Source organism: Stenotrophomonas sp. RIT309 (genome assembly GCF_000632045.1).
Taxonomy (GTDB): Bacteria; Pseudomonadota; Gammaproteobacteria; order Xanthomonadales; family Xanthomonadaceae; genus Stenotrophomonas; species Stenotrophomonas indicatrix.
On record NZ_JFYS01000014.1, the window covers coordinates 56,233 to 110,523 of the forward strand.

At 65.7% G+C, this 54,291-nt stretch carries 57 protein-coding genes and 1 tRNA gene (2 of these 58 cut by a window edge); 31 read left to right on the forward strand and 27 right to left on the reverse strand.

Features of this window, described 5'->3' with window-relative positions; genetic code table 11:
* Positions 1-541 carry the 3' portion of a TetR/AcrR family transcriptional regulator gene (locus BW38_RS11105; RefSeq protein WP_081794560.1) on the forward strand. It extends 164 nt beyond the left edge of the window, so the window shows 541 of its 705 coding nt (coding positions 165-705); its start codon lies beyond the left edge, outside the window; the stop codon is at positions 539-541.
* A gap of 11 nt (positions 542-552) precedes the next feature.
* Here the strand turns inward: BW38_RS11105 and BW38_RS11100 are convergent, their stop codons facing one another.
* Together BW38_RS11100 and BW38_RS11095 are read right to left on the reverse strand one after the other, a co-directional pair.
* Positions 553-1,131 carry a hypothetical protein gene (locus tag BW38_RS11100; protein WP_235189945.1) on the reverse strand — a complete coding sequence of 193 codons (579 nt, stop codon included), beginning with the start codon at positions 1,129-1,131 and terminating at the stop codon, positions 553-555.
* Positions 1,132-1,237: 106 nt separating this feature from the next.
* On the reverse strand, positions 1,238-1,519 hold the full coding sequence (locus BW38_RS11095) for a hypothetical protein (RefSeq protein ID WP_032976229.1): 282 nt from the start codon (positions 1,517-1,519) through the stop codon (positions 1,238-1,240).
* Positions 1,520-1,730: 211 nt separating this feature from the next.
* Here BW38_RS11095 and BW38_RS11090 point away from each other — a divergent pair, with 211 nt between their 5' ends.
* The 7 genes from BW38_RS11090 (at position 1,731) to BW38_RS11065 (ending at position 8,678) form a co-directional block, all read left to right on the forward strand.
* Complete coding sequence (locus BW38_RS11090) at positions 1,731-2,405, forward strand: response regulator transcription factor (RefSeq protein WP_032976230.1); 675 nt, start codon at positions 1,731-1,733, stop codon at positions 2,403-2,405.
* Positions 2,405-3,754 carry a HAMP domain-containing sensor histidine kinase gene (locus BW38_RS11085; RefSeq protein ID WP_032976231.1) on the forward strand — a complete coding sequence of 450 codons (1,350 nt, stop codon included), beginning with the start codon at positions 2,405-2,407 and terminating at the stop codon, positions 3,752-3,754. The genes BW38_RS11090 and BW38_RS11085 overlap by 1 nt, the downstream gene beginning before the upstream one ends.
* 321 nt (positions 3,755-4,075) lie before the next feature.
* Entirely contained in the window at positions 4,076-4,498 is a 423-nt protein-coding gene (locus BW38_RS0120665) for a hypothetical protein (protein WP_032976232.1), read from the forward strand.
* 136 nt (positions 4,499-4,634) lie between these two features.
* Positions 4,635-5,825: an efflux RND transporter periplasmic adaptor subunit gene (locus BW38_RS11080; RefSeq protein ID WP_032976233.1), complete on the forward strand. Its 1,191-nt coding sequence runs from the start codon at positions 4,635-4,637 to the stop codon at positions 5,823-5,825.
* Positions 5,822-7,786, forward strand: a complete 1,965-nt coding sequence (locus BW38_RS11075) for a MacB family efflux pump subunit (protein WP_032976234.1) — start codon at positions 5,822-5,824, stop codon at positions 7,784-7,786. Before BW38_RS11080 ends, BW38_RS11075 begins: the two co-directional genes overlap by 4 nt.
* Positions 7,787-7,876: 90 nt before the next feature.
* Positions 7,877-8,269, forward strand: a complete 393-nt coding sequence (locus tag BW38_RS11070) for a hypothetical protein (RefSeq protein WP_032976235.1) — start codon at positions 7,877-7,879, stop codon at positions 8,267-8,269.
* Positions 8,270-8,300: 31 nt separating this feature from the next.
* On the forward strand, positions 8,301-8,678 hold the full coding sequence (locus BW38_RS11065) for an EF-hand domain-containing protein (RefSeq protein ID WP_032976237.1): 378 nt from the start codon (positions 8,301-8,303) through the stop codon (positions 8,676-8,678).
* Between the two features lie 45 nt (positions 8,679-8,723).
* Here the strand turns inward: BW38_RS11065 and BW38_RS11060 are convergent, their stop codons facing one another.
* The 3 genes from BW38_RS11060 to BW38_RS11050 all read right to left on the reverse strand — a co-directional run bounded on the left by BW38_RS11060 (position 8,724) and on the right by BW38_RS11050 (position 11,284).
* Positions 8,724-10,049: an XVIPCD domain-containing protein gene (locus BW38_RS11060; protein ID WP_032976238.1), complete on the reverse strand. Its 1,326-nt coding sequence runs from the start codon at positions 10,047-10,049 to the stop codon at positions 8,724-8,726.
* A gap of 26 nt (positions 10,050-10,075) precedes the next feature.
* Positions 10,076-10,939 (reverse strand): hypothetical protein, encoded by an 864-nt coding sequence (locus tag BW38_RS11055; protein ID WP_032976239.1) that lies wholly within the window; start codon positions 10,937-10,939, stop codon positions 10,076-10,078.
* Between the two features lie 129 nt (positions 10,940-11,068).
* On the reverse strand, positions 11,069-11,284 hold the full coding sequence (locus BW38_RS11050) for a hypothetical protein (RefSeq protein WP_032976240.1): 216 nt from the start codon (positions 11,282-11,284) through the stop codon (positions 11,069-11,071).
* Between the two features lie 176 nt (positions 11,285-11,460).
* On the opposite strand from BW38_RS11050, the gene BW38_RS11045 reads away from it, so the two are divergent.
* A complete protein-coding gene (locus tag BW38_RS11045; RefSeq protein WP_032976241.1) occupies positions 11,461-11,820 on the forward strand; it encodes a helix-turn-helix transcriptional regulator in 360 nt (119 codons plus the stop codon).
* Between the two features lie 73 nt (positions 11,821-11,893).
* Here the strand turns inward: BW38_RS11045 and BW38_RS11040 are convergent, their stop codons facing one another.
* The gene (locus BW38_RS11040; RefSeq protein WP_032976243.1) at positions 11,894-12,301 is read right to left on the reverse strand and encodes a hypothetical protein; all 408 of its coding nucleotides are present in this window, start codon (positions 12,299-12,301) and stop codon (positions 11,894-11,896) included.
* A gap of 535 nt (positions 12,302-12,836) precedes the next feature.
* Here BW38_RS11040 and BW38_RS21470 point away from each other — a divergent pair.
* Entirely contained in the window at positions 12,837-13,268 is a 432-nt protein-coding gene (locus tag BW38_RS21470; protein WP_235189947.1) for a hypothetical protein, read from the forward strand.
* Between the two features lie 129 nt (positions 13,269-13,397).
* Here the strand turns inward: BW38_RS21470 and BW38_RS11035 are convergent, their stop codons facing one another.
* Positions 13,398-13,814 carry a hypothetical protein gene (locus tag BW38_RS11035; RefSeq protein ID WP_032976245.1) on the reverse strand — a complete coding sequence of 139 codons (417 nt, stop codon included), beginning with the start codon at positions 13,812-13,814 and terminating at the stop codon, positions 13,398-13,400.
* Between the two features lie 638 nt (positions 13,815-14,452).
* Here BW38_RS11035 and BW38_RS21225 point away from each other — a divergent pair.
* Positions 14,453-14,674 (forward strand): AlpA family phage regulatory protein, encoded by a 222-nt coding sequence (locus BW38_RS21225; RefSeq protein ID WP_152543303.1) that lies wholly within the window; start codon positions 14,453-14,455, stop codon positions 14,672-14,674.
* A 63-nt stretch (positions 14,675-14,737) separates the two neighbouring features.
* Here the strand turns inward: BW38_RS21225 and BW38_RS11030 are convergent.
* Both BW38_RS11030 and BW38_RS11025 read right to left on the reverse strand, forming a co-directional pair.
* Positions 14,738-14,827 (reverse strand) — tRNA-Ser (locus BW38_RS11030).
* Between the two features lie 85 nt (positions 14,828-14,912).
* On the reverse strand, positions 14,913-15,905 hold the full coding sequence (locus tag BW38_RS11025; RefSeq protein WP_025878750.1) for a LysR family transcriptional regulator: 993 nt from the start codon (positions 15,903-15,905) through the stop codon (positions 14,913-14,915).
* A 122-nt stretch (positions 15,906-16,027) separates the two neighbouring features.
* On the opposite strand from BW38_RS11025, the gene BW38_RS11020 reads away from it, so the two are divergent.
* Positions 16,028-16,615 carry an NAD(P)H-dependent oxidoreductase gene (locus BW38_RS11020; protein ID WP_032976247.1) on the forward strand — a complete coding sequence of 196 codons (588 nt, stop codon included), beginning with the start codon at positions 16,028-16,030 and terminating at the stop codon, positions 16,613-16,615.
* Between the two features lie 130 nt (positions 16,616-16,745).
* Complete coding sequence (locus BW38_RS11015) at positions 16,746-17,096, forward strand: variant SH3 domain-containing protein (RefSeq protein WP_032976248.1); 351 nt, start codon at positions 16,746-16,748, stop codon at positions 17,094-17,096.
* Between the two features lie 131 nt (positions 17,097-17,227).
* Here the strand turns inward: BW38_RS11015 and serS are convergent, their stop codons facing one another.
* Positions 17,228-18,508 carry a serine--tRNA ligase gene (gene serS / locus BW38_RS11010; RefSeq protein WP_032976249.1) on the reverse strand — a complete coding sequence of 427 codons (1,281 nt, stop codon included), beginning with the start codon at positions 18,506-18,508 and terminating at the stop codon, positions 17,228-17,230.
* A 113-nt stretch (positions 18,509-18,621) separates the two neighbouring features.
* On the opposite strand from serS, the gene BW38_RS11005 reads away from it, so the two are divergent.
* Positions 18,622-19,266, forward strand: coding sequence for an energy transducer TonB (locus BW38_RS11005; protein WP_025878754.1), 645 nt, complete (start codon positions 18,622-18,624; stop codon positions 19,264-19,266).
* Positions 19,267-19,384: 118 nt separating this feature from the next.
* Positions 19,385-19,954, forward strand: a complete 570-nt coding sequence (locus BW38_RS11000) for an energy transducer TonB (protein WP_032976250.1) — start codon at positions 19,385-19,387, stop codon at positions 19,952-19,954.
* Between the two features lie 157 nt (positions 19,955-20,111).
* On the opposite strand, the gene aroA is transcribed toward BW38_RS11000, so the two are convergent.
* The 4 genes from aroA to BW38_RS10980 all read right to left on the reverse strand — a co-directional run bounded on the left by aroA (position 20,112) and on the right by BW38_RS10980 (position 24,782).
* Complete coding sequence (gene aroA / locus BW38_RS10995; RefSeq protein WP_032976251.1) at positions 20,112-21,419, reverse strand: 3-phosphoshikimate 1-carboxyvinyltransferase; 1,308 nt, start codon at positions 21,417-21,419, stop codon at positions 20,112-20,114.
* 74 nt (positions 21,420-21,493) lie between these two features.
* Positions 21,494-22,684, reverse strand: coding sequence for a prephenate dehydratase (pheA, locus tag BW38_RS10990; RefSeq protein WP_025878757.1), 1,191 nt, complete (start codon positions 22,682-22,684; stop codon positions 21,494-21,496).
* A 51-nt stretch (positions 22,685-22,735) separates the two neighbouring features.
* Positions 22,736-23,821, reverse strand: a complete 1,086-nt coding sequence (serC, locus tag BW38_RS10985; protein WP_032976253.1) for a 3-phosphoserine/phosphohydroxythreonine transaminase — start codon at positions 23,819-23,821, stop codon at positions 22,736-22,738.
* 163 nt (positions 23,822-23,984) lie between these two features.
* The gene (locus BW38_RS10980; RefSeq protein ID WP_032976255.1) at positions 23,985-24,782 is read right to left on the reverse strand and encodes an FHA domain-containing protein; all 798 of its coding nucleotides are present in this window, start codon (positions 24,780-24,782) and stop codon (positions 23,985-23,987) included.
* A gap of 125 nt (positions 24,783-24,907) precedes the next feature.
* Here BW38_RS10980 and BW38_RS10975 point away from each other — a divergent pair, with 125 nt between their 5' ends.
* The 3 genes from BW38_RS10975 (at position 24,908) to BW38_RS10965 (ending at position 27,011) form a co-directional block, all read left to right on the forward strand.
* Positions 24,908-25,183, forward strand: a complete 276-nt coding sequence (locus BW38_RS10975) for a polyhydroxyalkanoic acid system family protein (RefSeq protein ID WP_025876985.1) — start codon at positions 24,908-24,910, stop codon at positions 25,181-25,183.
* Positions 25,184-25,264: 81 nt separating this feature from the next.
* Complete coding sequence (locus BW38_RS10970) at positions 25,265-25,756, forward strand: phasin family protein (RefSeq protein ID WP_025876984.1); 492 nt, start codon at positions 25,265-25,267, stop codon at positions 25,754-25,756.
* 238 nt (positions 25,757-25,994) lie between these two features.
* On the forward strand, positions 25,995-27,011 hold the full coding sequence (locus tag BW38_RS10965) for a restriction endonuclease (RefSeq protein ID WP_032976257.1): 1,017 nt from the start codon (positions 25,995-25,997) through the stop codon (positions 27,009-27,011).
* Positions 27,012-27,142: 131 nt separating this feature from the next.
* On the opposite strand, the gene hutC is transcribed toward BW38_RS10965, so the two are convergent.
* Positions 27,143-27,871: a histidine utilization repressor gene (gene hutC, locus BW38_RS10960; RefSeq protein ID WP_032976259.1), complete on the reverse strand. Its 729-nt coding sequence runs from the start codon at positions 27,869-27,871 to the stop codon at positions 27,143-27,145.
* A gap of 28 nt (positions 27,872-27,899) precedes the next feature.
* Positions 27,900-29,270, reverse strand: a complete 1,371-nt coding sequence (locus BW38_RS10955) for a formimidoylglutamate deiminase (protein WP_032976260.1) — start codon at positions 29,268-29,270, stop codon at positions 27,900-27,902.
* A 67-nt stretch (positions 29,271-29,337) separates the two neighbouring features.
* Here BW38_RS10955 and hutI point away from each other — a divergent pair, with 67 nt between their 5' ends.
* From hutI to BW38_RS10920, 7 genes are all read left to right on the forward strand, one after another.
* Positions 29,338-30,561: an imidazolonepropionase gene (gene hutI / locus BW38_RS10950; RefSeq protein ID WP_025876976.1), complete on the forward strand. Its 1,224-nt coding sequence runs from the start codon at positions 29,338-29,340 to the stop codon at positions 30,559-30,561.
* On the forward strand, positions 30,558-32,099 hold the full coding sequence (hutH, locus tag BW38_RS10945; RefSeq protein ID WP_032976261.1) for a histidine ammonia-lyase: 1,542 nt from the start codon (positions 30,558-30,560) through the stop codon (positions 32,097-32,099). Before hutI ends, hutH begins: the two co-directional genes overlap by 4 nt.
* Complete coding sequence (gene hutG / locus BW38_RS10940; RefSeq protein ID WP_032976262.1) at positions 32,096-32,950, forward strand: N-formylglutamate deformylase; 855 nt, start codon at positions 32,096-32,098, stop codon at positions 32,948-32,950. Before hutH ends, hutG begins: the two co-directional genes overlap by 4 nt.
* The gene (hutU, locus tag BW38_RS10935) at positions 32,947-34,614 is read left to right on the forward strand and encodes a urocanate hydratase (RefSeq protein ID WP_032976263.1); all 1,668 of its coding nucleotides are present in this window, start codon (positions 32,947-32,949) and stop codon (positions 34,612-34,614) included. Before hutG ends, hutU begins: the two co-directional genes overlap by 4 nt.
* A gap of 150 nt (positions 34,615-34,764) precedes the next feature.
* Entirely contained in the window at positions 34,765-36,201 is a 1,437-nt protein-coding gene (locus BW38_RS10930; RefSeq protein WP_032976264.1) for a serine hydrolase domain-containing protein, read from the forward strand.
* Positions 36,202-36,297: 96 nt separating this feature from the next.
* The gene (locus tag BW38_RS10925; RefSeq protein WP_032976265.1) at positions 36,298-37,098 is read left to right on the forward strand and encodes a restriction endonuclease; all 801 of its coding nucleotides are present in this window, start codon (positions 36,298-36,300) and stop codon (positions 37,096-37,098) included.
* A 58-nt stretch (positions 37,099-37,156) separates the two neighbouring features.
* Positions 37,157-39,265, forward strand: a complete 2,109-nt coding sequence (locus tag BW38_RS10920; RefSeq protein WP_032976267.1) for a TonB-dependent receptor — start codon at positions 37,157-37,159, stop codon at positions 39,263-39,265.
* A gap of 41 nt (positions 39,266-39,306) precedes the next feature.
* Here BW38_RS10920 and BW38_RS10915 read toward each other — a convergent pair whose 3' ends face one another.
* The 3 genes from BW38_RS10915 to BW38_RS10905 are packed head-to-tail and all read right to left on the reverse strand — an operon-like array spanning position 39,307 to position 40,994.
* Positions 39,307-39,822: a hypothetical protein gene (locus BW38_RS10915; RefSeq protein WP_032976268.1), complete on the reverse strand. Its 516-nt coding sequence runs from the start codon at positions 39,820-39,822 to the stop codon at positions 39,307-39,309.
* Between the two features lie 48 nt (positions 39,823-39,870).
* Positions 39,871-40,620: a hypothetical protein gene (locus BW38_RS10910; RefSeq protein ID WP_032976269.1), complete on the reverse strand. Its 750-nt coding sequence runs from the start codon at positions 40,618-40,620 to the stop codon at positions 39,871-39,873.
* On the reverse strand, positions 40,617-40,994 hold the full coding sequence (locus BW38_RS10905; protein WP_032976270.1) for a VOC family protein: 378 nt from the start codon (positions 40,992-40,994) through the stop codon (positions 40,617-40,619). Before BW38_RS10905 ends, BW38_RS10910 begins: the two co-directional genes overlap by 4 nt.
* A gap of 166 nt (positions 40,995-41,160) precedes the next feature.
* On the opposite strand from BW38_RS10905, the gene BW38_RS10900 reads away from it, so the two are divergent.
* Positions 41,161-41,469 carry a hypothetical protein gene (locus tag BW38_RS10900; RefSeq protein WP_032976271.1) on the forward strand — a complete coding sequence of 103 codons (309 nt, stop codon included), beginning with the start codon at positions 41,161-41,163 and terminating at the stop codon, positions 41,467-41,469.
* A gap of 12 nt (positions 41,470-41,481) precedes the next feature.
* Here BW38_RS10900 and BW38_RS10895 read toward each other — a convergent pair whose 3' ends face one another.
* Positions 41,482-42,060 carry a TetR/AcrR family transcriptional regulator gene (locus BW38_RS10895; RefSeq protein ID WP_032976272.1) on the reverse strand — a complete coding sequence of 193 codons (579 nt, stop codon included), beginning with the start codon at positions 42,058-42,060 and terminating at the stop codon, positions 41,482-41,484.
* Between the two features lie 69 nt (positions 42,061-42,129).
* On the opposite strand from BW38_RS10895, the gene BW38_RS10890 reads away from it, so the two are divergent.
* Positions 42,130-42,675 (forward strand): thioesterase family protein, encoded by a 546-nt coding sequence (locus BW38_RS10890; RefSeq protein WP_032976274.1) that lies wholly within the window; start codon positions 42,130-42,132, stop codon positions 42,673-42,675.
* 15 nt (positions 42,676-42,690) lie between these two features.
* Here BW38_RS10890 and BW38_RS10885 read toward each other — a convergent pair whose 3' ends face one another.
* From BW38_RS10885 to BW38_RS10875, 3 genes are all read right to left on the reverse strand, one after another.
* Positions 42,691-43,410: a hypothetical protein gene (locus BW38_RS10885; protein ID WP_051584998.1), complete on the reverse strand. Its 720-nt coding sequence runs from the start codon at positions 43,408-43,410 to the stop codon at positions 42,691-42,693.
* 202 nt (positions 43,411-43,612) lie between these two features.
* Entirely contained in the window at positions 43,613-44,359 is a 747-nt protein-coding gene (locus BW38_RS10880) for an SGNH/GDSL hydrolase family protein (protein ID WP_235189952.1), read from the reverse strand.
* Between the two features lie 94 nt (positions 44,360-44,453).
* Positions 44,454-45,422 carry a DUF2268 domain-containing putative Zn-dependent protease gene (locus BW38_RS10875; RefSeq protein WP_032976278.1) on the reverse strand — a complete coding sequence of 323 codons (969 nt, stop codon included), beginning with the start codon at positions 45,420-45,422 and terminating at the stop codon, positions 44,454-44,456.
* Between the two features lie 140 nt (positions 45,423-45,562).
* On the opposite strand from BW38_RS10875, the gene BW38_RS10870 reads away from it, so the two are divergent.
* Positions 45,563-46,546: a hypothetical protein gene (locus tag BW38_RS10870; protein ID WP_032976280.1), complete on the forward strand. Its 984-nt coding sequence runs from the start codon at positions 45,563-45,565 to the stop codon at positions 46,544-46,546.
* Between the two features lie 13 nt (positions 46,547-46,559).
* Here BW38_RS10870 and BW38_RS10865 read toward each other — a convergent pair whose 3' ends face one another.
* The 4 genes from BW38_RS10865 to BW38_RS10850 form a co-directional block, all read right to left on the reverse strand.
* Entirely contained in the window at positions 46,560-46,883 is a 324-nt protein-coding gene (locus tag BW38_RS10865; RefSeq protein WP_032976281.1) for a hypothetical protein, read from the reverse strand.
* Between the two features lie 138 nt (positions 46,884-47,021).
* Entirely contained in the window at positions 47,022-47,783 is a 762-nt protein-coding gene (locus BW38_RS10860; protein ID WP_032976282.1) for a hypothetical protein, read from the reverse strand.
* Between the two features lie 121 nt (positions 47,784-47,904).
* On the reverse strand, positions 47,905-50,367 hold the full coding sequence (locus tag BW38_RS10855) for a prolyl oligopeptidase family serine peptidase (protein ID WP_032976283.1): 2,463 nt from the start codon (positions 50,365-50,367) through the stop codon (positions 47,905-47,907).
* Between the two features lie 153 nt (positions 50,368-50,520).
* A complete protein-coding gene (locus tag BW38_RS10850; protein WP_025876944.1) occupies positions 50,521-50,856 on the reverse strand; it encodes a hypothetical protein in 336 nt (111 codons plus the stop codon).
* A 760-nt stretch (positions 50,857-51,616) separates the two neighbouring features.
* Here BW38_RS10850 and BW38_RS10845 point away from each other — a divergent pair.
* The 3 genes from BW38_RS10845 to BW38_RS10835 form a co-directional block, all read left to right on the forward strand.
* Positions 51,617-52,123 (forward strand): hypothetical protein, encoded by a 507-nt coding sequence (locus tag BW38_RS10845; RefSeq protein WP_235189949.1) that lies wholly within the window; start codon positions 51,617-51,619, stop codon positions 52,121-52,123.
* Positions 52,124-52,136: 13 nt separating this feature from the next.
* Positions 52,137-53,570, forward strand: a complete 1,434-nt coding sequence (locus tag BW38_RS10840) for an XVIPCD domain-containing protein (RefSeq protein WP_032976286.1) — start codon at positions 52,137-52,139, stop codon at positions 53,568-53,570.
* Between the two features lie 64 nt (positions 53,571-53,634).
* Positions 53,635-54,291, forward strand: the 5' portion of a protein-coding gene (locus BW38_RS10835) for a HipA family kinase (RefSeq protein ID WP_032976287.1). Its footprint extends 120 nt past the window's final position; 657 of the gene's 777 nt are visible here — the first part of the coding sequence; its start codon is at positions 53,635-53,637; its stop codon lies beyond the right edge, outside the window.

Here is a 54,291-nt window from a genome sequence, read left to right on the forward strand (position 1 = left end):
CGCCAGCAAGGAACAGCTGGTGTTCGACCGTGACGAGGAAGCGCGCCAGCTGCTGCGCGAGGGCATGGCCGCGCGCACGTCGATGACGCCGCTGGCCGCCTTCCAAGGACTGGTGCGGGAACTGCTGGACACCGGCCATCCGCTGCTGCGGATCAACGCCGGTGCGGCGTCGTTCTGGAAAACCGTGGCCCAAAGCGCCGTACTGGTGGCCCATGCGCGGCAGCTGCAGGCGCTGCTGACCGATGACCTGGCGCAGTTGATGGCTGAGTCAGCGGGGCGACCCGTCGGCGACGCCGACGCACGACTGGGTGCGACGATGCTGATGGCGTCGATGGTGGCCGCCTACGAACAGGGGCTGCGCGCCCTGTCGTTCGGCGGTGATCCGCGGCAGGTGATGGTGCCGCTGATCGTGCGCGGCGCGACGGGGACGCTGGTGGCATTGGCCAGCACACCGTATACCGACCCGGCGCAGCGCCAGTGCAGTGACATGCGGATCGGGGTGCAGGACCAGGCCCCGGCAACTACGGCCCGGGGCCCTTGATGGCAGATGTTTTACTGGACGTTGATCACCACATCGTCCGGGGCCAGGAAATTGCCGCTATTGCTGCGTGATGCCGAGATCACGTAGGTTCCGGGTGTTGTGATCGTGCCATTGCAATGCCGTACGGGCGTGGTGTTGCTACCATCGAGATTGCCGCTCGTCTCGCACAGCATCTTGCCGTTGGCAAACACATAGAAATTGCTGGTGCCATCCACCCTCCCGCCACCGGTGATGTAGATTTCCGAAGGCGAGCCGGCCACGCGTGGCAACGTTCCAACCTCGAATCGTGCCTTCACCGGGTGCGGCAACAAGCTGGGACATGTCATGACGAAACCGTCCCGCGAAAAGCAGACTTCAGCATGGGCTACTGCGGGAGCGGCCATCAGGGCCACGAGCAATACAGACGTTCTGAACTCCATTCCAGCGTCTCCAGAAGATCCCAGCGGAATCGCTGGGACCACCGTGGTAGCGATGATCGTGTTACAGGGGCATGAAGCAAAAGGAAAGAGCAGCGCTGCCCGCGAATGGCCGCGCCGCTGAAAGCGCCTGATATCGGGCATCTGCAGGAAAATGACGCGTCGTGCACCCATGCGTGCGGGATGTCCATCCATCCCTGCCAGATGATCAGCGCCGCGATGTGTCCGGCCCTGATCGTTCAGTCGGCGCAGGGAGCACGAAAGATGAGCGACGTGATCGTCAACCGGAGCAGGACACCAGCATCGAGCGGGTGACCATCTGGGTGGAGGTGAAGCCGTTCTTGTTGCCGACCGCGATGGCGTTGCCCTCATCGCCATCCTTGCTGAAGACCACGTAGCCACCGGGGCACATCTGCCCGGCCTTCTCGTAGCAACCGCTCCAGGAACTGGAGCCGCTGCAGTCGATGGAAACGCCACGGCGGCCATCCGGGGTGACGGTCATCTTGGCGGTGGTGCAGCCGGTCATCGTGGCGAGGAACAGCAGCGGAACGAACAACTTCATGGTGACTCCAGGGATGGGAACTGCGAATGGGCGCCAAGGCTGGAGCGCCTGGATTGCGTGAACCTTGCGCCGGACCTTCGGCTTCACCACCTGCCGCCATGGTCTTCCGGCAGATGCGGAGGCACGCCATGTTCACGCAATGTTCCTGTAATACGGTGCCGGCGCGTGCCGAACCGCCCTACTGCGGCCTCTCCCTGCCCAAGCCCTGCTGATGCACATCCTGCTGATCGAAGACGAAGCCGAACTGGCCGCCACCCTCAAGTCCGCCCTGCAGCGCGAGCGCTATGTAGTGGACGTGGCCAATACCCTGGCACTGGCGCGGGAGGCGGCCCTGTGCGGCCTGCACGATCTGGTGCTGTTGGACCGCACCCTGCCTGATGGCGATGGCCTGGCGTTGATTTCGGTGCTGCGCGAGCGCAACCCCGGGGTGCCGATCATCGTGCTGAGCGCGCTGGGCCAGTTGCCGGACCGGATTGCCGGCCTGGATGAAGGCGCCGATGACTACCTGGCCAAACCCTTCGCGCTGGAGGAGCTGTTCGCGCGGATCCGTGCTGCTGGCCGTCGTCCAAGCGGATTGCAAGTGGAGTCCATCAGCATCGGCCGATTGGTGTTCGACCCCGCCTCGGGCGAGGCCAGTGTGGACGGCCAGCGGCTGGAGCTGCCGCGGCGCGAGATCCGGGTGCTGGCCGCCCTCGCACGGCGCCTGGGCCGCACCGTGCTGCGCGAATCCATCGAGATGGCGGTGTATGGCTTCGACGACGGCATCCATTCCAACACCCTGGATTCGCACGTCTCGCGCCTGCGCCGAAAACTCGCTGACGCCGATGCGGGCGTGGAGATCCACGCCATTCGCGGGGTTGGCTATCTGATGCGGGAAAGCAAGTGATGGCGCGTCGCCCGTCGTTGAAGCGACCGCTGATCGTCAAGACGCTGATCTACCAGTTGCTGGCCCTGCTGGTGGCCTTCTTCGCCCTGCTGATGGTGCTGGTTCGTGCCGACAGCGGTGGCTACTACACCATCCAGACCTTCGCACCGGTGGCGGCCGAGGCGGTGCACCGCGACCGCAACGGCGAACTGTACGTGCAGCACACGCCGGAGCTGGCCGAACTGCTGAAGATCGTCCCCGGTGCCTGGTTCATCGCCGAGGACGAGCATGGGCACCACGTCACCTTCGGTCATGTGCCACCGGCCTATGCCTCGCTGGTCGGCGCCCTCGATGGCATCCCCTATGGCGACCTGCGCGGGCGTGATCGCAGCGATGGCCTGGCCGTGGTGGTACGCCAGCACGGCGGACCGGCCGGCAAGCTGACCATCATGGCCCATGGCGAAACCGATTCACTGACCATGCAGATGGCGTTGGCCGCGCACATCATCACCCTGCCGATCTTCCTGCTGCTGGCGCTGGCCACCATCATCCTGACGCCGATCATCGTGCGGCGGGCACTGGCCGGTGTCGAGCGCATCGCGCAGGAAGCCCGCAACATCTCGGCCAGCCGTCGTGGCATCCGCCTGACCGAGACCGCGGTGCCGGTGGAGATCGCGCCGCTGGTGACCGCCGTCAACGATGCATTGGGTCGGTTGGATGAAGGACACGAGCGGCAACGCCGTTTCATCGCCGCAGCGGCGCATGAGTTGCGCACGCCGATCGCGATCCTGCGGGTAAAGATCGATGCCGCTGATGATTCGACTTCGCGCAGCTTTGCCGTTGAAGTCGCGCGTCTGGCGACCCTGGCCGAGCAGCTGCTGGACCTGCACCGCATGGAAGAGGACGGTCCAAAGGAAACCCTCAACCTGGCCCGGGTGGCCAAACGGGTGGCCGCCGATCTTGCGCCCCTGCTGATCCAGTCGGACAAGACGGTGGCGGTGGCGGTGGAACCACACTTCCCGGTGCTGGGTGAGGCTGGCGCGGTCGAACGGGTGATCTCCAACCTGGTGTTGAATGCCGCCGAGCACGGTGGCCGCCAGATCATCGTGCGGGTGCAGGGCAGCTGCCTGGAAGTGGAAGACGATGGCCCCGGCATTCCGGTGGACCAGCGCGAACGTGTGTTCGAGCCGTTCCAGCGACTGCGCCCACGCCAGACCGGTGCGGGCCTGGGACTGAACCTGGTGCGGCAGGTGATCGACCGTCACGGTGGCCATGTCACGATTCTGGATGCCCCTGGTGGCGGCGCGCTGATCCGCGTCGAATTCCCACAGCACCCGGGCGTTGTCTCTGCGCCATCGGTAGAGCAGTGAGGACGTCCGCACATCGGTGACTGCCGCCTGTCCGTGCGCTGCAGACAGCGATGACACGCAAGGTTGCGGCAATGTTCGCTGCGCAGCATCGAATCGATGGCATCTGCGCTGCCATCGCGTTCCATCCTGACAGGAAGCCTGCACGTGACCGAAGGAGTTCCTCCACCCTCCTCCTCTAGCCGATCCCGCACGACACCAGCCACATCCGGTTTGACCGCGGCTGCGTGGAATAGACGCTCGCATGCCGATCGCGCGCGCGGACTGCCGCATTGGCCACAGTGGCTGCGCGCGATACCTACTGCGAAGCGTCCGAACGTGCTGATGCGCCTTTTTGCCGCGCTGTTCCTGTTGCTGCCCGGCAGTGCACTGGTGGTTTCAACGCACCGCCATGCACACGCAGCACTGACCAGCGCAGTGCTGCTCTTCGTCGTCGCACATGCCGTGCTGCACGCGCTGTCCGCATGGCGATCAACTACAGCGCGAACCCTCCCTGCTGCTCTGCGCAACATGGACACGCATGCAGCGTGGATGATGCTGGCAAGCGCGTGGGTCCCGCTGGTGATACATCGCGTGCACGCGCAGCCGACCAGCACACTCGCTGCCGCAGGGCTGGTGATCGGCACGCTGTGCCAGCTCTGCAGCCTGCGCATGACATCCGACCGTCTGCGCAGCGCGTTGCTGGTGCTGGGCAGTGCCTTGCAGTTCGTCGCCGTGGCGCTGGTCATCGCCATGGAAGTGACCTGACAACCACGACAGCGCCGCAAGGTTCACGCAATCCATCACCTTGAGACTCGACGGCCATCCACGCCCGGCACCCGGCGCGTGCATCTCTCCTGCCGCGAGGACCACCGATGACCTGCCCCTTCTGGACGCTGTGCGAATGAGCACGGCACCGCGTAAACACCGCCGACTGCTGATGACCGCCGGTGCCGTACTGTGCACTGCCATTGCCGCCTGGTTCTGGCTCCGACCGGCACCGCCACCACCACTGCAGCTCGCGCCCGTGGTGCGTGGGAACATCGAGCAGGTGGTGGAAGCCACCGGCACCCTGAAGCCATCGCGACTGGTGAGCGTGGGCGCGCAGGTTTCCGGACGCATCGAAACCCTGTACGTGAAGCTGGGCGACAAGGTGAAGGCAGGTGACCCGATTGCCGACATCGACTCCCGTACCCAGCGCAATGCACTGCTGAGTGCGCAGGCAGCACAGCGCACCGCACGCGCCAACCGCGATGCACTGGCCACCGATCTGCGCCAGCTCGAACTGACCCTTCGGCGGCAGCAACGGCTGGTCGCATCGCAGCTGGTTGCGCGCGCGGACTTCGACGCCGCCACCGCCAAGGTGGAGGCGACACGCGAACAGATCAAAGCGCTGGATGGAGAGATCGTGCAGCGGCAGACCGAGGTGGACATCGCGCAGACCAATCTGGAATACACCCGCATCACCGCGCCTACCGATGGCACGGTGCTGGCGGTGGTCGCCCGTCAGGGGCAGACGGTGAACGCGGTACAGAGCGCACCCACCATCGTCATGCTGGGCAACCAGGACGTGATGACCGTCTATGCCGAAATCTCCGAGGCCGACGTTGTGCACACCACGGTCGGCCAGGAAGCCTTCTTCACCATCCTTGGCGATGCGGGCCGCCGCTACAGCAGCACGCTGCGCGACATCGCGCCCGCGCCCGAATCGATCACGAACGAAGATGCATCCAGCCTCACGTCACCGGCGTTGTCCGCCGGCAGCCGTACCGCCATGTACTACAACGGCCAGTTCGACGTGGACAACCGTGATGGGCGCCTGCGCAGCTACATGACCGCCCAGGTACGCATCGTGCTCGGCCGTGCCAACAACGTGCTGACCATCCCCTCCGCCGCGCTGGGTGCGCGGGCCGGCGATGGCAGCTACAGCGTGCAGGTTCGCGGTGCAGACGGGCGCGCCGTGGCGCGGCGCATCGCCATCGGACTGGATGACCAGATCCAGGTGGAAGTACGCAGCGGCTTGAAGCAAGGCGAGCAGGTCGTTCTTGCTCAAGCCGGCGACGAAGACGCCGCCGCACCCGCGCAGCGCGGATGAGCGCCCCCATGAGCGAGCCTCTGCTGAGCGTACGTGGGCTGCGCCGTGAATTCGCCGCCGGCGAGCAGACGCTGGTGGTACTGGACGGTGTGGACCTGGACATCCATGCCGGTGAACTGGTGGCCATTGTCGGCCAGTCCGGCTCGGGCAAGTCGACGCTGATGAACATCCTCGGCTGCCTCGATCGGCCCTCTGCCGGCGAATACCAGATTGCAGGACGCCAGACCGCGCAGATGTCGCCCGATGAACTGGCCGAACTACGCCGCGAACACTTCGGCTTCATCTTCCAGCGTTACCACCTGCTGGCCGACCTGACCGCGCTGGGCAACGTGGAAGTGCCGGCGATCTATGCCGGCATGCCCTCCCCCGCGCGCCACGCGCGGGCCGCCGAACTGCTGGCGCGGCTGGGCCTGGGGGAGCGCATGCAACATCTGCCCGGCGAGCTGTCGGGGGGCCAGCAGCAACGCGTGTCGATTGCCCGCGCACTGATGAATGGCGGTGCGGTGATTTTCGCCGACGAACCAACCGGCGCCCTGGATACACAGTCGGGCAAGGAAGTGATGAAGATCCTCGGCGAGCTGCATGCCGAAGGCCACACCGTGGTGCTGGTGACCCATGACATGGCGGTGGCCGAGCACGCCCAGCGCCTCATCGAGATCCGCGATGGTCGGATTGTCGATGACCGTGCCACGGGTACTGCGTCGGCAGCGGGTGTGGCGCCGTCCGCGCTGCCGCAACGCAACGATGGCATCGGCTGGCAAGCCGTGCGCGATCGCTTCTCCGAGGCTTTCCGCATGGCCCTGCGCGCCATGAATGCACACCGCATGCGTACCTTCCTGACCATGCTCGGCATCATCATCGGCATCGCCTCGGTGGTGTCGGTGGTCGCGCTGGGTACGGGCGCGCGTCAGGCCATCCTGTCCAACATCTCTTCGCTGGGTACCAGCACCATCGAGATCTATCCAGGCTCCGGCTTTGGCGACCTGCACGCGGCGCGGGTGGAGACCCTTACCCCGGGTGACAGCGAGGCCCTGGAAGGGCAACCGTTCGTGGACAGTGCCACCCCTGGCGTAGCCACCACGGGTACCGCGATGCGTGGCAACCGCTCCGCCAGCGTGCAGGTGCAGGGCGTCAGCGAACAGTACTTCCGCGTGCATGGATTGAAGCTGGGCGAAGGCACCTTCTTCGGCGCGCAGGGTGTGGCTGGGTACCAGCAGGTGGCGATCATCGACGCCAACACCCGCGCGCGCTTCTTCGCCGCAGCCGAGAACCCCATCGGGCAGACCCTGCTGCTGGGCACCGTGCCGGTGCGTGTGGTGGGTGTAGTGAAGAAAGATGCCGGCACCGCCGGCGACGCCTCGCTGCTACGGGTGTGGATGCCCTACACCACCGCCATGGCGCGGGTGTTGGGCCAGAGCCATGTATCCAGCATCACCGTGCGCGTATCCGATGCGATCAGCATGGAAGCGGCCGAGCAGGCCATTGCACGATTGCTGACCCGTCGCCACGGCAGTACCGACTTCTACATGAGCAACAACGCGCAGATCCGCCACTCGATTGAACAGACCACCGGCATCCTCACCATGATGATCAGCTCCATTGCCGCCATCGCGCTGGTAGTGGGCGGTATAGGAGTGATGAACATCATGCTGGTATCAGTGACCGAGCGCACCCGTGAGATCGGCGTACGCATGGCCGTGGGCGCGCGCCGCAGCGACATCCTGCAGCAGTTCCTGATCGAGTCGGTGCTGGTGTGCCTGCTTGGCGGCGTACTGGGCATTGGCGTGGCGTTGCTGCTGGGCGCGGTGCTGGCACTGGCCGACGTGGGCTTCAGCCTGGTGTTTTCAGCGAATTCAATCATCGCGGCGTTCGCGTGTTCCAGCCTGATCGGCATCGGCTTCGGCTTCCTGCCGGCACGTCGCGCAGCCCAGCTGGACCCGGTGGAAGCGCTGGTCCGGTAATCACCGCAATTGCCTGCGGTGACGGCAGGTTCGCGCAATGTCTGCGGTGTGTACTGCAGCTACCGACAATGTCCGCACAGGAGCTGGACGATGTTTCTGAAAACAGGAAGGACTGTGCTGCTGCTTGTAGCAGCCGCACAACTGCTGGTGCTGCTGCCCTACTCGGGCGTTGCCCATGCGCAGCGTGGCGACCGCTACAACCCGCAGTGGAACCAGGATTATCGTGACCGCGAACGCGATGACTGGCAGCGCCGAGAGCGCGAGCGGGAACGCGAAAGTGAGCGCCGACACGACGCCAAGGCCACAGGCGTAGTGGTAGGCGTCGTGGGCGCGGCTGTGGTGGCGGGCGTGATCGCGGCAGCGGCGAAGCGCGAGCGGGAAACACGCGAGCGCGCCGATTACTGCATGAACCGCTACGGCAACTACGACCGCCGTACCGACAGCGATCGCGACCCCGATGGCTACACCTACCCCTGCCGCTGACTCCCTCGCTCAAGGACTACATGCAATGCATATGAACAAAACCGCCCTGCTGATCGCGCTGTGCGCCGCCCCGCTCCTTGCACACGCCGCGCCCGCCGACCCGAAACAGGCCTATATCGATTCCACCTTCACCGCGATGGACAGCAACAAGGACGGTCGCGTCGACAAGGCCGAGTTTGCTACGTATCAGCAGGCACGCTTCAGCAAGCAGGCTGACTCGATCGATGCCGCGTTCGCTGCGATGGACAAGAACAAGGACGGGAAGATCAGCAAGGAAGAAGCGACCGTGGTGCCGGAAATCGCGAAGTACTTCACGGGGCTGGATACCGACGGCGATGGCTACCTGTCGCTGAAGGAAATGCAGCAGGCGATGGTGGCGGCGCAGACAGCCGAAGCACCGGGCAAGTGACGGGTGCGGGGGTAATGGGAATACCCCACTGCCCCTTGCTGTGCACTATGCCAGGCGCATTGCCGGCTGCTCGCGCACCTGGTTGTCCAGTTCCTGCTGCTGACGCTGGGACTGGGCCTGTTGCCGTTCTGCACTGGCCAGCTCCAGACGCTGCAACGACTGCTCTACCGGCGTCTGCACGGCCACATCGGTGGGCATGGAAGCCCTCAGGTGTGCCGGGTCGTTCATCTCGCCCTGCACCACGAACACGTTGCGGCCCGCTGGGCTGTCCGCCGTCTGCGCGCTGAGCAGCACATGGTCGGCACGGTCCAGGTTGTTCTGCCGGGCCAGGACCATCACGCTGGCGGTCAGACGTTCACTGCTTTCATCCGGCGTGCGTCCTGCTCTGGCGTCGATGCCGGCGACATGCCCGCTGACCTGCTGCAGCAGACTGTACTCGGCGTGGCCCGGGCCAATGTCCGCCAGACGCGTTGGCGAACGCTGGGGGCCTGGCATGCCATCGACCGATGCAGTGAGCGGGCTGCGGGTGATGGAGCGGTAGGGATCTTCCGGGTGGAAGTGGGTGGCCTTCTGCTGGCGCTCAATGCGGACTTCGCGCGCGTCGTTGAGTTCGGCGATGCGGGTCGGATTGGTGATCTCGCGCAGCGAACTGTGGCCGCCGCCGGAGGTGACACTGGCCCACTTGCCGTCCTTTTCAAAGTACAGCGCGTAGGAATTGAGGCCGCCAATGACGTTGGGGTCGACCGAGGAGCGGCCACCCAGGGCCTGGGTGACTTCATGGAACGTCAGCGTGCCGAGGTACTGGCTCCCCTTGCTCAATCCCATCTGGGTGATCGCATCGCGGCTGGTACTTCCCACCCGCGGGAGTCCGGCCCCATCGTTGTCGAGCATGTTGGTCCAGATCTGCTCCAGCTTCTGCGGGCCACTCTTTTCCAGTGCGGCCTGAAGGAGCACGCGGGGTGTCCAGCAATTGGGATCCAGGCGATGCTGCTCGAACGCACGGTCGTGCGCGGTCATCACATCCTTGCCGGGCAGGTTCAAGGCAAGATCCGGGCGCTGCTGCTGCGACCAGTACTGCCGCAACACGAGGTCCTGCTTGAGCAGACTCTGTCCGAAGGCTTCCCATTGCCGTTCACTCAACACCGCATTGGGGAAGCGTGAACCATCGTCGTGCTGCGTTCTCGCATGTTCCTGTGCGTAGCTGTTTGCCACCCGCCCGGGCAGGCTGTCGTTGCGCACAACGCCCAACGCCAGCGTTCCATAACCGTCTGCACCGGGAAGCTGCGAGAGATAGTTCCAGTAGAGCTCCCGGTTGCCCGAATCCGCATAGGCAGTGAGGATCCTGATGTCCTTCTGGGTCAGTCCACCCATGACTTACTCCTTGAATTGTCTTCGGATCACCTGGCCTTGGTGCGTGCCAAGGCATCCCGTACCGCGTCTTCCATGCGCTTCCAGTCCTTCAGGAATGCCCGCTTGTAGTTCAAGGTGATCGAGAGCTTGTTCTCGACATCCACGAAATAGTGCGTACATCCTGCCGCCACCGGGTCGTCGAGGTCGATGACCTGATCGCCTTCCAGGCGCACGCCATCACCCCGGAACGAGGTGGTCTCGCACTTTATGAATGTGGTGAGCTGACCATCTTCGTTGCGCGCAACATACCAGTCATCTTCATAGGCCGGGTTTCGAACAGGAGGCTTGCCGTAGCGGGCCTCGTAGTCCTTTGAATAGCGGGCCATCTTCTCTTCATCGATGGCATAAGGGACCAGCCCCAGCGTCGCTGGCCGGGCAATCCGCAGGTCCAGGCGTGCCCGTGGATCACCACGTTCCACCGATCCCTCCTCGGTGATGGCCTCGTTGGACGACAGTCGCGCAAGCGACGTTTCGATTGGAATCCTGTCGATGTAGTTCACCGCCACCGCGATCTCCTTGCGGAAATCATTGGTCCTCGGATTCGCCCGTGCGCCCGGCGCCGTCGGCTTCATGTCAGGCCATTCGATAACCAGCGTCACCCCCTCCCCCGGCCAAGGCGCAATCTGGCTGTCCAGATAATTGGCGGGGATGCGGAAGGTATTCGGCCCCAGCTTCACGTCCACGGGCGCGTCGGTGTAGGTGTGGCCGTTGAGGGTACGGCCGGTCTGCGTTGCGCCAGGCATGGCGGGATTCCTTTCGTGTTCGGTGGATGGCGGTCGTGCGCAGGCACTGGCGCTCACAGCGACGGCGATTGCGAGTGCCAGGCACCGGCCGGAGGACATCGGGTGCATCGGGCCATTCCATTGCGGGGTTTGGATCCACTATAGGCAAAGGCCGATCAACGGGACAGGAACGTCATCACTACCCGCCCACGATCAGAATTTTCCTACGCACCTCCATCGCCGTGCCAGTTGGCACCTTCACCGCCACTGCAGATCGACGTGGCACTGCGGGCAGGAGTGGTAGGCAGATGCCGGGCGGACCGCGAGTGCGCCCACAATGCCGATCAGTATCGACATGGCCAGCATCCCGGTGACGCCCATCAATAAGAAACCAACTGCACCGCCAAGCAGCGCCAGAAACGTGAAGGCCCACCCGGAGCTAGACCAATGCCCGCGGCCATTGCGGATGGCCATCGGTCCGCGGTATCCGCAGGCAAGGCAGATTGTCGATATTGTGCTGCCAGGCGGCGCTGGCCGCGAAGACGGCTTCATGCCCCACCCCCGCCTTACGATGCTACAAATAATGTAGCATACGGAATGGGGGTCGGTTGCCATCCTGTAGACCGTTACAGGATGCGCCCAGGCGGTTAATGTCCCCCACACCTCTCCGCGACCAGTTCACCAAGCGCCTCAAAGAAGCGCGCTTGGCGATGGGTATTTCCCAGCGTGAGCTGGGCCGGCGCATTGGCTTGTCTGAAGATGTGGTGTCCAGCCGGGTGACACGCTACGAGCAGGGCGCGTCGGAGCCGGACTTTGCCACTGCCGGAAAGATGGCTGCCGAACTGGGTGTTCCGCTGGCCTATCTTCTGGCCGATAGCGATGCACTGGCCAATGTCATTCTCGCCGCCGCTAGGTTGCCGCATGCAGAGCAGCGACGACTGGCGACGGAATTGAAAGAGCGGGCGAAGCGGTCGAGCGGCGCAGAGCAAGCAGAAAGCGACAGCGACTAGCACGGCGCTTGAACCGCAGGCATGGGGACCACGTTGGAAGTCCCCACCCTTCCCGTTGCGGCGCACCTGTGAATCAAGGGTCAAGACAGCGCTCTACCTGCAGCGACAGTGCTTCGCATGCATCAAACAGACCATCGACCATGGCCGCCGACGGATAGAAGCCCGGATCGTCGTTCTCCCGCGCTACGTGTGCGGCGTGCAACATGGCAGTGAGCGCGGTGATGCCCGATGCACTTCGAGTGGCCAAGGCCAAGTCGAAAGCACGACCGGGCGTGAGGCGATTTTCGGACCACGGTGTGCCGTCCGCACGATGGCCTTTGCCGTGGCCTTGCAGGAACGTGAAGAACGCAGAGGGAGGCGCGGACTCGGCGACATCGCTGAGTGCGTCTTCCATCTTTTCGGCGAGAGCATTGGGAAGATCGCGCACGGAATCGCCGAGCAGCGCGTGCAGACGGGGATAGTCGGGAAGCAGGTCAGACATGGCGGCAACCTCACGGTGTGGCCACCTGCAGATGCAAGGTGGCGGACGGTGCGGGTTGGCGTGCCGGATACATGACGCAAGAAGCCGACGGATCACAGGATCCCCACGCACCATCCGCCATAAACTGGCAGAGCATGCATTGTCGCGCATCATGTAAGTTCGAGACGCCAATCCCGGCCAAGGCGAGTACCTTGGCGCAACCATCGTCCACGCGTCCTTTCAGCAGATCGAGAGGGAAATGCGTCGCGAAGTGGTATCAAGACTTAGATCAGAGAGCATTGATCCCAAAACGTGAAAATCAACACCAATGCATTGTGCGGCCCGGGAGTTTTCGTCGACGCCATAGACCACATGATGCTGCGCGGCTGTCGCTCCTGCTGCTCATACGGGTGGATTCCGACAGCCAGTGATCGCGGCTTACCTTCGCCGGATTCGTGTAAAGTCACGCTGAAAGGTGCCACCCGCCTATCAATGGCGATTTTCTCGGGGGAAGAATATGCATTCCATAGCTGCAAAGCTCACAATGCGAGCGGCGATGATCGCTGTTCCGTTGCTGGCCGCAGGTTGTTTTATGCCCACCAAACAACCCGACGCAGCAATAGTCAAGCCGGCACCTGCAGATCGGGTATTTGCACTCCCCGACCAAGGCGCTTCCACCGGGAATGTGGTGGTAACCCGCGACATCGGCGCTGTTGGTAGCAAGTGTGCAATAGGCGTTATGGTCGATGAGCAGATGGCCGCCCATCTCAACACAGCCGAATCAGTCACCTTCGCATTGAAGCCAGGCCGGCACTTGCTGACGGTAACCGGAATTGACGGCCCCGGCCTGTGTTCATTCAATGCCACCAAATCCGCGCTGGCCAGACGCCGTTCGACCGAGATCTTTGTAGATGCCGATACAACGCGGAAGTACCGGCTAACTTTCCCTGCAGTGGAATCACCGCCGGTGATCGAGCCTGCTTTCTGACGACACTTTCTCGTTGCAGCACAAATGCAAACGCCCCTTTCGGGGCGTTTTTGCATTCTTGGCGGCCTACTTGCTCCAGCGCTTGGAACGCGTCGGCTAGACCTTTGTGACGCGACTATCGAGCGGGATCTACTTCCGCTCCATCGTCGGGCGACCGCCAGCAGGCCAGAGAATTCGGTAGACCAGCTCGTCGCCAGCAGCGATAGTCACATTCTGGAACGTTGAGACGTTCTGACAGAGACCGCCGCCGGCCTCAAGCTTCAGGAAATACGAGCCGGGCACCACGTGCATGCTGGCCGATTCGCTTGGCTTCAACGCAACGACCTTCTGATCATCAATCAGGATGTCGAACGAGCAACCACCACCTGCAAATCCTTTGTCACGGGTCACTTTGATTGTGGCCGACCGTTCGGCACTGCGATTAAAGTAGCTGGCGTCGTACACCCTACTGGCTGACACAGCTTTGGCGGTTCCGGGGGTGACTGGCGTCGAGGAGCACCCTGCGGCGAGCGCTGCAACGAATCCCAAAACAGCAACCTTCTTCATATGGCCTCCCTGTAGGCCTTCGAGTCTACCGGATGCGGTGGGACAGCAGGCGCCGATCAGCTACAGCGCGCCGAGCAAGAAAAGCGCTGGCATCTACGGCCGCATGCGCAGAGGAGGAGCCCAGCGCGGGTACCCAAAATCCAGGTACCGTCGACTTCAAGATGCGGCCAGGTCAACTGCACATCGACGAGGGCAGCGCAGCCCGCTTCTTCTATTGCGCTAGGGCAACCAACGCAGATCGCGGTGCCGGCCTGGACGCGTGCAAGAAGTCGCCCGCAGGCATGGTGTCCAGCACCAGTGGGCAGCAAATGACCCGCCGCGATGAGGGTGATCAGGTCGCCCCAAAAGGGGAACACCCCCCTACCCTGAAGCCGACCGATCTCACGCGCTACCTGTGCCGGCTGGTCACTCCAACCGGCGGCGTGGTGCTGGACCCGTTCATCGGCAGCGGCAGCACTGGCAAGGCCGCAGTACTCGAGGCTTCCAGTTCACCGGTACTGAGTTGGACCCGGACTATGCCGGGATCGCTGAGGCAAGCGACAGCGTTGCGCAACCTGGATTGCCGTTAGGAGCAAACGCATGAACACCGCCACCGAGCAGCTGCGCGCTGCGTTGGCCACGAATTGGAGGAGGACATCATGCCGCCGAAGAACACGCGCGAAATAACCGTCGCGGAACTGCACGCGGACCTGCAGCCGATCGAGGTTGTTGCCATCCGCACCAGCCTCGGCCAGTCGTGGATCTATCGCCGCATGAAGGAAGGCTCGTTCCCGCACTCATATAAGATCGGAGCGCGTCACGTATGGTGGAAAAAGCACATCGACCGCTTTGTCGCCGGCGAATCCACAGAATGTGGGTGAAAGCATGGGGCGAGCGGCGTAGACAACGAAAAGCCCCTATTTCCAGGGGCTTTTTGAAAAAACTGGCGGAGAGAGTGGGATTCGAACCCACGGAAGGTTTAACCCTTCGCCGGTTTTCAAGACCGGTGCCTTAAACCGCTCGGCCATCTCTCCGTATCGGCCCAGCCTGCTGGCCGGGCACGCATTCTCGCACGGCCAGGCGATTTGCCCAAGACCGTTGTTCCATCGGAGGCTGGCCTCAGCCCGCGTCCACCGCCAACGCACCCAGCGCACTGGCCTTGATACGCTCCTTGGCCTTCTCGCAGGCGCCACCGCAATCCAGGCGCGAGGCCTCCAGCTGCGGCGGCAGGTGTTCGGCCAGGAAGTCGATGAATACCCGCACCGCCGGCAGCAGGCCGCGACGCGAGGCGAACACGGCATGGCACACGCCCTGGGGCAGCGACCAGTCCGGCAGCACCACTTCCAGCTCGCCGTTGCGCACGGCATCGGCGCAGACGGTTTCCGGCAGCATGGTGATGCCGAAGCCGTCCTTCACCATGCTCTGCAGCAGCGGGAAGTCGAAACCGGCCACGCGCGGCTGCAGGTCCACCCGGCGCACCGCGCCTTCCGGTCCGTGCAGTTCCCAGCGCTGGCGCGCCTCGTCTTCGCTGATGCTGAGGGTTACGTGGTTGGCCAGCTCTTCCGGGTCCTTCGGGCGACCGGCGCGGTCCAAGTACTTCGGGCTGGCCACCAGCAGTTCCTGCACCTGGCCGAAGCTGCGCATCACCAGGCTGCCGTCGTCATCCAGCCGCGAACGCACGCGCAGGGCGACGTCGTAGCCCTCGTTGATGATGTCGACACGGCGGTTGCTGATGTTCAGCTGCAGCCGCACCTTCGGGTACTGCTCGAGGAACTTGGGCAGCAGCTTGGGCAGCTGCATCTGCGCCAGCGACACCGGCACGCTGGCGCGCACCAGGCCGCGCGGCTCGGCGCTGAGGCGGTCCACCACCTCGCGCGCGGCCTGCGCCTCAGCCAGCATGGTCTGGGCGTGGCGGTGCACGCTGGTACCGACGTCGGTGACGGCGAAGCGGCGCGTGGAGCGCTGCAGCAGGCGCACGCCCAGGTCCGTTTCCAGCTGGCTGATACGGCGGCTCAGGCGCGACTTGGGGATGCCCAGTGCGCGCTCGGCGGCGGCGAAACCGCCGTGGTCGACCACCATCGCGAAGTAGTACAGATCATTCAGGTCATGCATACCCGAGTTCCATTGATAGAACAATACGTGGCATTCAACCACCTTTATCCCGTCGATGCAACAACCTATCGTTCTCTCCGTCGGCGGCAAGCCCGCCACCTCTCCCGAACATAGGTACTGCCATGAAGCTTCTGCACATCGACGCCAGCGTGCTTGGCGACAACTCCGTCTCCCGCCACCTGACCGCCGCCGTGGTGGCCCAGTTCAAGCAGCAGATCGACGGCCTGCAGGTTGATTATCGCGATCTTGACGCCAATCCGGTACCGCATCTGCGCAGCGGGTCGCTGGCCAAGACCGACCCGGCCGAGGCCGCTGATGCTGAACAGGTGCTCGAGCAGTTCCTGGCCGCAGACATCGTGGTGATCGGTGCGCCGATGTACAACTTCAGCGTGCCCTCCACCCTGAAGGCCTGGATCGACCGCGTGGCGGTGGCCGGGCGCACCTTCAAGTACACCGAGAACGGCCCGGTGGGCCTGGCCGGTGGCAAGCGGGTGATCGTGGTCAGCAGCCGTGGCGGCATCTACACCGATTCGCCGGCGGATTTCCAGGAGCCCTTCCTGCGCCAGACGTTTGCCTTCTGGGGCATCAACGAAATCGAGTTCGTGCGTGCCGAGGGCATCGCCTATTCGCCGCAGCATCGCGAAGACGCCATTGCCGGTGCACTGGCAGCGCTGCCGTCGCATGAGGCGGCGGAAGTGGCAGCGGCGTAACGCGTTCCAGCGTTCGGCGCCTCTCTCCCTCGTCTGGGCGCTGAACGCGGGCCGGGATTCCCTCCCCCATCCCGGCCCACCCTGGCGGCCCTGCTTTTGCGGGGCCGCTTTTTTTTGCCACCATGAGGCGATGAACTACATCGTGATGGCTGCGCACCGCAGCGAATTTCCGCACCCGATCACCCTGCACCGTGGCCAGGCACTGGTGGTGGGCGAACGTTATGAGGGGCCCGAGGGTTGGGAGGACTGGTTTCTGTGCGAGGCCGAGGGACAGCAGCCGGGGTTCGTGCCGGCGCCGGTGATCAGTCGCGATGCGCAGGGTGGCGCGTTTGCCACGGAGGATTACTGCGCGCGGGAGCTGGATGTGGACCCGGGGCAGCACCTGTGCGGCGTGCGCACGCTCAATGGGTGGGCGTGGTGTGTGCCGGCGGCTGGCGAGGCCGGTTGGGTACCGCTGGAGAAGTTGCGCGTAGCAGGTTGATGGATTGCGTCATCCACGCATGGCGTGGATGCCGCACCGCCTCAGTAGATCCACGCCATGCGTGGATGCGGTGCCGACATGGCCGGCACCCATCAGAAGGCCGCCGGGCATGGCCCGGCGCTACCGGCTGATCAGCCGATGGTTTCGATGCCGCCCATGTACGGGCGCAGGGCTTCAGGCACGGTGATGCTGCCGTCGGCGTTCTGGTAGTTCTCCATCACCGCGATCATTGCGCGGCCGACGGCCACGCCCGAGCCGTTCAGGGTGTGCGCCAGCTCCGGCTTGCCGGTGGCCGGGTTGCGCCAGCGGGCCTGCATGCGGCGGGCCTGGAAGTCACCACAGTTCGAGCACGAAGAAATCTCGCGGTAGGTCTCCTGCGACGGCAGCCAGACTTCCAGGTCGTAGGTCTTGATGGCCGAGAAGCCCATGTCGCCGGTGCACAGCAGCACCTTGCGGTACGGCAGGCCCAGCTTCTCCAGCACCACTTCGGCGCAGCGGGTCATGCGCTGGTGTTCGGCGTCGCTGTCTTCCGGGCGGCAGATCGAAACCAGCTCGACCTTCTCGAACTGATGCTGGCGGATCATGCCGCGCACGTCGCGGCCACCGCTGCCGGCTTCGGAACGGAAGCACAGCGAATGGGCGGTCATGCGCAGCGGCAGGCGCTCGGCATCGAGGATCTCGTCGCGGGCGATGTTGGTCAGCGAGATTTCCGAGGTCGAGATGAGGTAACGCTTCTGCTCACCCAGCTGGGTGATGAACATGTCCTCTTCGAACTTGGGCAGCTGGCCGGTGCCATACAGGCTGTCGGCGTTGACGATCACCGGCACGTTGGTTTCCTGGTACTCGTGCTCGCCGCTGTGCAGGTCGAGCATGAACTGGGCCAGGGCGCGATGCAGGCGGGCGATCGGGCCACGCAGCACGGTGAAGCGCGAACCGGACAGCTTGGCGGCGGTCTCGCCGTCCAGCCACTTGTTGCGGGCGCCCAATTCAACGTGGTCGAGCACCTTGAAATCGAACTGGCGCGGGGTACCCCAGCGCGACTGCTCGACGTTCTCGCTTTCATCGGCACCGGCCGGCACGTCATCAGCCGGAAGGTTCGGGATACCCATCGAGATGGCGTCGATCTTCTCGCGCAGCTCGTCCAGGGCCACTTCCGAGGCCTTCAGCTCATCGGCGAACGCGGCAACCTCGGCCATGATGGCCGAAACGTCCTCGCCCTTGGCCTTGGCCTGGCCGATGGCCTTGGAACGGCTGTTGCGCAGGCTCTGCAGCTCCTGGGTACGCACCTGGATGCGCTTGCGATCGGCCTCCAGTGACTCCAGGGCAGACACGTCGAGCTCGAAGCCGCGGCTGGTGCGCAGGCGTTCGGCGAGGTCGGCGGGCTGGTGGCGGAGCAGGGCTGGATCAAGCATGGCAGGCGTCGTGGTGGGTAACAGGAACGGGATTATCGCCTGTTATACGGAATTCTGCCGCCCGGTTCATTCCGGCCGTGGCAGAATCGAGGCATTCCGTACTGGTCTGGTCCATGTCTGCTCCCCGCCCGTCGCCTGCCAAGTCGTTCACCGTGCATATCCCGCGCAACGCCCTGAAGATCGCCGGCATCGCCTTCGGCGTGGGCATCCTGCTGTTCGTGCTGGTCTGGCTGACCGGACGCGACAAGGAATTCTTCCGTGCCGACCCGGCCGCGCAGACGCCGCAGGAAACCGCCCAGGTGGAACCGCTGCCCGAACCGCTGGCCGCGGCGGCCGGTTCCAGCGATATGCCTGACGCCAAGCCGGCCCCGGTGCCGGACGAAGAAGATGCGCCGAAGCTGGTGGAAACCGCCCCGCCCCCGCCACCGGCCACGGTTGAACCCGCTCCGGCCGCGCCGGGCACTGCGGCGCCGGCAACCGCCAATGCGCAGCCGATGCCGATTGCCGGCCAGTCGCCGCCGCCGGCCTACCCGGCCGCCGCCCTGCGACGCGGTGAAGCGGGCAGCGTGGTGGTGCGGGTGGAGGTGGACGCCACCGGCTACCCGAACAACGTGACGGTGATCCAGCGCAGCGGTTCGCGCGAGTTGGACCGTGCGGCAACGGACGCGGTGCGTCGCTGGCGCTTCAGCCCGGCAGTCAGCAATGGCCAGCCGGTACCCGGCAGCATTGAAGTGCCGTTCGACTTCAAGCCGCAGTAACTGAACGCTTCCCCGCAGAAAAGCTGAACCTTGCAGGTTGCGTTGACGCAATGCTGACACGCTTCGACGTCGCCTCGGGCAACACTCTGGGCGTCGTTACTGACGTGAGGAGTTTGCGATGACTGCCACCACCCACGAGAACCTTCATTCGCCGCAACTGCAGCAGGATGGCGCGCTCGAGCCGCGCTCGACCTCCCCTTGGCTGTGGCTGGCCCTGATCGTGGCGATGTTCGCCGCGGCACTGGTCTGGCTGCGTTTCTCCAGCCATGACGACGTTGCGCCTGCGCCGGTAAGCGAGCGCATGCTGCCGGCCACGGAAACGCCGGTTGCCGCCACGCCCGCCCCGGCTGCGCGACAGGCCATGCCCGCGCAGAGCGAGCGCAAGGCAGCCCCGGCCGTACGCAACCGTGAGGCGCGTCCGCTGGCGAGCAACAGCAAGCCCAGCTATCCGGCCGCCGCGCTGCGCAGTGGCGTGCAGGGCAGCGTGGTTGCCAGCTTGAACGTGGATACGCGTGGCAACGTGACCGACGCTGCGATCGTGTCGCGCAGTGGTGAGCGCAGCCGCGACCTGGACCGTGCCGTGCTGAACACGGTGCAGGGCTGGAAGTTCGAGCCGGCCATGCACCAGGGCCGTGCTGTGGCCAGCGTGGTTCGCGTGCCGGTGGATTTCCGTACCGAACAGCGTTGATCACCGACTGACGCCTGAAATGAAAACGGAGGCCTCGGCCTCCGTTTTTTTTTGCGCGCGCGTTGGGATTCCGCCGGGCATGGCCCGGGCTACCGGAACAGGCGCCGAAGGGTAGCGCCGGGCCATGCCCGGCGAGCGCAGCGGCGCCGGGACTACCTCAGGCCAGGTTGAAGCCGGCGCTGCGAGCCAGTCCGTCGAAGTCCGGGAAGGACGTTGCGACGTTGGCGATGTCGTTGATGCGCACTTCACCATGGCTGATCTGGCCGGCAATGGCAAAGGCCATCGCGATGCGATGATCACCGTGGCTTTCAATGGTGCCACTGCCCAGCGATACGCCGCCGTGCAGGGTGGCACCATCTTCGGTTTCGTCCACCTGCATGCCCAGCGCGCGCAGGCCGGTCGCCATCGCAGCCAGGCGATCGGATTCCTTCACCCGCAGCTCGGCGGCGCCGGTCACCACGGTCTGGCCTTCGGCGGCAGCAGCGGCCACGAACAATGCCGGGAACTCGTCGATCATGTCCGGCACCAGCTCCTCGGGAATGCGCGCACCCTTCAGCGGCGCGTAACGCACCAGCAGATCGGCCACCGCTTCGCCGCCCTGCTCTGCCGGGTTCTGTTCGGTGATGTCCGCGCCCATCAGGCGCAGCGCGTGCAGCAGGCCGGTACGGCGCGGATTGAGGCCGACCTGCTTCAGGCGCAGTTCGGAGCCGGGAATGATGCTGGCCGCGACCAGGAAAAACGCGGCCGAGGAGAAGTCGGCCGGCACCACGATATCGGTCGCGCGCAGGCGCTGGCCACCACGCAGGCGGGCCTTGCCCGGCGAGAACGCGATGTCGACGCCGAACGCGGACAGCATGCGCTCGGTGTAGTCGCGGGTCGGGTGCGGTTCGGTCACGCTGGTTTCGCCGTGCGCGTACAGGCCGGCCAGCAGCACGGCGGACTTGATCTGCGCACTGGCCACGGGCGAGGCAAAGTCGATGCCGTGCAGCGTCTGCCCGCCATGCACGTGCAGCGGCGGCGTGCCGTCTTCCTCGGTGTCGATCTTCGCGCCCATCTGCGACAGCGGACCGGTGACGCGGCGCATCGGACGGCCGGACAGCGATTCGTCGCCGACCAGCGTGCAGTCGAATGCCTGACCGGCCAGCAGGCCGGCCAGCAGGCGCATGCCGGTGCCGGCATTGCCACAGTCGAGCGGTGCGCTGGGTGCCTGCAGGCCATCGATGCCGACGCCGTGCACGACGCGCTGCGACGCACTGGGGGTTTCGATGCGCACGCCCAGCTGGCTGAAGATGCGCGCGGTGGCGCGGGTGTCTTCGCCTTCCAGGAAGCCTTCGATATGCGAGGTACCATCGGCCAGCGCGGCGAACATCACCGAGCGGTGCGAGACCGACTTGTCGCCGGGAATGGTCAGGCTGCCCTGCAGGGGCTGGCCCTTGCGGGCGATCCAGTGCTGCGCGTTGCTCATCGTTGAATGGTTCCGTAAACGCCGGCTCGCCGGCGGTGCATCAGGAGCGGCGGCCGCAGCCGCCGCAGCAGGGATCAGGGCACGGCTACCGGATAGGAGCCAAGCACCTTGATCTGCGCCGAGTGCGCTTCCAGTTCGGCCAGTGCGGCCTGCATCGGCGCGTCGTCGATGTGACCGGCCAGGTCGATGAAGAAGCCGTATTCCCACTTGCCGTGGTGCGAAGGACGCGATTCGATGCGGTTCATGCTGATGCCATGGCGCGCGAACGGGCTGAGCACATCGAACAGCGCGCCGGGCTTGTCATGGATGAACACCAGCACCGAGGTGCGGTCATGGCCGGAGGTCGGGAAGATGTTGCGCCCCACCACCAGGAAACGGGTGGTGTTGTCGGCATCGTTCTGGATCGGCTTGGTGACGACCTTCTTCAGGCCGTACACATGGCCGGCGCTCTCGCCGCCAATGGCCGCTGCATCGTCGGCGTTGCGCGCACGACGCGCCCCTTCGGCGTTGCTGGCCACCGGGATCTTCTCGGCCTTGGGCAGGTTGGCGCGCATCCATGCCGAGGTCTGCATGAACGACTGCGGATGGCCGTAGACACGCTCGATGTCCTCGATGCGGCCACTGCGCGACATCAGGTACTGCTGTACGCGCAGTTCCACTTCGCCGCAGATCTTCAGGTTGGAGGTGAGGAACATGTCCAGGGTGATCTGGATGGTGCCCTGCCCCGAGTTTTCCACCGGCACCACGCCGAAATCGGCGTTGCCCGCTTCCACTTCCTGGAACACTTCTTCGATGCTGGCCATCGGCAGGCCCAGCGCCGAGCGGCCGAAGTGCTTGAGCACGGCCTGCTGGCTGAAGGTACCTTCCGGGCCGAGGTAGCCGATCTTCAACGGCTCCTGCTGGGCCAGGCAGGCCGACATGATTTCGCGGTAGACGTGCACCAGCAGCTCATCGCTGAGCGGGCCTTCGTTTCGATCCACCACCATGCGCAGCACCTGCGCCTCGCGCTCGGGGCGGTAGTAGTCGACGGCGGCGGCGAGCTTGCCCTTGGCCTTGCCGACCTGGTGGGCGAACTGTGCGCGTTCGGCGATCAGGCTCTGGATGTCACGGTCGATCTGGTCGATCTTCGAACGCACATCGGCCAGTGCCAGTGGAGCCAGGGTCGGCACCGCGGTTGCCTTCGACTTGCCCTTGGGCTTGGAAGTGGCGCTGTCCTTGGCCGGCTCGGCCTTCTTCGACGCCTTCTTGCTGGGTTTGCTTGCCATCGGAATTCCTTGTTGCGGGGCGCGCACCCGACGATGCGCGCCGTTCATTGCTCAGCCGTGACGCTGCTGGAAATCGGCCATGAAGGCGACCAGCGCCTCGGCCCCGGCCAGCGGCATGGCGTTGTAAAGCGAGGCGCGGATGCCACCGACCACCTTGTGACCCTTCAGCGCCAGCAGGCCGGCGGCCTTGGCATCGGCGACGAAACGGGCATCGAGGTCGGTGTTGGGCAGGAAGAACGGGATGTTCATCCGCGAGCGCGCCGAATGGGCGACCTCGTTGCGATAGAAGCCGCCGGAGGCATCGATGGCGCCGTACACCAGCGCGGCCTTGGCGGCGTTGCGCTTGGCGAACTCGACCACGCCACCTTCGGCCAGCATCCATTTGAACACCAGACCGGCCAGGTACCAGTTCCAGGTGGGCGGGGTGTTGAGCATGGAATCGCGGGCGACGTGCGAGCGGTAATCGAAGATGTCCGCGCGCGGCTGGCCACTACGCTCCAGCAGGTCGCGACGGATGATCATCACCGCGATGCCGACCGGGCCCAGGTTCTTCTGCGCACCGGCATAGATGACACCGTAGCGACGCACATCCAGCGGCTCGCTGGCGATGGATGAACTGAAGTCGGCCACCAGCGGCACGTTGCCGGTCTCGGGCACATCACGGAACTCGACGCCGTGGATGGTCTCGTTGGCAGTGATGTGCACGTACGCGGCATCGGGAGAGAGCTGCCAACCGGCGCGCTCGGGCAGCTGGCGATACCCTTCGGCCTCGCTGCTGGCGGCGATGTTGACGTGCACGTAGGGGCTGGCCTGCTTGACTGCGGTCTTGCCCCAGTGGCCGGTGACCACGTAGTCGGCACGCTGGCCGGGGCTGGCGAAGTTGAGCGGGATCAACGCCTGCTGGGTGGTGGCGCCACCGGGCAGGAACAGCACCGCATAGTCCTCGGGAATGTCGAGCAGGCGACGCAGGTCGGCCTCGGCCTCGGCGGCCACGGACATGAACTCCGGACCGCGATGGCTCATTTCCACGATGGAGGCACCGCTACCGTGCCAGTCCAGCATTTCCGCCTGCGCCTGGCGCAGGACCGATTCCGGCAACGTTGCAGGGCCGGCACTGAAGTTGAACGCGCGCGTCATGGCACACCTGTGGGGCAAGACCCCTAGTATGCCGCACTGCACCAGCCTTGCGGCCTTGTGGCGCAAGGGAAATTTGGTTGCATCCGTATCCATTGCCGCGGCGGCACTACCCAAAGCGGGTTGGTCCGGGCGGTAGCGCCGGGCCATGCCCGGCGGAACGAATTCAGCGCGCGCCGAACCAGAGCAGCAGGCTGAGCACGGCTGCCAGCAGCAACGCACTGCCCAGCAGCCACGGCCAGCGCCGCACCCGACGCGGAGCGACCGGTACCACCGGTGCCTGTTCGGCTTCGTCGCTGCCTTCGTCATCGGCCAGTGGCGGCCGCCGGCGCGGGTCATGCGGCACTTCCAGCACGAACCGGTGCTGGCCGTCGAACACGACCTGGTCGCCGGCTTGCAGCCAGCAGTGGCGTACGGCAACGCCGTTGACCCGGGTGCCATCGGCACTGCCCAGGTCGCGCAGCAGTACCCGCTCGCCATGGACTTCCACCCGCGCGTGCTGTTCGGCGAAGGCGGGTTCATCGATCTCGATGTCGACATCGCTGCCACGGCCGATCACCCGCGCGCGCGACAGGGGGTAGCTGCGGCCGTGGTGCAGGCCGCCCACACCGCGCAGCAGGCGCTGCTCGTCACCGCTGCCTGCCGGCGCCGGTGCCTGCAGCAGGGTGTCGACCTCGCCCTGCAGGACCATTTCCACGCCATCGACGTAGACCGCGTCGCCCGCCCTCAGCAGGGCCATGCGCCGCACCGGGCGACCATTCACATGGATGCCACGGATACCGTTGCCGACCTGCAGCCAGAGGCCGCGGTCGTCCATGCAGAACTGCGCAAGCAGCAGCGCGCCGTTGCCGGCATCACCGAGGCGTACGCTGCCGTTTGCCTGGCGCACGATGCGCTGCACCCCGGGCCGCAGCGGCTGGTCGGGCTGTTGTTGTTGACTGAAGTGAACTAGCAGGTTCTGCACGCGGCGCAGACTAGCAGGTTGGCCGCCCACGAAGAAGAACCTGCGATGAGCGCTTGGCGTGGGCGCCGTCGATGCGCACAATGCTCGCCCTCTCAATTGATCCCCGCCCTGCGCCAGGAGCCTGCATGTCCACCATCGATGTCCGCCACGCCCACACCCTGCCCGACACCCAGGCACGTGAAGCGATCGAGCAGGTTGCCGCCAAGCTGGGCGAACGCTTCGGCCTGAAGTCGTCGTGGGCCGCCGACGTGCTGAATTTCTCCGGCAGTGGCGTGGACGGTGCGATCGAACTGCAGCCGGGCGCGGTGCGGGTCACGGCCAAGCTGGGCTTCCTGCTGTCGGCGATGAAGGGCATGGTGGAAAGCGAGATCCAGCGCGTGTTGAAGGAAAAGCTGGGCTGAACCTGCGCTGCGGCCATCACGGCCCAGCAACGGCGCGCCGCGCTACTCTCGGGGATAGGCCCAACTCCCACGGGGAATGCAATGAACCGTTACGAGAATGACGATCGCCGCGACGACGATGCCGGCTTCGGCGACCAGGCAGAGCGCTTTTCGCGCAAGCTGAGCGATTCGGCACAGCAGGTCTGGCTGGCTGGTCTGGGCGCCCTCGGGCGCGCGCAAGCAGAGGGAGGCCGGTTCTTCGATGGCCTGGTGAAGGAAGGCGAAGCCTGGGAAGCCCGCCGCCGTGAACGCAGCGGCGAGCAGGAACCGGGCTGGCGCGACAACGTCGAGCACTCGCTGGACGAAGCCCGCGAAAAGGCATCCGGAACCTGGGACAAGGTCAACAAGGCCTTCGATGACCAGGTGCAGGGCGTACTCAAGCGACTGCACGTGCCGACCGCCGATCAGGTGACCGCGCTGGAAGCCCGCATCGATGCCCTGACCGCACGCTTGGCCAAGCTCGAACACCGTGCCTCCACCGACGTGGACGCCCCCTCGCCGGGCAGCCATCAGTCGCCAGGCAGCACCCCCTGAACCGCCTTTGTTGCAACGCAATAAATTTTCGTTGACAATCGCGTAGAACCCGCCAATCGCTTCGGCTGCCGTTTGTTCCCTCCCCTCACGGCTTCAGGATTGGCGGGTTTTTTCGTGTCTGGCGCATGCAGATCTGCGGGCTGCATCACGGTTGTTGTCGGGAACACCCTGACGCAATCAACCGGTCGGCCCTTTACACTGTGGGCTTCCGTTTTCGCCCCTTCCGTCGTCGCCCTGCATGCTTCCCTGGATTCTGGCCCTGCTGTCGGCCCTGCTTACCTGCACCCTGGCCACCGTGTACCTGTGGTGGTTCAAGCGTCGACGTACCGAAATGCAACTGGGCCTGCAGGCCCTGGCGGGCATGCACTGGCGTGAGTTTTCCACGCTGATCAAGCGCATGCTGCGCGAGCAGCGCGGCCTGCGTGAACTGCAGGATCCGAGCGAGGAAAGCCGTGAGCCGAGCAGCGATTTCCTGCTCAGCGATGGACCGAACACCTGGCGGGTATCGTGCAAGCACGGCCTGGCCTATCGCATCGGCACCGCTGCGGTGAACGAACTGGGTGCTGCCGCGCGGCTGGCAGGCGCCAAGGGCGGCATGCTGATCACCGAAGGCCGGGTTGAACGCGATGGCCTGGGCGCGGCGGAAAAGCAGGCAGTGGAAGTAATCGATGGTCCGCGCCTGTGGCCACTGCTGCAGCCCTACCTGCCGGCCGATGTTGAGACCCGCGTGCGCGCGATCGCCCGCCATGAGGCGCTGCGCCGCATCGCCATTGCCGCACTGGCCTCAGTGACGCTGGGCCTGCTGGTCGGGCTTGGCCTGCAGGGCCTGCGCCCGGAACATGCGGACTCGGTCCCAGCACCGGCCGTTGCACCTGTCGCAACGCCGGCTGCACGTCCTGTGCCGACGCCCGCCGCGCCGGACAGCGCCGCGAATGCGCCCGCTCCCATGGTCGCCGCAGCCGCGCCGCAGAATGGCGACGACACGCGCAGCAATCCCAACCCGGACGCTGCCACGCTGGACCGCTACCAGGCCGAACTGGCCCGCGCGCTGGCGGGTCAATCCGGCATCGCCAGCGGCGTCTGGCTGACCCGGCAGACGCTGGCCATCAACCGCACCGGTGAACTGGAAACGGTGTGGCCACGCGTGTGCCAGGAAGTGCTGCGCTACCCCGCCCTGCGCAACGTGCGCGTGCAGCTCAACGCCCGCCCCGGTGTGGATGAGCCGGTGCGCTGGCGGCAGTGCGCGACGTATTGATAGGCTGAGGCGTGATGGTGCCGAGCTCGGCTGCTCGGCACCACATCCACGCATGGCGTGGATCTACTCACGGCGATTCATTCCCGCTTGGCTGAAAGCGCCCAGGGAAGAAGCCGAGCGTGGGTTCGCCCCTATCGCGCCCCGGGTGCGAAACGGGCGACCAGGTCCCAGGCATCGCCCAGGAACATCTGGCGCACGCGGGTGATCGGTTGTTCGCCGCGCCAGGTCAGGCGCTCGATCACCAGGCAGGCGGTACCGGGTTTCACGTCCAGCAGCTTGGCGGTGGGCGCATCGGCGCCCCAGGCGCTGATGCGGTGCTGGGCGCGCGTCCACGACACGTTCTGCAGCAGCCAGCTGCCCGGCGCGGTGGTGCTGAAATCCACCTCCAGCACCTCGGGCACGCCGACCGGGCTGATCAGGCGATGCTCCAGCGCCAGCGGCCGGCCATCGGCCAGATGCAGGCAGCGCATCGCCAGCAACTGCTCACTGCCGGCCAGTTCCACTTCGCCGGCATTGGCTGCCTCGGCCAGGCGCAGTTCACGCTGCAGCAGCCGGTAGCCGTACTGATGTCCGCGCGATCCGACCTCCATTGCGATGTCAGGGATCTCCAGCGCCACCTGCTCCAGGTGCGGTGGCCGCCGAGCCACGAAGGAGCCCGCTCGGCGGCGGCGCTCGATCATGCCGCTCTCGGCCAGCGCCGTCAGCACCTTGTTCACCGTCATCCGCGAGCACCCGTACTGCTCCATCAGTTCGTGCTCGTACGGGATACGGAAGCCCGGCGCCCACTCTCCGCTGAGGATGCGGCTTTCCAGGTCGCTGCGGATGCGCTGGTTGAGCGTGGCGGACTTGCTGGCCTTCACGTGGTGGAGTCTCGATGGTGGGAGGCGATCAGCCCAGCACGCCACGCAGGGCAGCGGCGAAGGCGCTGGTGATGGCCTCGCGCTGCAGGTGGCGGCCGTCGGCCACGCACTGGCGGCCATGGCGCCAGACCGATCGCAGCGCGCCATTACGTGCGGCGAACACCCAGCTGTCAAGCCATGCGTCACCGTGTCGCGCCTGCAACGCGGGGTGCGCGGCGTCCAGTTCAACCATGTCTGCGCTGGCACCTACCTGCAGGCCGGCGGCCACACCCAGCGCCTGGGCACCGCCCTGCAGCGCACCCTCGAACAGGAAGCGCCCGGAGCTGCGGCCGGCATCCGGGGCCAACACGTTGCGACCCCGCAGGGTCAGGCGCTGGCCGTATTCCAGCAGGCGCAGCTCTTCTGCGGCATCGATCAGCACGTTGGAATCGGAGCCGACACCGAAGCGCCCGCCCTCGCGCGCGAAGGCCTGCATCGGGAACAAGCCGTCGCCCAGGTTGGCCTCGGTGATCGGGCACAGCCCGGCCACGGTGTTGCTGGCGACCATCTGCGCGCGCTCGTCGTCGGTGATGTGGGTGGCGTGCACCAGGCACCAGCGCGCATCGACAGGGGCATGCTCGTACAGCCACTGCACCGGTCGCCGGCCACTCCACGCCAGGCAGGCCTCGACCTCGCGCACCTGCTCGGCAATATGGATGTGTATCGGGCCATCGGTCAGCGGCAGCAGTGCGCTCAGCTCCTCGCCGGTCACCGCGCGCAGGCTGTGCGGGGCGATGCCCAGCACCGCATCGGGCAGCGTGGCCAGCGCGGTGCGGGCACCATCCAGCAGCTGCGCGAACCCGTCGACGTCATGGATGAGGCGGCGCTGTGCCGGATTCGGCGGCGCGCCACCGAAATCGGCGTGGGCGTAGAACACCGGCAGCAGGGTCAGGCCGATGCCGGTCTGCGCGGCCGCAGCAGCGATCTGCACACTCATCTCGGCGCGATCGGCGTAGGGGCGGCCATCGGCGTCGTGGTGCAGGTAGTGGAATTCGCCGACGCGGGTGAAGCCGCTTTCCAGCATTTCCATGTAGGCGTGGGCGGCGATGGCCTGCACTGCGTCCGGGCGCAGATGGGCCAGAAAGCGGTACATCAGTTCGCGCCAGCTCCAGAAACTGTCGCCGTCGCCGCCACCGATCTCGGTCAGGCCGGCCATGCCGCGCTGGAAGGCGTGGCTGTGCAGGTTCGGTAGGCCCGGCACCAGGATGCCCACGCGGGTATCACCCTGCTGCGCAGCCTGCCCACGCGTGACCGCGGCGATGCGCCCGTCCTGCACCTGCAGGCGGACGTCGGCGGCCCAGCCGTCGGCCAGCAGGGCATGGGCGGCATGGAAGGAGTGCGCGGGACGCGAATCGGACATGGCTGGACAACCCGAATTGGACGCCTATATTGTATAGACATATAAGCACAGCTGCGTTGTGGATGCCATGCACGTCGATACCCTCTGGTCCAACGTCCACCTGATGACCCTCGATGGCGAGGGCCTGGGTGTCCTGCGCGATGCCGTACTGGCCGCCACCGATGGCCGCATCGTGCACGTCGGCCCCGCCGGCAGCGATGCCCATCTGCAGCCGACCACCCGCATCGACGGCGAAGGCCGATGGATCTCGCCTGGCCTGATCGATTGCCACACCCACCTGGTCTACGCCGGCAACCGCGCCAACGAATTCGAGCAGCGCCTGCAGGGCGTGAGCTATGCCGAGATCGCCCGTGCTGGTGGCGGTATCGTCTCTACGGTGCGCGCCACCCGTGCTGCCTCGCCAGAGCAGTTGGCACGCGAGAGCCGGCCGCGCCTGCTGGCGATGCGCGCCGAAGGCGTAACCACCATCGAGATCAAGTCCGGCTACGGCCTGACCCTGCAGGACGAGCGCAAGCAGTTGCAGGTGGCCCGCGCGCTGGGCGAGGAATGCCGGGTGAACGTGGTGCCGACCTTCCTCGGTGCGCACGCGGTGCCGCCCGGTCGCGAGGCGCAGGAATACACCGATGAGGTGTGCGAGGTGATGATTCCGGCCATCGCTGCAGAAGGCCTGGCTGAGGCCGTGGACATCTTCTGCGAGAACATCGCGTTCTCGCCGGCGCAGGCCCGCCAGGTATTCGACGCTGCGCGTGCGCATGGGCTGGCGATCAAGATCCACGCCGAACAACTGAGCAACCAGCATGGCGCCGAACTGGCGGCCGGTTTCGGCGCGCTGTCGGCCGACCATATCGAACACCTGGACGACGCCGGCATCGCCGCGATGGCCGCCGCCGGTACCGTGGCCGTGCTGCTGCCGGGCGCGTTCTACTTCACTCGCGATACCACCCTGCCGCCAATCGCCGCGCTGCGTGCGGCCGGCGTGCCGCTGGCACTGGCCACCGACAGCAACCCCGGCACCTCGCCGCTGACCAGCCCGCTGCTGGCAATGAACATGGGCGCCACCCTGTTCCGCCTGACCGTGGACGAGTGCATCGCCGGCTTCACCCGTGAAGCGGCGCGTGCGCTGGGCCATGGCGAGCGCATCGGCCGCCTGGCCGTCGGCATGGACTGCGACCTGGCGATCTGGGACATCGACGCCCCCGCCGACCTGGTCTATCGCATTGGATTCAACCCGCTGCACGCGCGCGTGGTGCGCGGACAGCCCGACCTGCCTGCCTCCTGGAGCAACACATGAGCAACACCCTGGTTCTTCGCCCCGGTCATGTCACCCTCGCCCAGTGGCGGCAGGCGTATCGCGGTGCGCCGCTGTCGCTTGACCCGGCCGCGTTGCCGGCGGTGCGCGCCAGTGCCGCAACGGTGGCTGCCATCGTCGCCAAGGGCGCACCGGTGTATGGCATCAACACCGGTTTCGGCAAGCTCGCCAGCGTGCGCATCGAACGCGAGGACCTGGCCACCCTGCAGCGGAACATCGTGCTCTCGCATGCCGCGGGCGTGGGCGAGCCGATGCCGGCGAATGTGGTGCGGCTGATGATGGCGTTGAAGCTGGTCAGCCTGGCCCAGGGTGCTTCCGGCGTGCGCGAGGAAACGCTGCTGCTGCTGGAAGCAATGCTGGTGAAGGGCGTGCTGCCGGTGGTGCCGGCGCAGGGCTCGGTCGGTGCCTCGGGCGACCTGGCACCGCTCTCGCATCTGGCCAGCGTGATGATCGGCGTCGGCGAGGCCTTCGTCGGCGAAGAACGCCTGCCCGCCATGGACGCACTGGCTCGCGCCGGCCTGCAGCCGGTGGAACTGGGCGCGAAGGAAGGCCTGGCCCTGCTCAACGGCACCCAGTTCTCCACCGCGTACGCACTGGCCGGCCTGTTTGAGATCGAAACCGTGTTCCAGGCCGCACTGGTCACCGGCGCGCTGTCGGTGGAAGCGGCCAAGGGCTCGGATACGCCGTTCGATCCGCGTATCCATGCGCTGCGTGGCCAGCGTGGGCAGATCGCCACCGCCGCCACCCTGCGCACGCTGATGCAGGATTCGGGCATCCGCGAATCGCACCGCGACAACGACGTGCGGGTGCAGGACCCGTACTGCCTGCGCTGCCAGCCGCAGGTGATGGGCGCGGCGCTGGACATCCTGCGCCAGGCTGCGACCACCCTGGAGATCGAAGCCAACGGCGTGTCCGACAACCCGCTGGTGTTCACCGACACCGGTGAGGCGCTGTCCGGCGGCAACTTCCACGCCGAGCCGGTGGCCTTCGCCGCCGACATGCTGGCGATGGCTGTGTGCGAAATCGGTTCGATCAGCGAGCGCCGCCTGGCGATGCTGGTCGACCCTGCGCTGTCCGGCCTGCCAGCCTTCCTGACCCCGCGCCCGGGCTTGAACTCCGGCTTCATGATTCCGCAGGTGACCGCCGCTGCGCTGGTCTCGGAAAACAAGCAGCGCGCCTACCCCGCCAGCGTCGATTCGATTCCCACCTCGGCCAACCAGGAAGACCACGTGTCGATGGCCGCGCACGGTGCGCGCCGCCTGATGCAGATGGCCGAGAACGCAGCCAACGTAATCGGTATCGAGCTGCTGGCCGCTGCGCAGGGCTGCGACTTCCATGCGCCGCTGCGCTCCAGCAAGGCGCTGGAAAACGTGCGCGCCACGCTGCGTGCACAGGTGCCGATGTTGCAGGACGACCGCTATTTCCACCCGGACATGGTGATCGCAACCGATCTGGTCCGCAGCGGCGCATTGGCCAAGGGTCTGGCCGAGCTGTTGCCCACGGTCGAACCGCAGGCATGAACGGCCATCCCGAATGGCTGACCGTGCACGAAGGCGACGCGCCGCTGATCGTCAGCTTCCCGCACACCGGCAGCGAGCTGCCGCATGACCTGATCGGCGATTTCCACTCGCCGTGGCTGGCGCGCCGCGATGCCGACTGGTGGGTGCATGAGCTGTACGACTTCGCACGCGGCATGGGCGCGACCACCGTGCGCTCGGCAATCTCGCGTTCGGTGATCGACCTCAACCGCGACCCCAGCGGCGTGTCGCTGTACCCGGGGCAAAACACCACCGGCCTGTGCCCGCTGACCACCTTCGACAACCAGCCGCTGTACCACGCCGGCCGCGAGCCGGATGACGCCGAGATTGCCCGGCGCCGCGACACGTATTTCGCGCCGTACCACAACGCACTGGCCACGCAGATCGCACGCCTGCGTGCACGCCACGGCACCGTGGTGGTGTACGACGCGCATTCGATCCGTTCGCACATCCCGCACCTGTTCGAGGGCGAGTTGCCGCAGTTCAATCTCGGCACCGCCGGGCCGTCCGGTGCACCGGACACCTCCTGCGACAACGCACTGAGCGATGTGGTGGAGAACCTGCTGGCGCTCAGCGGCATGAGCCAGGTGCGCAACGGCCGCTTCAAGGGCGGCTGGATCACCCGCCACTACAGCAGCATTGCCGGTGGTGTGCACAGCCTGCAGATGGAACTGGCCTGCCGCGGCTACATGCACGAACCACTACCCGACCAGGTGGACGAGCACAGCTGGCCCACCCCGCTCGACCCCGAACACGCCGCACCGCTGCGCCACACCCTGGCGCAGGTGCTCAATGCCTGCCTTGAATTCGCTACGAACCGGAGCGCCGCATGACCCGCAACGACCCGTCCCGCACCATTGCCGCACCGACCGGCACCACGCTCACCGCCAAGAGCTGGCTCACCGAAGCGCCGCTGCGCATGCTGATGAACAACCTGCACCCGGACGTGGCCGAGCGGCCGCAGGAGCTGGTGGTGTACGGCGGCATCGGCCGTGCCGCACGCGATTGGGAGAGCTTCGACGCCATCGTCGAAACCCTCAAGCGCCTGGACGATGACCAGACGCTGCTGGTGCAGTCGGGCAAGCCAGTGGGCGTGTTCCGCACCCATGCCGATGCACCGCGCGTGCTGATCGCCAACTCCAACCTGGTGCCGCGCTGGGCCAACTGGGATCACTTCAACGAGCTGGATAAGAAGGGCCTGGCGATGTATGGCCAGATGACTGCCGGCAGCTGGATCTACATCGGCGCGCAGGGCATCGTGCAGGGTACCTACGAGACCTTCGTGGAAATGGGCCGCCAGCACTACAACGGCAGCCTGGCCGGCAAGTGGCTGTTCACTGGCGGTCTGGGTGGGATGGGTGGCGCGCAGCCGCTGGCCGCAGTGATGGCCGGCGCCTCCTGCCTGGCAGTGGAATGCCGCAAGAGCAGCATCGAAATGCGCCTGCGTACCGGCTACTTGGATACCTGGACCGACGATCTGGATGAGGCCCTGAGCCTGATCGAAGAATCGTGCACCGCCAAAAAGCCGCTGTCGGTGGGCCTGCTCGGTAACGTTGCCGACGTGCTGGACGAACTGCTGATCCGCGGTGTGAAGCCGGACCTGTTGACCGACCAGACCTCCGCCCACGACCCGGTGAACGGTTACCTGCCGCAGGGCTGGACGGTGGAAGAATGGGATGCCAAGCGCGTGACCGCCCCGAAGGAAGTGGAAAAGGCCGCGCGTGCGTCGATGGCCAACCACATCCGCGCCATGCTCGGTTTCCACTCGCTGGGCGTGCCTACCGTGGATTACGGCAACAATCTGCGGCAGATGGCGCTGGAAGAAGGTGTCGAGGATGCGTTCGATTTCCCGGGGTTCGTGCCGGCCTACATCCGGCCGCTGTTCTGCCGTGGCATCGGCCCGTTCCGTTGGGCGGCGCTGAGCGGCGACCCGGAAGACATCGCCAAGACCGATGCCAAGGTGAAGGAGCTGATTCCGGACAACCCGCATCTGCACCGCTGGCTGGACATGGCCGCCGAGAAGATCAAGTTCCAGGGCCTGCCGGCGCGCATCTGCTGGGTCGGTCTGGGCGATCGTGATCGACTGGGCCTGGCCTTCAACGAGATGGTGGCCAACGGTGAACTGAAGGCGCCGGTGGTGATCGGCCGCGACCACCTGGACAGCGGCAGCGTGGCCTCGCCGAACCGCGAAACCGAAGCCATGGCCGACGGCTCCGATGCTGTGTCCGACTGGCCGCTGCTGAATGCCCTGCTCAACACCGCCAGTGGCGCGACGTGGGTGTCGCTGCACCACGGCGGCGGCGTGGGCATGGGCTTCTCGCAGCACGCCGGCATGGTGATCGTCTGCGATGGCACTGAAGCGGCGGCCAAGCGCATTGCACGCGTGCTGTGGAATGACCCGGCCACCGGCGTGATGCGCCATGCCGATGCGGGGTATGAGATCGCGATTGAGTGCGCGAAGGAGAAGGGTCTGGATCTGCCGGGAATCCTCGGCTGACCCAGCACCCGGGTAGTGCCGGCCGCTGGCCGGCTCTTCCTGATGGCCATCGCTCTGGTGGATGCCGACCTTGGTCGGCACAACCCTCCTGGCTTGACCCTATCCCCCGCCGTGACCAAGATGCGCCATCGCCGCTGACGGATCACCGCGATGTACCGCACGCTCGCTGCTGCATTGCTCTGCGCCCTGTTCGCCACCCCGTTCGCTTCGGCGCGGGATGTTCCGCCAGATCTTGCTTCCCAGCTCAACAGCCAGCTCCAGGCCAATTGCGAACGCTACGGCATCGCCGGCCAGGCGGTGCTGGTCGCACACAACGGCCAGGTGCTCTACCAAGGCGCCAGCGGTGAGCGCGACCCGGCCACCCACGCGCCCACCACCGTCGATACCATCTTCGCTGCTCAGTCGATGGCCAAGCTTCTGACCAGCACGCTGGTGATGCAGCTGGTGGACCAGAGCAAGGTGGATCTGGATGCCCCCGTTAGTCGTTATGTGCCGGACCTGCCGACCGCGTGGCAGGCCATCCACGTGCGTGACTTCCTCAACCACAGCTCTGGCATCGGCGAATACTACGACCGCGTGGACAACCGCTGGGTGAGCAAAGGCTACCCGGGCGTGGCACCCGATCTTGCTGCTGCGTTGAAGGTGGCCGGTTCGGCGCCGCTGCAGTTCAGAACCGGCAGCCGCGTGCAGTACACGCAGGCCAACTACCTGGTGCTGACTGCGTTGCTGGAGGCGCAGTACCGCCAGCCCTATCCGGTCATTGCACGCGAACGCATCCTGCAGCCGCTGAAAATGACCAGCACCTCGTGGGGAGCAGCCAGCGTGCCGGCGCAGCGCGCGGCAATGCCGTACATCGGCAAGGACGGCCAGCTGCAGCCGGCCAATGAAGATCCATGGCCGAACTACGGTTGGGGCCACGCCGATCTGCAGACCACCGTGGGCGACATGAACCGTTTCCTGCAGGCACTGGCGACCGGCAAGCTGGTGCGCACTGCCACGCTGGAAGCGCTGTGGCAGCCACAGACACTGACCGGCGGTGGCAGCAACTTCTTCTCCACCGGCTGGGATACGACCCGCAGCGATGGCTACACACAGGTCGGCCACGACGGTGGCACCCGCGTGCGCGCGCGGCTGGCCTACAAGGGCACGCTGGCCAGCGGCTACTGGGTGTTCGTGTACCTGACCAATGGCAGCGCCCGCAATGTCTGGTCGAGCACGCTGGTGGAAAGCACGATGGCAGTGGCTGCGCCAGGCGAGTTTCCGCATGCAGCACTGTCCGAACGTTTGATCGGCTATGCCTTGATCGGCGACAGCAGCGGTGAAAGTGATCTGCGTGCGTGGCTGAGCGAAAGCAGTGGCATTGCATCCGACGAACTGGAGCGGGCCATCAATGCAACCGGCTACGCGATCCGCAACAATCTGGGCAACCGGCCCGCGCTGAAGGTCTTCGCCCTCAACGCGGCCCTGTATCCCACCTCGGCCAACGCCTGGGACAGCCTTGCCGAATGCCATGCTGCGCTCGGTAACGCTGAGATGGCCAAAACGCTATACGCCAAATCAAAAGCACTGGTGAAATCCGCTTTGTAGAGTCGAGCCTCTTCTACTGGAATTTGCTGTGGGGCACACCGGAAAACCAATCGGAAGGCTCGACTGAACAATGGCGAGCACGTCGGAGAAAAATGCATGGGACGCAGGCGCAACAGTCTTCTGGATGTCATGGCCACATGGCCGTGGTACATCAACGCAGCGGTGGGCGGGCTCGGCTTCGCCACTCTGCGCTGGTTGTTACCGGCTTGGCGCCAACCTGTCACTGCCCCCACTGGCGACATCCTCCTTCAGGTTCTTGCCCAACCGGTATTTGCCTGGGCCTGGTTGGCGATCTGCATGCTTGCCACCTTGTTTTCCTTGGCTGGCGCCTATAAGCGACGCCAGCTGCTGGATACCCGAACCGGGTTGGAAAGCCTGGCCACGACGGGCTGGCGAAACTTCGAGCTTCTTGTCGGCGAAGCCTTCCGGCGCCAAGGCTATGCAGTCGAAGAAACCGGACTGGGCGGCGCGGACGGTGGCATCGACCTGATCCTGCGACGCAACGGCAAGCGCACGCTGGTGCAATGCAAGCAATGGCGACGGCAGCAGGTAGGCGTGGCGGTCGTGCGCGAGATGTACGGGCTGCTCGCGCACCACAAGGCGGACGCGGCAATGGTTGTCAGCTCGGGCAAGTTCAGCCGTGATGCCCAAGCCTTCGTGGCGGGCAAACCCGTCGCATTGGTGCCCGGCGCCGAGCTACTGCGGATGATCCGCGAAGTGCAGACTCGGCCGATCACCGAACCGTTGGAACGGCTGGAGCCAACCCTGGCAACGCCCACGCAAGCCGCAACTGCCGCGACCTGCCGGAAGTGCGCTGCGCCGCTGGTTGAGCGCAAGAACCGGACTACTGGCGAGTTGTTCCTGGGATGTAGCCGATTCCCGGCCTGCCGGGGGTGACGTACCGCACTCGACCTGTTAACTTGCGCGCCTGTTTTTTGGTTTACAGACTGTCCGCATGCCCTTCCTGTCGCATCGCCCCGCCCCCTCCTTGCTGTCGCTGGCCATCCTGCTTGGCCTGTCCGCCACCGCCCACGCCGCCCCACAGGCCACCACGCTGGACGCGGTGCAGGTCACTGCCGCCGATGCCAGCGCGCAGGCGCGCGAGGCGCTGAAGCGCGTGCCGGGCGCCAGCAACGTGATCGACGTGGCCAAGGCGGACAGCCGCCTGTCCAGCAGCGCCGACGTGTTGGCCTACCAGCCCGGCATCAGCGCGCAGTCGCCGGGCAACGAAGGCACCAAGGTGTCGATCCGCGGCTCGGGCATCAACCGCGGCCCGGGTGCACATGCTTCCGGCATTGCGGTGTCGATCGACGGCCTTCCACTGACCGGCCCGGGCGGCACACCTTACGAACTGCTGGAACCGTTGTGGCTGTCGCGCGTGGAAGTGCTGCGCGGTGCCAACGGCTTCGAACGCGGCGCGCTGGCACTGGGCGGAGCCATCGACTACATCAGCCGCAGCGGTCGCGACTCGGCGGGCGTGCAGCTGCACTACGAAGCCGGCAGCCGCGGCTACCAGAAGCGCGGGATCAGCTGGGGCGGCGTCAGCGGCGATGTCGACTACTTCCTGGCCTATACCGATACCGGATTCGATGGCTACCAGCGCCATGCGGCTGGCGATGGCAAGGGCGCGATGGCCAACATCGGCTGGCAGATCACCCCCGATCTGCAGACCCGCTTCTTCGTGCGCTACCGCGAAACCAACCACGAGACACCCGGGCGCCTGACCCGCGAGCAGATCCGCAATGATCCGCGCGCGGCGAACGCGGCCAACCTGGCCATCGATGCGCGCCGTCCGCAGCCGGGCAGCACCTGGGTGGGCAATCTCACCACCCTGCAGATCGACGAGGATTCCTCGCTGCAGGCCGGGCTGGTCTATCACAAATACCCGATGGACTTGAACGAGAGCCTGTACCGCCAGCAGCTGGACTACGCCAACCTCAATGCCACGCTGGACTACCGTCGCCGGCACACGCTGTTCGGTTTGGACAGCGAGACCACCATCGGGCTGCGCATTACCCACGACCTGGATGCCGATGTGCGCGAGTCGCTGCGCTTTGCCAACAACGGTTATGCCGCCGGCACCCGCACGCGCGACTTCCGCCACCACGGCACCGACAGCACGCTGCACATCGGCAACAACCTGGCCGTGAATGATCGCCTGCGCGTACAGACCGGTTTTGCACTGATCAACACCCGCCGCGATGTGCAGGTCACGTGGCCGAGCAGCGGCGGCCGCCTGCGCGACCACGACTGGGACTACGCGCCGCGGCTGGGCTTCACCTGGCAGCAGACGCCGCAGACGCAGTGGTTCGGCAACCTCAGCCGCTCAGTGGAAGCGCCGCACCCGTGGTCGATGATCTGGGGCTCGAACCAGTACTTCGGCGCGGGCAATGGTCCTTCCACCGGCCGCCAGCGTGCGCCGGTGCCGATGCAGAACCAGACCGCCACCACGCTGGAACTGGGCGCACGCGGTGAAGCGGCGCTGGGTCGTTGGGAATTGACCGGCTACTACGCGCACGTGAACCACGAGCTGCTGAGCGTGGAACTGCAGCCGGTGCCGAACCTGTTCATCGCTGAGAACAACGCCAGCCCCACCGTGCACCGTGGCATCGAAACCGGTCTGGATAGCACCTTGTGGCAGGCTGCACCGGGCCGTCTGTCGTTGCGCCAGGCGTACACCTTCAGCGATTTCCGCTATCGCCATGACACGCGCTTCGGCAGCAACCGCCTGCCCGGCCTGCCGCGCCACGCTTACCAGGCCGAACTGCGCTTCGACCACGCCTCGGGCCTGTATACCGCACTGAACACCGAGTACGCCTCACGCATCGCGGTGGACTACGCCAACAGCTATTGGGCGGACAGCCACGTCATCTTCGGCAGTCGCATCGGTTACGACGCACCGGGCGGCCGCTGGCAGCTGTGGGCGGAGATGCGCAACATCGCTGACCGCCACTACGCCGCCACCGTCACCCCCGGTTACAACGATGCCGGCAAGGACGTGGCGCGCTCGACGCCCGGCGAAGGCCGCGGCGTGTATGCAGGCGTGCACTGGCGCTTCGACTGATTCACAAGGGGAGCGCCGGGCATCGCCCGGCGCCCCATGGATCATGCAATGCGCCAGGACGGCAGGCGCTCGCTGCGCCGCCACACGGTTGGCGCGAAACCCATCATCAACAGCCCTGCCAGCCACTTCGGCGACGTGCTGAGCAGTGTAGAGGCCAACGCGGCATCCAGCGGAGCGGCGTCCTCCTGCCACGGGTTGTAGCCCAGGTAGATGATGCTGCCCGCCCACCACAGCAGGGCCACCCCGATGCCCACCAGCAGCAGGGCCATCGTGCGGCAGGTCCAGCGCTGCGAGGTCGTCCCCCATTCGCGGGAAATGGCCGCCAGCAGGCCGGCCACCAGCAGCGACACCACGGTCACCAGGCCGATGTCGACCTTGTGCCCGATGCGTTCATAGGTGCAGGCGCGGCACTGGGCTTCTTCGGCGGCCGCATCTGTTGTGGGCGGGGTGGCCGTAGGCCCGGACTGGGCCAGCACCGCGAAGGGCATCAACAGGGCGAGCATCGCCACCATCAGCCAACGAACAAACTTCCTGTTCCTGCGTGCAGCGACATCCATGCGCTTCTCCTTGCGTGTGATTGATATTAAACGTCGTGGCAGATCCTGTTACAACGCCTTGAATACCTGCATCAGGCTGACCGCATCCGGCGCCAACTGCTGCGCAAGCCAGCCCAGCCCGGCGAAAAACACCAGCAGGCCCAGTAGCGGCCAGATCGTATGGGACAGGCACAGCCGCCACCACCCCTGTGCCTGCATGCCCTGCATCCGCTTGTACAGACCCCCGGCGATGGCCGCATCCACCAGCAGCTCGGCCATCAGCACCGGCGCCGACCAGACCACCCAGACACTGGCCACGAGCACTGTAGCCACCAGCGCCATGATGCCGAGAATGGCCAGCAACGGCAGGCCTGCGTCGCCGTCGGCCACGTCCAGCAACGATGCGCTGTCGGCGCTCGCGCTGGAGGACGCTGCGGCTTCGCCCCAGGAGGCGGACGCGCCACCACCGCCGGAATGCCCGCCGCTGCCGGTCCACGGCGGTGCTTGGCTGTCACCGCCGCCGGGCGCGGACCCCAACCCATCGGCCACTGCATCCCAGCGCCACCGGATCCAGACCCACATCAGCAGCAGGAACACGCCATAGGCGATCAGCACGGCCAGCGGATAGCGCAGCAGCATCGCGTCCATGCCTGCCAGGCGCAGCACGTGCGAGGCGAGGAATCCGGCGGCACCGGTCAGCACGACAATCACGGCCATCTGCAGCCGCGGCCAGCCACGATGCTGCAGCTGCCGACGTGCACGCATCGCTTCGCCGCTGCGGCTGCCCGTCATCGAAACGGGCTGGCGTCCGTGTTTCATGCCGCCGCCTTGGTCACCGCCTCGATGCGATGGCCATCTGGATCGATCACGAACGCAGCGTAGTAGCGCTCGCCATAGTCCGGGCGCAGACCGGCAGGTCCGTTGTCCTGGCCTCCAGTGGCCAAGGCCGCATGATGGAACCGATCAACGGCGTCGCGCGAGGTTGCCGTCAACGCCAGATGGAAGCCAGGTCCCGGCGCAACCGCATCGTCGCGCAGCTTCAGGCACAACAGGTCTTCATCCTCGACCAGGCCATAGCCGATCGCAGTGTCGTCTTCGAAAACGCGGCGGTAACCGAGTGCTGCAAGAACGGCATCGTAAAAGCGACCTGCACGCTCGAGATCGCGGACACCCAACGAGAGGTGGTGCAGCATGCAGACATCCTTGCCAGGCACGCGCGGGCTGCGCTGGCCGGATTCTACCCTGCCGTGGCGCCGCGTCTACAGGCCACGTCCCATCCAGTTCCCGCCCGATCCACGGCAACCGCAGTCCGGCGTGGATCCTATATTCTGGGCAGCCACGGAACGGATCGGCTCCTGCATGCAAGCGTCCCAGTTCACCCGCCCTGTTGCCATCGTCATGTTCCTGCCGATGATCGGCCTGGCAGGCTGGGGGTCGTGGTTCGCGACCTATTGCATGAGTGACGGCTGCCTGGGCGTGTTTCCACTTTGGCTTGGCGCAATGGCGGCCTTGTTCCTGCAGGCCCTGCTGGTCTTGCCTGTGCATGCCTGGGCACTGAAACGGCAAGGGGCCGATGCGGCCAGCCGCTATGTACGCTGGCTGGTGGCATCCAGTATCGCTGTGCTGGTGCCCATGTTTGCCGGGTGGGTCTACATGTTCTTCAAGTAGTCCGCGCGCCGCTCAAGCAGGCGGTGCGGCTGCCTTCAACAGCTGCGCAGCCACCTGGTCGAACGGGGCGATGTCCTGCAGTGCGCGGCTCATCGCCACTGCGCCTTCCACACTGGCAATCACCAGGCTGGCCAGGCCGGTCGCCTGGGCAGGCGCGTGCCCATCGGCGACGAACGCCTCAGCCAGGTGCCCCTGCCAGCGGGCAAACACCTCGGCGGCCGCCGCACGTGGCTGGCTCGGCAGGGCCTCCACCGGCTCCTCGACGGCTGCCGCCAGCACCGGGCAGCCGGCACGAAAACCGGTGCGCAGCAGGCGCTCGCGCCACAGCGCCAGGAACTGCTGCAACCCCTGCACCGCGCCGCCCTTCAGCAGTTCGATCAGCAGCGCCTCCACCTTGTCGCCGGCCATCGTGGTGGCCCGTGCCAACAATTCCTGCTTGCCGCCCGGGAAGTGGTGATACGTGGACCCGAGCGGCGCATCAGCCAGTTTGGTCACTTCGCGGATGCTGGTCGCGTTGAGGCCCACACGCGCGAGCATCTGCGCTGCGGCATCGATCACACGCTGGGGGGCATCGGATGATCGCGGGCTCACGGCCGGCTCCTTGCTAAGACAGTCGTCATAGACTAGCGTATCGCCCGTTCTATAACAGTCGTCATAACCATGAATCTCTGGTTCCGCCTGCTCCACCTGCTGCTGTGCAGCCTATTCCGTCCGAAGCTGGAGGCCCCGTTCGGCGTCTCCCGCCTGCAGTTCCGGGTGCTGCCCAACGACCTGGACAGCAACCTGCACATGACCAACGGCCGCTACTGGAACATCTTCGACCTGGGCCGGCTGGACCTGATCCTGCGCATGGGCCTGGGCAAGGTGGCGCTGCGTGAGAAGTGGGCGCCGATTGTTGGCGCCGGCACCATCCAGTTCCGGCGCGAGCTGAAGCCGTTCCAGCGCTTCACCCTGGAAACGCGACTGATCGGCTGGGTCGGCACACGCGGCATCATGGAGCAGCGCGTACTGATCGGCCCGGAGCAGAAAACCGCCACGCGTGCACTGCTGATCACCGGCATCTACGACCGCCGCGCACGTCAGTTCGTCGGCATGCCACAGATGATGGAATCGATCGGCGTGGTTGCTCCGCCCTCGCCGGCCCTGAGTGCGGCAGCGGAGGCGCTGCTGGCTGCCGATCTGGCGTTGAAGCAGGACCATGATTGACCCCTGCCACGCGGATCAGGGGGCAGACGCCTCCACCATCATGGGGGTCACGAAGGTGATCTGCGTGCGGCCACCCACATGCAGCACATACTCGAAGGTCTGCCGCATCTGGCTGTACGCGCCACCTTCGGGCGCACCATAGTTGGCGCCGACGCTCACGGTGTGCCGACCGGGCGTCAGTGGCTTGAGCATCAGCCAGTAGCCGTCGGCCGCAGCCAATCTCGAGTCGTCGTCATCCGGATCCATGCGGAAGCAACCTTCGCTCTTCACCCGGTGCAGGCGCACGTCACCCAACGGCTGCCCGTCCAGCAGCACCACAGCGCTGACAAGATGGTCGTTGTTGATCGCCGCGCCGGCCTGCAGCTCCTCGCAGGAGACGTCTTCCCCGGTCTGGTAGCTGGCCATGTTGATGATGGGCAGCAACAGGTGCCTGCCTTCGGGCACCACGCACTGCCTGCGTGGCTGGAAGCGGCCATTGGTTCCTGCCAGGTTCCAGACCGGCCCCTCCTGCCCCAGTTCGCACAGGCGACCATCGGGATCCAGGTAAGGCGCAACCCTCTGCTCGTCAGCCCAGCGCCACCAACGCGCGGTCCATTCGCTCAGGGAAATGCCGGCCACCGCCTCACGTGTGACCGGTGACGCTGCAGGCGCGGCAAGGGCGCTCGCCTGACCTGCAAACATCAGTACCGTGGCCACGCCGGCCAAGCGCAGCCTGCTGCCGATTCCGTTCTGCATTCCCTGCCTCGTCGTCCCTGGCGGCCACCGTGCGCGGCCGGCTCGGTGGACACTCTATCGCAGCGGCGCCGCGTCCATTGGTGATGCGTTTCTGTGAGTGGCTTCTGGCGGAACTGGCGATAGGGTAGTGCCGGCCGCTGGCCGGTAATCCGTTCGGTATGCAGATCGAGGTTGCCGGCCAGCGGCCGGCACTACTCCAATCTCAGCGCTTGGGCACGTTCGCCTGCGCGCGCTTGATCGCCGCCTCGGCCAGCGGTGCCATCAGCGCATAACCCTTCGCCGTCGGATGCACGCCATCGGTTGCCAACTGCGCATCCAGTCCGCCGGCACGGTTGGCCATCGGCGTGTGGTAGTCCAGATAGACCAGCCCGCGCGCATCGGCCTGCCGCTTCAACGCAGCATTCAATGCACGCACCTTGGGCGCAGGTGCTATGCCCGGCATCCACGGGTACTCGCTGACCGGCAACACCGACGCCAGCACCACCGCAATGCCATGCGCTTTGGCCAGATCCAGCATGGCCCGCAGGTTGTCCTCGATCATCGCCTGCGTGGCCGGGCCGGTGTTCCCGGCGATGTCATTGGTGCCGGCCAGGATCACCACCACATTCGGGCGCAGCGCCAGCACATCCTGAGAAAAGCGCACCAGCATCTGTGCGGTGGTCTGCCCGCTGATGCCGCGATTGAGGTAACCCTTGCCGGGGAAGAACGTGCTGCTGCCTTCCTTGCCCCAGCCTTCGGTGATCGAATCGCCGAAGAACACCACGCGTGACTGGCCGTCCCGTGGCGCGGGCAATGCAGCATTGGCTGCGCGGTACTTCTGCAGCTGCGGCCAATCGGACAGACGCTGCTGCATGAAGCGCACTTCATCTGGCTGCACCTGCTCCACTGGCTTGGTCAGCAATGGATTGCTGGCCGCCTGCACCAACGCTGGCGTGGCCAGCCCCGCCATGAGCGATCCGGCCAGCAGCCAGGCCAGTGAAGTCCTCCTGCGCATGAGCATCCTCCGTTGTCGACCTGGGCAGTCTAGCGCGGCCTGCCAATGGTCACTTGGCCGATGCAGCCGCCCTTGCCGCCACACCCGTCACCTTCGCCGGCATCCACATGCCCGGCGTCCAGGCACTGGCCTGCAGGATCGCTTTGGCGTCCTTCTGCTGGATCAGCGCGCGCACGGCATCGCGCTTGTTGCCGGCCTGCAGGTAATACGCCTTGGCGATGCGGTAGCCCACCCAGTAACCCAGATCATAGGGCTCCTGCGAACCCGGCGTGTAGTTGTACAGCCAGGGCGTCAGATCGGTGCTGTCCACGTCCAGCGCGAAGGCACTTTCGATATGCACTTCCCTGCCCCGCGTCCAGCCGGCATGCCGGCCATTGCCAACGTTGCCGGAAATCAGCTCGGCGATGAACTCGGCGATCCCCTCGCCCAGCGACTCGCGCAGCACCGTCGCCTGCGGGTCGCCTGCTTCGTACTCGCTCACGCCGGTCTGCTGGATATGCACGTACTCATGCGCGATCACGTGCACGAAGCGGTCCTGCGCGTTGGCGTTCATGAAATCGGCCGCGCACAGTGCTTCCAGGCCGATCACCACGCCATCGGGGTACGTCATGCCCACCGGCTTGCCGCGCCCCACCACGATCGCCACCGGCGGAAACTTCGCCTGCGGATAGATCGCCTGCAGATTGGCGAACACCTGCACCAGTCGCTGCCGCACCGCCGGCAACTCCGCCAGGCAGGCCCGTCCATTGGCGTACAGCGCAGGGTCGCGCGCCATCGCTTCGGCCATGCGCTGGGCGGTCACCCGGCGCAGCTTGGCGAACTGGGCCAGGCTCGGCGTGCCCTGTGCCAGGTACTGCTCAAGCTGGGCCACGCTGGGCTTGCCGCCAGCGGCCTCGTACAGCGCGTAGAAACGGGTGGCATCAGCGGTCAGGATTTCCGGTCCCGGCGCGGCCGCCTGGGCAGTGCCGATCACCCCGCCGAGGGCCAGGGCAAGCAGGCAACGCAATGACACGAACATGGCTCCGTCCTTGGTGGAGTGCACGCGAAGCGCGCAATCTACCACCGCGTCATCGCATGCGCTGCCGTATCGTGCAACGCCCTCCCCTGCTGTGCCAGACTCGCGGCGAGCGGCTGCCATGGAAGCAAGGGGAAGACAGGATGATGATCGTTCCAGCCTACTGGGCCGAAGCCCGTCTGCAGGACAGGTACAGGGGCCGCCCGCTGGTGGTACGCCGGTTCGGCTGGTCCGACGACGACCAGGATGCCGCGCAGGCCCATGCCGATGCACGTGCGCGCGAAGCGCTCGATGCCATCCTCAGCGGCCAGGCCGTGCCGCGTCGCGAGCGACGAACCAACTACGGTGTGGAAGGCATCCCGATCCGCGAGCAGATCGTGCAGCGCAGCGATGACGTCATCGTTACCCGCAACAGCTACGGCGCGCTGTGCCTGAACACCCCGGACGTACTGTTTGCGGATATCGACCACGCGTCCACTCCGTCAGGCTGCGCATTGCCGCTGCTCGGTGCGCTGGGGCTGCTGGCGGCCGGTGCGCTGATCGGCGGTGCGCTGGGCAACTTCAACATCGGCCTGGCGGCCGGCGGCATTGCCATGGTGGTGGTCAACCAGATCCTGTCGGGGCGGCGCAATCGACGGCTGGCCCGGTCCGGCGGCGTCGAGGGCATCGCACTGCAGCGCGTGCAGGCATTCGTCGAGCACCACCCCGACTGGCACCTGCGCGCTTACCGCACCCCGGCCGGGCTGCGCATACTGGCGATGCATGCCACGTTCGAACCACAGGATGCGCAGGTGCATGCCTTCTTCAAGGCATTGGGCACCGACACGTTGTATGCACGCATGTGCACGCTGCAGCATTGCTTCCGTGCGCGGCTGACACCCAAACCGTGGCGGCTTGGCTTCATCGCGCACATCCGTCCGCCGGTGGCGGCCTGGTCGGCCCAGCAGGCCAGCAACCCCGACCGCCTGGCGTGGGTCGCCGAGTACGAAAGGGAAAGCGCCGGCTTCGCTGCATGCGCCTATGTCCGCAGCTTCGGCGATGAGCGCCGCGTGGATGCCAAGGCCGAACGCGTGCGCGACCTGCATGACCGGATGTCGCGTGCGCTGGAGAACCTGCCGCTGGGCTGAGTGCCCGTCGTGCTCAGCGGCCGCCCTGCACGAAGGGTTGGCCCGCCAGCGTGGTTCCCACCTGCAGAGCGACCTGCTGCCCATCCTTGGCGAAGGTGCTACGGCAATTGTTGCCGCCCTTCTGGCAGCCCACTTCCGGGAAACCGTCCAACACTTCCGGCGCATCGCGTGGCGGGCTGGCCTGCCATCCTGCGGCATCAAGAAGGCGCTTGGCCTTGCTGTAGGGCATGCCGGCAGTGATGCCCAACGCTGCCAGCTCGGCCGGCAGCGGCTGGGCGAATGCAATGCCCGGGACAACGGAAATCGACAGCGATACGGCGAGGATGAAGGCCTTCATGGAGCGAACCCGTAGCGGACATCAGATGCGCAGCGTACCGCAGCTTTGTGGCCGATCCATGCCTGCATCACAGATGGTTACGCAACACCCACAGGGGGATACCTGGCCCGGCTGTGCCCTCGCAGCTCCCCCCCCTGTTCATGGCCCGGTCGTGCACTTCAATGCCTCCAGCTCAAGCTCCTGTTTCAAGCGATGCTGCAGCCAGGTGCTTTTGAAGCGGGCACGTGTTGCCTCCCCCTCTGGCAGCAACCGGGTCAACGCGTCACTCAGCGCGGGGCGCCACTGATCCGGCGCGAGCGACAGTGATCGCTGATTCACCTGCCCACTAGACAGCTGCTTCCATGGCAACATCAAGGCCTTCTGCGATCTCGACAGAAACACCACGTCAGGCTTGCCCTGGCGCTTCACCGTGACCGACATCACCGGATAATCGTCAGTCCACGCCACCGCGTCCCCCCTGAAGTGCTGCTGCACCCGCTGCTGCAGCCCCTGGACAGTCAACGTCCGGCGGGCCCACGCCTGCTGATCGGCGAATGTGCACGATGCCGGCGGCATTGACCGCAGTTTCGGATCCAACTCCAGCATCTCAGCGCGATCAAGGCGGCCCGCAATCAGACTGATCGTGGCCTCCTTGGACAGCGGGGCAGCATCAATAGCCGCTTCGAACGCTTCGACCGCAGCAGCCGGCAATATCTGCTTGGGCAATTCCTGGCTTCCCGCCGAATCTGTGACACGAACACGCGTGGTGATTCCACGTACATCGCGCTCGATAAGCCAGTGCTCTGAAACACCTCCCCAACCGGACCAATCGTAGGCCACGTCGATGCGCATGGGCCCATCGGCTGCAGCAGCCATAGCGGCCGGACACAGGGCTACGACGACGAGAAACCAGGCCTTCATGACGCTCCTTGGAAAGCGGATTCTGTGGCACATGCAGCCTTCGTGCATAACAACCAGTCATGGCTCGGCGCTACTGGATGCCTGAACCAGAAAGGCCGCCCCGGAGGGCGGCCTTGCCGGATTACTTCGCGTTCTTCACGTAGGTGTCGAACCAATTCAGCATTTCCGACACCAGCTGCTCGTTCGATTCCAGCGCGGTGTACCAGTGCGGCTCGTTGGGCAGCATCACCAGGCGGGTGGTACCACCATTGCCGCGGATCGCCTGGTACAGCTTGCGCGACTGGAACGGCTCGGTGCCCGGGTTGGCGTCGTCCTCGCCGTGGACCAGCAGCAGCGGCAGCTTGATCTTGTCGGCGTAGAAGAACGGCGAGGCCTTCAGGTACACATCCTGCGCCTGCCATACCGAGCGACGCTCGTTCTGGAAGCCGAACGGGGTGAAGGTCTTGTTGTACGAGCCACTGGTCGCCACGCCGGCCTTGAACAGGTTGGTGTGGGCGATCAGGTTGGCGGTCATCAGGCCACCATGGCTGTGGCCGGTCACGCCGATACGGTTGCGGTCGACCACGCCCAGCTCCACGGCCTTGTCCACCGCCGCCTTGGCGTCGGCTTCCAGCTGTTCCAGATAGGTGTCGTAGGCGTTCTTCGGGTCACCCACGATCGGGAACGAGGCGTTGTCGATGATCGCGTAGCCGGCCAGCAGCATCAGGCGGTACGGCTGCAGACGGGTGAACGTCTGCTGCGAACCGGAGACCTGCCCGGCCTGTGCGGCATTGGCGAAGTCGGCCGGGTAGGCATACAGGATCGCCGGCACGCGCTGGCCTTCCTTGTAGCCCGGCGGCGTGTACAGGGTGAACGACAGGTCCACGCCATCGGCGCGCTTGTAGGTCACCAGGCGCTTCTGGATCTGCCGCACTTCCGGGGTCGGGTCGACCAGCTTGGTCAACGCAGCAGGCTTGGACTGGAACTGTGCCTCGCCGGCCTTGGCATCGTTGATGCGCTCACCGAGCAGACGCACGAACGCGTTCGGCGGGTCCATCACCGACTGGTGCCAGGTCAGGAAGCGACCCGGTGTATTGCTGAACCCCAGGAACTGTTCGTACGCATCGGCATCACTGCGGAACAGACGTTCGCTCTTCAACGTAGCCAAATCGAGCGCATCCAGGAACGGACGGTCGCCCTGCGGCGACGCCCCCTGCCCGCGCAGGAACACGGTGTTGCCCTCCTGGCGCACCACCGGCGCACCGCTGGGGAGGCGCTTGAACACCAGGTTGCCCGGGTTGCCGTACAGCTCATCGCTGGACATGTCCCACAGCAGGCGACCTTCCTTCTTCGGCTGGTCCACATCGACGATGCGGGCCTGCATCCAGTGGCGGTTCTCGTCGTTCTCGAACTGGAACGACACGGCCGGGTCGGCCGACCACGCAAATCCCTCGAAGCGCTGTGCAGTGCGGGCGATTTCCACCGGCTTGCCGGTGAACGGGGCCTTCAGCATCAGCACGCGATCGCGATGCGGCACGCTCACCTTCCAGTCGCCCTTGTCCAGCGCTTCGGCATAGACCAGGGTGGCCGGATCGGTGGAGCGCCAGTCGTAACCCCGCGGGCCTTCCGGCACACCGTGTACCGGCACGCGATCGGCCAGCGGCAGGCTCGCCAGAACCGTATTGCGGCCATTGGCCAGGTCCAGCACCGCCACATCATTGGCGAAGCGCTGGTAGGTCACCGCATGCGAGAACGGCGCCTTCAGGGTCTCGGTCAGCACATGCACGCCATCGGGTGCGGCGTTGACGTCGTTGTACAGCGCCGGCTGGCCAACCGGGCGCACGCTGCCGGCAGCGGCATCGACCACCGCCAGCTGCGAGGCACCGTAATAGGCGAACAGCTTTTCGTCGTGCACGCTGGTCAGCGTGTCGCGCGCTTCATAGGTGCTGCTCTCGCCACTGCTGCCCAGCGACTCCTGCGCGTCCGGACCGGTGGGCGTACCGCCGTTGGACGGCGCCGGCCCCTGGTTGGCCGGCACCAGCTTCACCAGCAGGTTCTGGCTGCCGCCCAGCCACTGCACCGTGCTGCCGAAGATGGGGTTCAACTGCACGTTCGGCACCTGCTTCACCTGGCCGGTGGCGGCGTCGCCCACCCACAGCTGCACGCTGGTATCGACGGCATTCTGGAAGGCGAAACGGCTGCCATCGGCCGACCACTGTGCGCCACCTGCGCACCCCTGCGGCAGGTTCACCTTGGTGCTCTTGCCGCTGACGATCTCGACCAGGGTGAAGTCGGCCACACAGGCCGGAATGCCATAGCCGCCGGGGGTGTCGTGGCGGCTGCGGTTCTTCGGTTCCAGGCGCACGCCAGCCAGCTTCAGGTACGGCTGGGCGACGCGGGTGATGGACGGATAGGTCTGTGCGGTGGTCAGCAGCAGGCGCTGGCCGCTGGGGTCGATGTTCGGTGCCGGCGGCGGCGGCGCCTTGAGCACCTTGAGCAGGTGTTCCGGCGGCTTGGCGTAGTCGGCAAAGGCCGGGCCGGCGGCCAGCAGGCCGAGCGTGGCAACGGCAACGGCCGCCGCCAGAGAGGTACGACGGATGAGCATCCTTTTCCCCTGGGGTGTGAGTTGGGTACCCGCACGGCGGGCATGGGCCGAATCTAACACCCCCTGCCCACCGGGAAATGGGCCGGAAGGGCTAGTCGCCCCATCCTGCAAAGCGTGGCCCTGCCTGGCCCGGCCCCTCTGGATGCCCTTCGCCTACTGCCGCGCGTGCAACTCCCAGGTGGACAGATAATCGGGATCGATCACCGTCACCCCGCTGGAACGCAACTGGTACTCGCCTGGCGCGGCCGGCAGGTACTGGTCCAGCATGGGCGGCAGGTAGCGCTCATGGCCGTCATCGCCATCGGCCAGCACCAGCCCTTCTTCGGCACTGACCCTCAGCACGGTGCCGGCAAACTGCTCCAGCCCCTGCACCTGGCCATCGCCGCCAAAACGGGTAACGCCCACCAGCACCAGCTTGCCAATCATCTGCGCGGCCTTGGCATCATCCAGATCCAGGGGCGGCAGGGCTCCTCTCGATTCGTTGCTCATCGTGCACCTCGGAAGCCTGCGTGGACATCGTGGACGAGATGCGCGCCCAGTGCTGCGAACGAAGCAGCGCCATGGGGCGACTCGCATGCATGTAGTGGCTCTGCGCATTGCGGGATGCAGAGCCAACCATCGGTGCTCAACTCACGGAAGAATTCTGTCTGAGGCTGCATGAACCGCAGCAACGTCTTCAGCATGTCTGCCAACACCAGCGCACGCTGCCTGCGCGATAGGCTGGTTGCTGATGCGGTAGGTATACGCGTGAACAGGACTGTGCATCGCGGGCCTCCTTGCCGAGGGGAGTGGCCTCGCAGGACCACGTTCAACGCTGCGCAAATGTGCCGGAAACAAGCTGGCGGGTGTCGGTCGCGGGAAAACGGCAGGGAGGCCTGCAATTCAAGGCCACGCCAGTGCTTGATCGACTCACGGCTGGATGCTGCCACCTCTCAAGGAATGAGGAAGTGAAGAAAATTCCATGGCATCCAGAGCCGACTGCGCGCCGCCAGGGAGAGCCCGGCGGTGGCAACTCCGCTTGCAGCAAACACCTGAGATCCGAAGCGCCCGGCCCCGGTGCCAGCAATCGTCAATTGCATTTAACCTGTGATTCACCTGGCCCACTTTAGGGTCAGCGCTCAACATGCAGGGAACGCTTATGCTTGGGTACGCATTCACACGGCCGTGGACGATCGTCCTAAGTGCGGCCTCGCTCTGCGCCTGCGCACACGCGACTGACCATTCGTCGACTTCTCAAGGACCCGCTACCATGGCATCGACTGCCTCCGACGCCGCAACGCCGTCTGCGCTCACCGCAGATCAGCTTCTTTTGCGCCTGCTGGATCTGATCAAGGACACCACCTCCACCCGTGAACTGACCCTTGAACGGGTATCGCAGGCCATGCAGGCGCCCGCGCAGAGTTTCGGCCCAGGTCATTTCGGCTACGGTGGCACGCTCACTCCAGAGTGGAGCTACGGCCTCGAGGTCAAGAAGGCTGGCGCCGCCGATGCGCGTCTCGATCTCAATTTCATCGACACCACCGCCGACCGCAAAGCCAACGCAACGGCGATCTGCCAGGTCGACTTCAATCAGTTCGCCTCGGCTCTGCAGGCTGCGGGCTTCAAGCGCGACACCATCCGCGGCGAGCACGGCCGGGTCATCCATGACCGTTTCGATCGCCCGAACCTGAGCATCAAGGTCGACACGATGGCTGAGAATCCGACCCCGTCTGGCGAGCCGGCGCATGCCTGCGTCCGCCTTGTCACCGTGCAGTAAGGAGCAGCGCACCATGCCTACGCTTTCAGCGGATACGGAACGCCTCCTGACCGAATTTGCAGGAAAACCCGATGTAACGACCGATCAGGTCGACAACCTTCGCAAGGCCATTGCCAATTCTCCGGCGCTGGCAACCCAGGTCGACTTGGCCATCACCGCCGGTCATCTGCAGCGCTTCGAGCTGTTGCCCGTCGACAGCAATGTGGGCGGCGAGTACGTCAGCGGCGCAAAGGCCATCCGCCTGCCGGCATCCAGTCTGTCCACGCTGGCAGCCCCGGACAAACACGATGCTGCAGAGCTGACCTTCGTTCTGGGCCATGAGATCCAGCATGGGCTCAATGATGCAGCGACCGAACGGGCCTATGAGCAGTTTGAATCCGATATTGCAGACATTGCCGCGCGCGATTCGACCCACGACTACACCCAGGCCATCGGCACCCTGCTCGCAGCCAACCGGCGCGACGAGGCATCGGCGAACATCGAGGGCTGGAATGCACTGGTCGGCATGGTCAAGACCGCCAAACCGGACGCCACGCTGGAAGATCTCTACAAAGCAAGTACCCGTGCAGAGGAGTTCGTGCGCGTGCAGCCCGGCCCGCCGATGACCTATGCCGCGCATCCGGACCTGACGCTCAATGCAGACCTGAGCATGACCGCCACTGCCGCCAACATCGAGGGCATGGGCAAGCACTACTACGACGAAGGTGTGTCGTCGCGGCTGGGTCCCAACGGCAATTCGGATTACCAGAACTACTACGCCACCGATGCCATCGGCCGCGCCTGCAAGGAAGAGGCCAAGAACCCCGCACCCGATGGCATCAGCCGGATGTCGGTGAACATGGCACAGCTCGGCCTGCAGGAAAGCCTGCTGGAACAGAACGGTCTCTCTCTGGGTAAAGGCACTCCACCACGGCAGCCCTACTTCGATACCAGCACCTCGCCGTCCACGCTGCACTATTTCGACCACACCGAGGGCACCTACGCCCACGTGCCCATCACTGCACAGGCAACCACACCCGTGCCGACCGAAGCGCAGGCTGCGCCGTTGGCGGGTGGCAACGACCGTGCCCTGCACGATCAGATCCGCGGCAAGGTGGCAGAGCTGGATGCCGCCAACGGCCGCAGCTTCGACGCCTCCAGTGAACGACTGAGCGCAAGCCTGCTGGTACTGGCCCGCGAGAACGGCCTGGACCGCGTGGATCATGTGGTGCTCAGCCGGCAGGCAGGCGATGTCGCTGCGGCGCAGAACGTGTTCGCGGTGAAGGGCGCGCTGGATGATCCTGCGTCGCTGCGTGCATCGGCAGCCACGGCCGAAGCCGCGCAGCGGCCGGTGCAGGAAAGCCTGGACAGCCTCGCCCTCGTCAACCAGCGCCAGGCCGACCACGCCTCGCAGGAACAGACGCGCCAGCAGGTGCAGGAACAGCAGCGCAGCGCGTTGTCGCACTGACGTCAGGGACAGCGCCGGGCACCACCCGGCGCAACCCAAGCATGGGCCACGCTAGAATGCACCCATGCGTACCGTCCATGCCCTCCGCTATATAACCCCCTTGCGGGAAGGTGGCTCGCTGCCTGCCGTGGTCGAGACCGACGACGACGGTATGGCGGTGCTCAAGTTCCGTGGCGCTGGCCAGGGGCCCAAGGCGCTGATCGCCGAGCTGATCGCAGGCGAGATGGCACGCGCGGTGGGCCTGCCGATTCCGGAGATCCTGTTCGTCGAGCTGGACAGCGAATTCGCCCGCACCGAGCCCGACCCGGAGATCCAGGACCTGATCCGCGCCAGCGAGGGCCTGAACCTGGGTCTGGATTACCTGCCCGGCGCGATCAACTACGACCCGGCGGCGATGCCGGTGGACGCTGACCTGGCCTCGCGCATCGTCTGGTTCGATGCGTTCACCAGCAACGTCGACCGCACCACGCGCAATCCGAACCTGATGGTGTGGCATCGCAAGCTGTATCTGATCGACCACGGCGCGGCGATGTACTTCCATCACGACTGGGCCAACGCCGGCGATGCCTGCGAGAAGCCCTTCGTGCTGATCCGCGACCACGTGCTGCTGTCGTTCGCCAGCCGCATCGCCGAGGTGGATGCCGAACTGGCCGCGCGCCTGCCGGATGCGGAAATCGAGCGCATCGTCGGCCTGGTGCCGGACAGCTGGCTGGTTGATGAG

Excerpts from the sequence above, each read along its gene's own strand:
- BW38_RS10885 (WP_051584998.1), bottom strand. The coding sequence starts at position 43,410 with ATGCAGAACGGAATCGGCAGCAGGCTGCGCTTGGCCGGCGTGGCCACG.
- BW38_RS10965 (WP_032976257.1), top strand. The coding sequence starts at position 25,995 with ATGCTTCCCTGGATTCTGGCCCTGCTGTCGGCCCTGCTTACCTGCACC.
- BW38_RS11080 (WP_032976233.1), top strand. The coding sequence starts at position 4,635 with ATGAGCACGGCACCGCGTAAACACCGCCGACTGCTGATGACCGCCGGT.
- BW38_RS10930 (WP_032976264.1), top strand. The coding sequence starts at position 34,765 with ATGTACCGCACGCTCGCTGCTGCATTGCTCTGCGCCCTGTTCGCCACC.
- BW38_RS21225 (WP_152543303.1), top strand. The coding sequence starts at position 14,453 with ATGCCGCCGAAGAACACGCGCGAAATAACCGTCGCGGAACTGCACGCG.
- hutG (WP_032976262.1), top strand. The coding sequence starts at position 32,096 with ATGAACGGCCATCCCGAATGGCTGACCGTGCACGAAGGCGACGCGCCG.
- BW38_RS11035 (WP_032976245.1), bottom strand. The coding sequence starts at position 13,814 with ATGAAGAAGGTTGCTGTTTTGGGATTCGTTGCAGCGCTCGCCGCAGGG.
- BW38_RS11100 (WP_235189945.1), bottom strand. The coding sequence starts at position 1,131 with ATGGGTGCACGACGCGTCATTTTCCTGCAGATGCCCGATATCAGGCGC.
- BW38_RS11055 (WP_032976239.1), bottom strand. The coding sequence starts at position 10,939 with ATGCACCCGATGTCCTCCGGCCGGTGCCTGGCACTCGCAATCGCCGTC.
- BW38_RS11085 (WP_032976231.1), top strand. The coding sequence starts at position 2,405 with ATGGCGCGTCGCCCGTCGTTGAAGCGACCGCTGATCGTCAAGACGCTG.
- BW38_RS11040 (WP_032976243.1), bottom strand. The coding sequence starts at position 12,301 with ATGTCTGACCTGCTTCCCGACTATCCCCGTCTGCACGCGCTGCTCGGC.
- BW38_RS10880 (WP_235189952.1), bottom strand. The coding sequence starts at position 44,359 with ATGGCGGGGCTGGCCACGCCAGCGTTGGTGCAGGCGGCCAGCAATCCA.
- BW38_RS10970 (WP_025876984.1), top strand. The coding sequence starts at position 25,265 with ATGAACCGTTACGAGAATGACGATCGCCGCGACGACGATGCCGGCTTC.
- BW38_RS10890 (WP_032976274.1), top strand. The coding sequence starts at position 42,130 with ATGAATCTCTGGTTCCGCCTGCTCCACCTGCTGCTGTGCAGCCTATTC.
- BW38_RS11020 (WP_032976247.1), top strand. The coding sequence starts at position 16,028 with ATGAAGCTTCTGCACATCGACGCCAGCGTGCTTGGCGACAACTCCGTC.
- BW38_RS10845 (WP_235189949.1), top strand. The coding sequence starts at position 51,617 with ATGGCATCGACTGCCTCCGACGCCGCAACGCCGTCTGCGCTCACCGCA.
- hutH (WP_032976261.1), top strand. The coding sequence starts at position 30,558 with ATGAGCAACACCCTGGTTCTTCGCCCCGGTCATGTCACCCTCGCCCAG.
- BW38_RS11075 (WP_032976234.1), top strand. The coding sequence starts at position 5,822 with ATGAGCGCCCCCATGAGCGAGCCTCTGCTGAGCGTACGTGGGCTGCGC.
- serC (WP_032976253.1), bottom strand. The coding sequence starts at position 23,821 with ATGACGCGCGCGTTCAACTTCAGTGCCGGCCCTGCAACGTTGCCGGAA.
- BW38_RS11065 (WP_032976237.1), top strand. The coding sequence starts at position 8,301 with ATGAACAAAACCGCCCTGCTGATCGCGCTGTGCGCCGCCCCGCTCCTT.
- BW38_RS10920 (WP_032976267.1), top strand. The coding sequence starts at position 37,157 with ATGCCCTTCCTGTCGCATCGCCCCGCCCCCTCCTTGCTGTCGCTGGCC.
- BW38_RS10975 (WP_025876985.1), top strand. The coding sequence starts at position 24,908 with ATGTCCACCATCGATGTCCGCCACGCCCACACCCTGCCCGACACCCAG.
- hutI (WP_025876976.1), top strand. The coding sequence starts at position 29,338 with ATGCACGTCGATACCCTCTGGTCCAACGTCCACCTGATGACCCTCGAT.
- BW38_RS11005 (WP_025878754.1), top strand. The coding sequence starts at position 18,622 with ATGTCTGCTCCCCGCCCGTCGCCTGCCAAGTCGTTCACCGTGCATATC.
- aroA (WP_032976251.1), bottom strand. The coding sequence starts at position 21,419 with ATGAGCAACGCGCAGCACTGGATCGCCCGCAAGGGCCAGCCCCTGCAG.
- BW38_RS10855 (WP_032976283.1), bottom strand. The coding sequence starts at position 50,367 with ATGCTCATCCGTCGTACCTCTCTGGCGGCGGCCGTTGCCGTTGCCACG.
- BW38_RS10850 (WP_025876944.1), bottom strand. The coding sequence starts at position 50,856 with ATGAGCAACGAATCGAGAGGAGCCCTGCCGCCCCTGGATCTGGATGAT.
- pheA (WP_025878757.1), bottom strand. The coding sequence starts at position 22,684 with ATGGCAAGCAAACCCAGCAAGAAGGCGTCGAAGAAGGCCGAGCCGGCC.
- hutU (WP_032976263.1), top strand. The coding sequence starts at position 32,947 with ATGACCCGCAACGACCCGTCCCGCACCATTGCCGCACCGACCGGCACC.
- BW38_RS11060 (WP_032976238.1), bottom strand. The coding sequence starts at position 10,049 with ATGGGTGGACTGACCCAGAAGGACATCAGGATCCTCACTGCCTATGCG.
- BW38_RS0120665 (WP_032976232.1), top strand. The coding sequence starts at position 4,076 with ATGCGCCTTTTTGCCGCGCTGTTCCTGTTGCTGCCCGGCAGTGCACTG.
- BW38_RS10925 (WP_032976265.1), top strand. The coding sequence starts at position 36,298 with ATGGGACGCAGGCGCAACAGTCTTCTGGATGTCATGGCCACATGGCCG.
- BW38_RS11000 (WP_032976250.1), top strand. The coding sequence starts at position 19,385 with ATGACTGCCACCACCCACGAGAACCTTCATTCGCCGCAACTGCAGCAG.
- BW38_RS11025 (WP_025878750.1), bottom strand. The coding sequence starts at position 15,905 with ATGCATGACCTGAATGATCTGTACTACTTCGCGATGGTGGTCGACCAC.
- BW38_RS10865 (WP_032976281.1), bottom strand. The coding sequence starts at position 46,883 with ATGAAGGCCTTCATCCTCGCCGTATCGCTGTCGATTTCCGTTGTCCCG.
- BW38_RS10860 (WP_032976282.1), bottom strand. The coding sequence starts at position 47,783 with ATGAAGGCCTGGTTTCTCGTCGTCGTAGCCCTGTGTCCGGCCGCTATG.
- BW38_RS11015 (WP_032976248.1), top strand. The coding sequence starts at position 16,746 with ATGAACTACATCGTGATGGCTGCGCACCGCAGCGAATTTCCGCACCCG.
- BW38_RS11095 (WP_032976229.1), bottom strand. The coding sequence starts at position 1,519 with ATGAAGTTGTTCGTTCCGCTGCTGTTCCTCGCCACGATGACCGGCTGC.
- BW38_RS10840 (WP_032976286.1), top strand. The coding sequence starts at position 52,137 with ATGCCTACGCTTTCAGCGGATACGGAACGCCTCCTGACCGAATTTGCA.
- BW38_RS10870 (WP_032976280.1), top strand. The coding sequence starts at position 45,563 with ATGATGATCGTTCCAGCCTACTGGGCCGAAGCCCGTCTGCAGGACAGG.
- BW38_RS10915 (WP_032976268.1), bottom strand. The coding sequence starts at position 39,822 with ATGGATGTCGCTGCACGCAGGAACAGGAAGTTTGTTCGTTGGCTGATG.
- BW38_RS10955 (WP_032976260.1), bottom strand. The coding sequence starts at position 29,270 with ATGTCCGATTCGCGTCCCGCGCACTCCTTCCATGCCGCCCATGCCCTG.
- BW38_RS10910 (WP_032976269.1), bottom strand. The coding sequence starts at position 40,620 with ATGAAACACGGACGCCAGCCCGTTTCGATGACGGGCAGCCGCAGCGGC.
- BW38_RS10905 (WP_032976270.1), bottom strand. The coding sequence starts at position 40,994 with ATGCTGCACCACCTCTCGTTGGGTGTCCGCGATCTCGAGCGTGCAGGT.
- BW38_RS10875 (WP_032976278.1), bottom strand. The coding sequence starts at position 45,422 with ATGTTCGTGTCATTGCGTTGCCTGCTTGCCCTGGCCCTCGGCGGGGTG.
- serS (WP_032976249.1), bottom strand. The coding sequence starts at position 18,508 with ATGCTTGATCCAGCCCTGCTCCGCCACCAGCCCGCCGACCTCGCCGAA.
- BW38_RS11050 (WP_032976240.1), bottom strand. The coding sequence starts at position 11,284 with ATGGCCATCCGCAATGGCCGCGGGCATTGGTCTAGCTCCGGGTGGGCC.
- BW38_RS10900 (WP_032976271.1), top strand. The coding sequence starts at position 41,161 with ATGCAAGCGTCCCAGTTCACCCGCCCTGTTGCCATCGTCATGTTCCTG.
- BW38_RS11090 (WP_032976230.1), top strand. The coding sequence starts at position 1,731 with ATGCACATCCTGCTGATCGAAGACGAAGCCGAACTGGCCGCCACCCTC.
- BW38_RS21470 (WP_235189947.1), top strand. The coding sequence starts at position 12,837 with ATGATCGCTGTTCCGTTGCTGGCCGCAGGTTGTTTTATGCCCACCAAA.
- BW38_RS11070 (WP_032976235.1), top strand. The coding sequence starts at position 7,877 with ATGTTTCTGAAAACAGGAAGGACTGTGCTGCTGCTTGTAGCAGCCGCA.
- BW38_RS11045 (WP_032976241.1), top strand. The coding sequence starts at position 11,461 with ATGTCCCCCACACCTCTCCGCGACCAGTTCACCAAGCGCCTCAAAGAA.